This is a genomic window from Nocardia sp. NPDC003999 (assembly GCF_053604885.1).
In genome coordinates this window covers 55,945-107,380 of sequence record NZ_JBSGIB010000023.1, presented here as the reverse complement: position 1 = coordinate 107,380, position 51,436 = coordinate 55,945, and the positions used below count along the sequence as shown (strand labels likewise).

The window sequence follows — 51,436 nt, the reverse complement described above, 5'->3', positions numbered from 1 at the left end:
GCTCGCGTTTGCGCGGCCGCCGCGTACGCGACGAAGGAGCAAGCGGCGGCCGCGCAAACGCGAGCCACAAAGGGGCCGCGAACACGCCGCGACGCAGTCGCGGCAAATCCAACACAGTAGGCTCCCCGGTGTGCCGGAGGGACAAGGATTACCGGGTATGACCGACACGAGCGACGAAACGACGGGTGTGCCCGGTGTTCGGTGACCGAGCGCGCAGCCTGGGTTTGGCCAGCAGGCCCGATTTCGCCCTGGTCGGTCTGCTGCGCATCCCGGAAGTGCAGACCAGTCCGTGGATTTCGCTGACCAGACGGGTGCTGTTCGCGACGGGGCTGCTGTTCCTGGCAGCGCTGGTGGTCTACCTCGGACGCGACGGGTACCACGACAACTCGGGCAACGAACTGTCGTTCCTGGACGCGTTCTATTACGCGACGGTGTCGCTGTCGACCACCGGATACGGCGACATCCACCCGGTGACGCCCGAGGCGCGGCTGGCGAACATCGTCATCATCACCCCACTGCGCATCCTGTTCCTGATCGTCTTGGTCGGAACCACGCTGGGCGTGCTGACCGAACGTTCCCGGCAGGCTTTCAAGATTCAGCGATGGAGGCACACCGTGCGCAATCACACCGTGGTCGTCGGATACGGCACGAAGGGGCGGACCGCGATCGACGCCATGCTCGGCGACGGGGTGCAGCCCGCCGACATCGTCGTTGTCGACACCGACGTGGTCGCCTTGGAGGCGGCCGCGAACGCCGGGCTGGTCACGGTGCACGGCTCGGCGAGCCAGTCCGACGTGCTGCGGCTGGCCGGTGTGCAGCACGCCGACTCGGTGGTGGTTGCCACCAATCGCGACGACACCGCCGTGCTGGTCACCCTGACCGCCCGGGAGCTGAACCAGGCCGCCAAGATCGTGGTTTCGATCCGAGAGGCGGAGAACACCCACCTGGTCCGCCAGTCCGGCGCGAACTCGGTGGTGGTGTCCTCGGAGACGGCGGGCCGGTTGCTCGGCATCGCGACCACCACGCCCACGGTCGTGGAGATGATGGAAGACCTGCTCACCCCGGAGGAGGGCTTCGCCGTCGCCGAACGCGAGGTGGAGCCGTCCGAGATCGGCGGCTCGCCACGGCATCTGAGCGATATCGTCCTCGGTGTGGTGCGCAACGGGGTGCTCTACCGCGTGGGCGAGCCGGAAGTCGACGCGGTCGAGGCGGGCGACAAGCTGTTGTACATCCGTCGAGCGGGCAAGTGACCCCGGCGCGAACCGGCCGCGCAGCTTCGGCGATAGTCTCGAACCGTGTCGGCATTTCAGCTCAATAGCGTTCCGTTGCTCTCCCGTTCTGTCGTCGACAGGGCCGAGCACATCCGAGGTGATGCCCAGGCCCTGAAGGAGGGCTGGGCCGAGGCCAGGCTCCTGCGGATCAACCGCCGCGGGCAGGTGCGCCTCGACGAAAGCGCCCTGATCCTGGACCCGGCCGTGGAGTTCTCCGCCGAGCCGAGCCCGGACGCGGTGTTCCTCGGTGTAGAGGAGGGCGTCCATCTGTGGGCGGTGCGTGATCCGGAGCTGGAGGGCGCGCTGACCGACCTGCGCGCGCTGGCCGGCGGCGCCGTCGACGACCGCACCGCCGCGTTGCTCTCGACCGCGATCGCGTTGCTGAACTGGCACGACAAGGCCGGGTTCCACGGCGCGGACGGCACCGTCACCATGTCGGCCAAGGCGGGCTGGTCGCGCGTCACCGAGAGCGGTTACGAGGAGTTCCCGCGCATCGATCCGGCGGTGATCTGCCTGATCCACGACGGTGGGGAGCGGGTGCTGCTCGCCCGCCAGGCCAGCTGGCCGAAGTCGCTGTTCTCGCTGCTGGCCGGGTTCGTCGAGGCGGGCGAGTCGCTGGAGCGCTGCGTGGAGCGCGAGATGCGCGAGGAAGTCGGCCTCGACGTGCGCGAGATCACCTACCTGGGCAGCCAGCCGTGGCCGTTCCCGCGCTCGCTGATGCTCGGCTTCGCCGCGGTGGCCGATCCCACACAGCCGCTGACCTTCACCGATGGTGAGATCGCCGAGGCCGACTGGTTCACTCGCGCACAGGTGCGCGAAGCGTTGGCGGTGGGCGACTGGTCGAATCGGGACGGGGGCGCCCGGTTGCTGCTGCCCGGCTCGATCTCGATCGCGCGCACGATCATCGAATCCTGGGCCGCGATCGACTAGCGCGCGGGCCGATGCGACCCGCGCGCGGCGGCTGATCAGGACAGACCGGCGAGGACCTGCTTGACCGCCGCCAGCGACGGGTTCGTCGCGGTGGAACCGTCGGCGAACTTCACGGTGGGCACGACGTGGTTGCCCCCGTTCACGCTGCCGACGAATTCGGCCGACGCCGGGTCTTGCTCGATATCGATCTCGACGTAGCCGATGCCCGCCTCGTCCAGCTGCTTCTTGAGCCTGCGGCAGTAGCCGCACCAGGTGGTCGAGTACATCGTCAGGGTGGGGTTCGCGTCAGTCACGGACACTGCAACGCCGGACGTCCGCGCACTGTTCCGACTCGAACGATATCCCGACTTGCGCGACATTTAGTATGCGCGCATACTAAATGCATGACGATCATCGCCACCGCGCAGGCCACCTCCAGTGCGCCGCCGACCACCTTCTTCGCCCGCTGGGCCGACATGGCCACCTGGCCGGAGTGGAACACCGACACCGAGTGGGTGCGCTTGGACGGACCGTTCGCCGAGGGCGCCACCGGGACGTTGCGGCCGAAAGGCGGCCCGAAGATCCGGTTCGTCGTCGCGCGTCTGACCGATCGCGAGTTCGTCGACGTCTCGAAGCTGTTCGGCGCGCGGCTCACCTTCGCCCACGAGGTCGCCGTCGCGGAAAACCGCACCACGGTCACCGTCACGGTCTCGATCGACGGACCGCTGCGCTTGTTGTGGATCAAGATCCTGGGCGCCGACTTGGCGAAATCCGTGCAGCCCGACCTGGACGCACTGGTGGCCGTCGCCGAGGGGGTCCCGGCATGAGTGCTACCGGTTCGAGCACGAAGTACTGGCTTGCCGTCGTGTCCAGGGAACATGTCCGGCGCGGTGTCGAGCTGGGCATCGCCCAGGCGAACCACGGCAAGCGCGCTGCGGTGGAACGCATGCGGCCGGGCGACGGATTGGTGTACTACTCGCCGCGCGAGGGCATGCGGGCCGGAGCGCCGGTGCGCTCGTTCACCGCGATCGGCACCATCGACGACCACCCGGCCTGGCAGGCCGACCCGCAGGACGGCGGTTGCTTCCGGCCGTGGCGCCGTTCGGTCAGCTACCGAGCCGAAGCGCGGGAGGCGCCGATCGATACGCTGCGTGACGAACTGGACCTCACCAGCGTGCCGAACTGGGGGATGATCCTGCGTCGTGGCCTGATAGAACTCAGCCCGCACGACTACGCGCTGATCGCGCGGGAGATGACCGACGAGTGAGGGAGGCCGATGCACGAGGCGGGGGACGGCGGACTGCGTTCCAGATTTCGCGCGGCAGAGGAAAGTCCCGGACTGTTGCTGTGGCAAGTGACCAACCGCTGGCAGGCGGCACAGCGGGCGGCGCTCGCTCCCTTCGACCTGACCCACGTGCAATTCGTGCTGCTGGCTTCGCTCACCTACCTCGCCGCCGGCCGCGAAGATCCGGTCCGGCAGCGTGACCTGGCGGAATACGCCGCCACCGATCCGATGATGACTTCTCAGGTGTTGCGCGCCCTGGCGCAGAAGGGTCTGATCGAACGCCGCGACCACCCCAGCGACCGCCGGGCGAAGGCCCTGGTCGCCACCGAAGCGGGCGTGGCGCTGGTGAACCGGGCCATCGTCGCGGTGGAGGAATGCGACGCGGAGTTCTTCGCGCCGCTCGGCTCGCAAGACAGCGCCCCCTTCGCTCGTTCCCTGCGGTTGCTGAGCGACCGCTGAACGCCACGCGCCCGGCCGCCCGAAGCGGCGACGAGGCGTACAACGGGCGGTCGCGTGCGGCGCACGGCTACCGCGCCGATGCCGTCTCTTGCCTCGGTGCCGGTCTGCTCGCGAGCGGCTGCTCCCGACCGCGACCGGTTGTGTGTCGGTGGGCGCTGTCATGATGGATCGCGTGCCCGCTCTCGACCTCGCAGACCTCGATCCCGAGCAGGCCGCCGCCGTGCGAGCACCGCGCGGCCCGGTGTGCGTGCTCGCGGGCGCGGGCACCGGAAAGACCAGGACCATCACCTATCGCATCGCGCATCAGATCGCGCAGGGGCACGTCAAAGCCGATCAGGTGCTCGCGGTGACGTTCACCGCTCGGGCCGCTGGGGAACTGCGGACCCGGCTGCGGGCCCTCGGTCTCGGCGGGGAAGCGACCCAGGTGCAGGCGCGGACGTTCCACGCGGCGGCGTTGCGGCAGCTGAAGTACTTCTGGCCGCAGATCGTCGGCGACGTGCCGTGGCGGCTGATCGATGCGAAATTCCCGATCGTCGCGCAGGCGGCGCACCAGGCCGGGCTGTCCACGGCCACTGACAGCGTGCGCGACCTGCTGAGCGAAATCGAGTGGGCGAAAGCCTCGCTCATCGCTCCGGAGGATTACACGGCGGCGGTCGCGAAGCAGCGGCGCGAGACGCCCTACGAGGCACTGCGTGTCGCGGACGTCTACGCGGGTTACGAGAAGCTCAAGGCGACGCCGGACGGGCTGCTGCTGGATTTCGACGACCTGCTGCTGCATACGGCCGCAGCGCTGGAGGACTATCCGGCGGTGGCCGACGAATTCCGCGGCCGCTACCGCAGTTTCGTCGTCGATGAGTACCAGGACGTCACCCCGCTGCAACAGCGCGTGCTCGACGCTTGGCTCGGCGACCGCGACGACCTGACCGTCGTCGGCGACGCCAACCAGACCATCTATTCGTTCACCGGCGCCACGCCGAGCTACCTGCTGGACTTCTCCCGGCGCTTCCCCGACGCCACCGTGGTCCGGCTGGAACGCGACTATCGGTCGACTCCGCAGGTGGTGTCGCTGGCCAATCGGGTGATCGGAGCGGCGCGCGGGCGCATCGCGGGCACCAGGCTGCAACTGATCGGCCAGCGCGCCGACGGGCCCGAGCCGGTGTTCGCCGAATACGACGACGCGCCGGCGGAGGCCGCGGCGGTGGCCGAGGCGATCGGCCGGCTCGTCGCGGCGGGCACACCGACCGCCGAGATCGCCGTGCTCTATCGGATCAACGCCCACTCGGAGAGCTACGAGCAGGCGCTCACCGAGCGCGGTATCCCCTATCAGGTGCGCGGCGGCGAGGGCTTCTTCGCGCGCGCCGAGGTCAGGCAGGCCGTGCAGGCACTGCGGCAAGCCGCCGCCCGCGACGACCTGCCCGACCAGGCGCGCAGCGGCAACTCCCTGGTCTCGCTGGTCCGCGCGGTGCTCGCGCCGCTCGGCCTTACCGCCACGGAACCCGCGGGCGCCCAGGCGCGTGAACGTTGGACCTCGCTGGTCGCGCTGGTGCGGCTGACCGAGGAACTCGTCGGCCACGACGACCGGCTCGACCTCACCGGGCTGCTGCGCGAGCTCGCGACTCGCGCCGAGGCCAGGCATCCACCCACGGTGCAGGGCGTCACGCTGGCCTCCCTGCACGCCGCCAAGGGGTTGGAGTGGGACGCGGTGTTCCTCGTCGGGCTGTCGGACGGAACCATGCCGATCGCGCACGTCCTCGCCGACGACGGCTCCGTCGCCGACGAGGCGGCGCTCGAGGAGGAACGGCGGCTGCTCTACGTCGGGGTCACCAGGGCGCGCGAACATCTGCGGCTGTCCTGGGCGCTGGCCAGGAACGAGGGCGGCAGGCGCAGCAGGCGGCGTTCGCGCTTCCTCAACGGTCTCGTGCCGGATGATTCGCCCGCCTCGCGGATCGCGGCACCGCCGTCGGCCCCGAACGGTGTCCGCCCGACCTGCCGGGTCTGCGCGAAACCGCTGATCGGCACCTACGCGACCATGCTCGGCCGCTGCCGCCGTTGCCCGGCCGAGCTGGACGCGGAATTGCTTGCCGCACTGCGGGACTGGCGTGCGGAGAAGGCGGAGGCGCTGCGGGTGCGCGAATTCGTCGTGTTCACCGACACCACGCTCACCGCGATCGCCGAACAACAGCCCGCCGACGACGCCGCGCTGGCCGCGATCGCGGGCATCGGTGCGAAGAAGATCGACCAGTTCGGCGCAGATGTGCTCGCGATCGTGGCGTCCCGGCTTCGATCCACATCACAAAACCGCAGGTAGAAAATAGGTTGTCCCGCTCGACGATCTTGCCTATGGTGGATTTCACGCACCGGGAGGGCATCTCGGCGCGCACAGTTACCGACACACAACGAGTACAGGAGGGAGGCAGAGCAATGGACAACATCATGAACTTCGGCGCCAGTGGCGTTGCGGTCTATGCGCCCATGGCGGCCTCCCGGGGGATCCTCGCCTTGCAGGGGATCGGTCTGTCCGGAATCGGTGCGTTCGGCATGTCCGGCACGCAAGTGAATTGCCTTGCCATGCATGCGTCGAACCGCACCCAGATTCAGGGCAAGCCCAGCGCGGGCTGGCACCCGACGGCTGTCGAGGCAGCAGTCGGTGTCTTCGCGGATGAAGTCGGCTTCGAGCCGGCGGATCCGCGGGCAGCACGCCTCCGCACCGCACACCCAGCGACCGTGAACAGGACTCGACACAGATGTCGACCTAGGTAGGGAACTCCTCCCCGACCTCCTGGCCACGGATCGCAAGACAGCGAAACCGTGGCCAGTATTCTCCGGCCCTTCAGCCGACCGGCACCGGTTTCGCCACAACAAACGAACCGCTGCAAACGAGCTGAAGGAGAACGACGTGTTCACCGCACAGAGTTGGCCGCAGGCCACTACTGACGTGACATGCCGAACCGTGGCGTCGCCTACTCGGACCCAGGAGATCACCAAGGTCCTGCCCTGCCGTGCTGGAGACCCGGACCTCTGGTTCGCCGAGAGCCCGGTCCAGTTGGAGCAGGCCAAGGCGCTGTGCGCGACCTGCCCGATCCGCAAGGGCTGCCTGAGCGCCGCCATGGATCGTGGTGAGCCATGGGGTGTTTGGGGCGGTGAGATCTTCGACCAGGGTGTCGTGATCGCCCGCAAGCGTCCGCGTGGTCGTCCGCGCAAGGTCGCGGTCCCGGCATGAGCCGGGGAGTGACTTCCCTCCCTCCGGTCGATGTGCTCGATTCGGTCGGTCCCGGCACGGGCCGAGCCAACGAACGAGAAAGCAGACCAGCCGCCCACCGTTGTCTGGTGGGCGGCTGGTCTGCTTTGCAGCGCCTGCGGCGCTGCGTGTTCGCGGCCGCGAGACGGGCCGCGAACGGTGCTCGTAAGACTCGCACCCGACGGGGCCGGGGGTGGCGTGAAGTTTCTTTTTTTAGTTGCGCGCTTTAGTTGCGCGGTTCAGCGCGGGGGTTATCGCTTCGACCGAGTTCGAGGGGATTCTGCTCAGGAGGCGGTGCGTTCCTCGCTGAAGCCGGGCATCCAGGTGCGGACCAATTGCATGAACGGCAGTTCGGCGTCGAGTTGCGCCAGGATGCCGACGGAGCCGCCGAGTACCCGGAAGATCATCACGTACTGCGCCGGAAGTTGCAGTGCGCGTGCGGTTTTCATCTCCGGGCTGGAGATCTCCGAAGCCTTGCCCGCGACCCGCTGCATCCACCTGCGGGTGAAGTGGAACGAGTCGGCCTGGATCGGGTCGGTGAACGGCCGCAGGTAGTCGGCGATCTCCTGGTGGGTGACCACTCGGCCGGGGATCACCCAGCCGTGGTCGTACAGCAGTTCGGTGAGTTCGGCGAATCGCTCCTCGACCGCGAGGGCCAGCATTCGGCCCAGCACCGGGGGGAAACCGTCCGGCATCGGTGCGCAGGCTCCGAAATCGATCACCGCCAACTTGCCGTCGGGCAGCATCATGAAATTGCCCGGGTGCGGGTCGGCGTGCAGGAGTCCGACCACCTCCGGGGAGGAGAAGTGGAACCGGCCCATCAGCCCCGCGACGCGATTGCGCAGCGCACGGGTGCCCTCCGGATCCTCGGCGCCCTGCTTGATGATCGTGGAGACGGGGACGCCGTCCAGCCATTCGGTGACGATCACCTTCGGCGCGCTCGCCACCACCTTCGGCACCACGATCTCGGCGTGCCCGTCGAAGCCCTTGGCGAATGCGCGCTGGTTGGCGGCTTCGTTGCGGTAGTCCAGCTCCTCTTCGGTGCGCTCGGTGATCTCGGCGAGAATCGGCTTCACGTCCGCGCCGGGGATCACGGAAGCGACCAGACCGGACATGCGAGACAGGGTCTTGAGATCGGCGCGCAGCGCCTCGTCGGCGCCGGGGTACTGCACCTTCACCGCGACGGTGCGCCCGTCCGACCACACCGCCCGGTGCACCTGCCCGATGCTGGCCGACGCGGCCGGGGCGTCGTCGAACTCACGGAAGCGGGTCCGCCACTGGGTGCCGAGCTGCTGGTCGAGCACGCGGTGGACGGTCGCGGCCGGCATCGGCGGCGCGGCGGCCTGCAGCTTGGTGAGCGCCTCGCGATAGTGCTCGCCGAACTCCTCGGGGACCGCGGCCTCCATCACGCTGAGCGCCTGCCCGAACTTCATCGCGCCGCCCTTGAGCTCGCCGAGCACCGTGAACAGCTGCTCCGCGGCCTTCTGATTGAGCTGCGCGTTGATCTCCGACTTGTCGCCTCCGGCGAGCTTCTTGCCGAACCCCACGGCCGCCCGCCCGGCTATGCCGAGTGGAATCTTGGCCAACTTGGCGTTGCGGGACGAGCGACGGCGCACGATCTCAGACACGTACCCATCATGGCGGACGGACCGGCCGGTCGGCCACGGCAATCTTGATCACCATCGGCTTCAGTGCCCATGACCTGCGGAAACGAGTGCGCACATGCATGCGGGGTACCGGTCGCGTCCGCGCCGACCGAGGGTGTGAATCCGAATTCAGTTCGAGAGTCGCGTTCGGGATGGCGGGGCTCATCCAGGGCAGATCAGCTTCAGCGAGGTATCCGGCCGCCAGTCCAGCGCGGCGAAGGTGATCTTGTCCCGCGCCCGCCACGCCCACGGTGCGGAGTCAGTGACCGACGTCGCCGTCGTTGGGGTGGACCGATGCGGTTCGTGCTCGCGGTCGCCAGATGAGTTCCTGGGTGGAGGCATCACGGCGGTATTCCGACGCCGTGCGCTGCGGAAAGGTGCACGCACCCGCAGTCGGGATGGCGGTCCCATCGGCGGCGATCGAGGGTGTGGGAGTCCAGGTCCAGTTCCAGCGTCGCGTTCAAGGTGGCGGGGGTTCGTCGGGGCGAGCAGTCGATGATCGTTTCGAGTTCGGCGAGGGCGATTGCCGTGGTGGCGGCGATTCCGGCGGGGGAGGCGTGGCCGATGCGGCCGAGTAGTTGGGCCGCCAGGTGTGGCCAGTCGGTGTCGTTCCGTGCGCGGATCAGGTCCGCGCAGCGCAGGCAGCTGGTGACGCCCGGCAACACCAAGGGACCGATGACGCCCTTGCTGTCGCGGATGCGCAGTGAAAGATGCGGGATCTGGTGCAGCACTAGATCACTCACCAGTCGGGGGTCGGGCATCAGCGTGTCGGCGAGCACCACGAGGTCCACTCCCCAGGACCGCGCCGTCGCCGTACCGGTGGGGTAGTCCCGGGAACGGCTCGGCCGCATACCGAGCGCCCGCAAGCCGGCCGACACCGCGTCCGACAGCGGCCCGAGGCCGTGTACTCGCACTGTTCGCACGTGACCGGCCCGGTCCTCCGGGTGGTCCAGCAGTCCGGCTTCGTCGACCAGCGTGAGCAATGCCACGGCGCGTTCGGCATCGATACCGCATTCTCCGGCGCGCCAGATGATCTGCGGCTTGGTGCGCAGACCGTCGAGCAGGCGGAGGAAGGTGACGACGGTCTCCGCGTCCATGCCTTCCGGATCGAGCACCACGGCGGTTTCCGGATCGCAACCGAGTTGGACGACGCCGGTCGGGCGGACCAGGACGGTAACCCGCGGCCGCAATCGAGGACCACGACACATCGTTGTCATGTCATCAGTATGCGAACCCCGGGGGGTGCGGCCCGTGGCGAAATCCTTGGTTATCCACAGGATTTCGCGTCATCCACAGCCTGAATCAGGAGGATTCGCCGCCTTCTTTGCCCAGGTCGGGGCCGGTGTCGTCGTCCTTTTGCTCGCGTGCTGCTCGCTCACGAGCCTCGGTTTCGGCCAATTGCGCCAGCGGGTCGTCGAAGACGGTGGCGCCGCCGCCGATGACCGAGTCGATGAAACCGGCGGGGGAGTCCAGGTCGTCGGAATCCGGCAGCAGGTCCGGGTGCGCCCACACGCGGTCGCGGGCGGTCATGCCCGCGTCGCTGGTGAGCCTGCGCCACAGCGCCGCCGCCTCGCGCAGCTTGCGCGGACGCAACTCCAGCCCGACCAGCGTGGCGAAGGTCTGTTCCGCGGGACCGCCGGTGGCGCGCCGCCTGCGCAGCGTCTCCGCCAGCGCGCCCGCGCCGGGCAAGCGGTCGCCCACGGCGTCGGCGACGACCACCTGCACCCAGCCCTCGATGAGCGCCAGCAGCGTTTCCAGCCGTTCCAGCGCCTGCTTCTGCTCGGGCGTGGTCTGCGGCTCGAACGTGCCCTGGGCCAAGATCTCCTCGAGCTTCGACGGATCGGTCAGCGACATCGGGTCGATGTTCTGCGCGGCCTGCTCCATCGCGGAGAAGTCCATCCGGATGCCGCGCGCGTAGTCCTCGACCGCGCCGAGCACCTGCTGACGCAGCCACGGCACGTGCGCGAACAGCCGCTGGTGGGCGGCCTCACGCGCGGCGAGGAACACCAGGATCTCGCATTCCGGCTGCTCCAGTCCGGCACTGAACTCCGAGATCGCCGCGGGCAGTAGCGCCGCGGTGCCGGTGGGGCCGAGCGGAAGGCCGATGTCGGTGGAGGTCAGTACCTCTTTGGCGAGCTGGCCGAGCGCTTGGCCGAGCTGCGATCCGAAGGCCAGGCCGCCCATCTGGCCAAGCATGCCGACCATCGGCGCGGCGAACTGCCTGGCCTCTTCCGGCAGCGCCGCGGTCCACATGCCCGAAATCTGCTCGGCGACCGGGTCGCACAGCCGCTGCCAGGTGGGCAGGGTCTGCTCGATCCAGTCGTTGGCGGTCCACGCGACCGTCTTGGCGGCGCCCGCGGGCAGGGTGGTCGCGCCGTCGAGCCAGAGTTCGGCAAGGTGCGCGGCGTCGGTCACCGCGCTCGCGGCGCCCGAGCTCACCGGGGCGACGGTCGGGCCGAGCTGCTGGCGGGCCAGCCGCTTGGCGACGTCGTAGTTCACCGGCCCGGCCTGCGCCGAGCCCGGTTGTCCCATGCCGCTGAGCATCTGGCCGAGCGAGGTCAGCATCTGGCCGAGTTGCGCCGGGTCGAACCCGCCCGCGCCGGACCCACCGATACCGAAACCGAACGGGTCGTTCGGGCCGGGACCGCTCGGCTCGTCACCGCGCTTGCGATCGTCGTCGTCGCGGTTCGAGAATCCGAAGGGGAGGTCGTTCATGCTCTTCACGTTACGCGTGTAGCACAGCGTCCCTGTGTTCGCGCGGCGCGAAACCGGAGGCGGCGCGCCCGGGCGAAATGACCGCCTCCGCCCACTCACGCCGCGGGCTGTCATTACTGTGGTCCAGGTGAATCGTCGGATCCTCACCCTGGTGGCCGCACTGATCCCGGTGCTCGTGCTCGGTGTCGTCGGCAGCGTACTGACTGTGCCGTTCGTCGCACTCGGGCCCGGCCCCACCTTCAACACCCTCGGCACGGTGGACGGCAAGGACGTCGTCGATGTGCGGGGCACCGAGATCGATCCGACCACGGGTCATCTCAACATGACCACGGTGTCGGTGCGCGACGGGCTGAGCATCTTCGAGGCGTTCGGCTTCTGGGCCAGCGGCAAGCACGGCCTGGTGCCGCGCTCGGAGGTCTACCCGCCCGGCGTGTCGCGCGAGGAGATCGACAAGTCCAACCAAGAGGACTTCAAGGACTCGGAGGGCAACGCCGAGGTCGCCGCCCTGCACTACCTGAACCTGCCCACGGTCGTGCTGCTGCGCAAGGTGTCCGACGACGGGCCCGCCCACGACGCGCTGCGCGCGGGTGACGAGCTGATCAGCATCAACGGCACGCCGATGACGACCCCCAAGGATGTCGTGACCGCGGTCTCGTCCCAGGCGCCCGGCAGCACGCTCACCGTGGTTTTCCGGCGCGACAACGCCGAGCAGACCGCGTCGATCGTGCTCGGCGCCCGCCCCGGCGACCCGGCCAAGGGCTACCTCGGCGTGACGCCGGGCGAGGGCGCCCGGCCGCCGCTCGAGGTCGCGTTCAATCTCGCCGACATCGGAGGCCCCTCGGCGGGTCTGATGTTCAGCCTGGCCCTGATCGACAAGCTCACCCCCGGCGAACTGGACGGCGGCAAGTTCGTCGCGGGCACCGGAACCATCGATCAGGACGGCAAGGTGGGGCCGATCGGCGGCATCCAGTACAAGATGATGGCCGCGCGGGACGCGGGCGCGGAGACCTTCATGGTCCCCGCCGCCAACTGCGACGAGGCCAAACAGCGGACTCCCGACGGCCTGCGGCTGGTGCGCGTCGAGACACTCACCGGCGCGGTGCAGTCGCTCAACGAGATCAACACCGGCAAGGAACCGGTCGGCTGCGGGTGAGCCGGATCGCTCGGTCGGTCGACAACCCGCGACGGAAGCCGCGCGACTCGCCCGGACCGCGCAGCGGCTGGTGATCCCGACCGAAGAACGCCGCGCGCCCGGCCGTTGAACCGCGATCGGGCCGCGCAGCGCCGCACCGGAGCGTCAGCGCTTCACTCCAGGGTGTGATGCAGCGCTTCGACGAGGTTCGGCGCCAGATTGGGGTAGGTGCGCAGGTCGAGGTCGCCGAAATCGTCCGCGTCGTCCGCGGGGCGCAGCTGCAACAGGCACAGCGACGCGCCGTCGCGCAGCACCGCGGCGAACAACCGGGCCTCCCGGCGCTCCGGGTGCGCCTCGGCGGCGGCGCGCGCGGCCGCGTCGGCGGCATCGTGGTCGGCCAGCAGCGGGGCGAGCGCGTCGTCGAGCGTCGATTCGGCGTCCGGAGGGAGCACCACGATCTCCTGCACCAGCACGCAACCGCGGACGGCGGGGGGCCAACTGGTGGTGGCCAGGAATTCGTCCAGGGCGATCGAGCCGCCGGTGATGTCGTCCGGGAAAGCTTCCTGGGCGACCGGCGTCAGCTCGTCGCCCTCGTCGAGCTGATCCTCCAGTTCCGGCTGCGCCGCGACCAGATCCGCGGTCGGCACCAGGGCGAACATCTGCGGGGGACGGCCCCACCCCTCGGCATCGACGAATTCCGCCACCTCCCGGACGGATCGGGCAAGGACGAGTTCGGCGTGCAGGTCTGGGGTCACGCGAACATCCAATCAAACCGCAGGCGCGGACAGCCGGAAACCCGGGCGATCGGTTCCCCGGCGCGGCAAGCGCAACCCTGCCAGCTGCGTGGTGTCCGATTTCCGTAGAGTGGGCCGAGACGGTCCGGAAGGACCACCCGCAACATCGGACTGCGGCGCATCGGCCGAGCGTATCGGTGCGAGCGTCGCCGGACCTTGGAGAGTGGCATCGTGGGCATGCGGCCCCCCACCGGCTTACCTTCGCTGTCCCGACGCAGCCGTGTGCTGCTGGTGGCGGCCATCGTCCTAGCGGCGTTACTGCTGCTCGGGCCGCGGTTGACGGACACCTACACGAATTGGCTGTGGTTCGGCGAGGTCGGCTTCCGCAACGTGTATCTCACCGTGCTGCGGACCAGGGTGCTGCTGTTCCTCGTCGTGGCGGCCTTCGTCGGCCTGGTGGTCTGGCTGGCGCTGCTGCTGGCCTACCGCACCAGGCCGGTGTTCGTGCCGGTGGCGGGTCCGAACGATCCGATCGCGCGCTACCGCACCACCGTGATGAGCAGGCTGCGGCTGTTCGGCGTCGGCATCCCGGTGCTGCTGGGCCTGCTGTCGGGTCTGGTGGCGCAGTCGAACTGGGTGACGGTGCAGCTGTTCCTCAACGGCGGATCGTTCGGCGAGAAGGATCCGGAGTTCGGCCTCGACGTCGGCTTCTACGCCTTCGACCTGCCCTTCTACCGGATGGTGCTGAACTGGCTGTTCGTCGCGGTGGTGATCGCGTTCTTCGCCAGCCTGGTCACCCACTACGTCTTCGGCGGCCTGCGGCTGACCGGCCGCGAGGGCACGCTCACCCGCCCCGCGCGCATCCAGCTCGCCGTACTGGCCGGGATCTTCGTCCTGCTCAAGGCGATCGCCTACTGGTTCGACCGCTACGAACTGCTTTCCAGCAGCCGCAAGGAACCCACCTTCACCGGCGGTTCCTACACCGACATCAACGCGGTGCTGCCCGCCAAGCTGATCCTGCTGTCCATCGCGGTGATCTGCGCGCTGGCCTTCTTCGCGGGCATCGTGCTGCGCGATCTGCGGGTGCCCGCGATGGCCGCCGCGCTGCTGGTGCTGTCCTCGATCCTGGTCGGCGCGGTGTGGCCGCTGGTGGTCGAACAGTTCTCGGTGCGGCCGAACGCCGCGGACAAGGAGAGCGAGTACATCGAACGCAACATCGCCGCCACCAGGCAGGCGTTCGGCATCACCGACGACAGGATCGATTACAAGGACTACAAGGGCGAGAGCAGCAAGAGCCCGCTCGAGGTGCCGGTCGACGCCGCGACCGTCGGCAACGCCAGGCTGCTCGACCCGAACATCCTCTCGCCCACATTCACGCAGCTGCGCCAGCTGAAGAACTTCTACGGCTTCCCGGAGTCGCTGGACATCGACCGCTACAACCTCGACGGTGACGTCCAGGACTACATCGTCGCCGCCAGGGAGCTCTCGCCCGCGGCGCTGAGCGGCAACCAGACCGACTGGATCAACCGTCACACCGTGTACACCCACGGCAACGGCTTCGTCGCCGCCCCGGCCAACCGGGTGAACAAGCCGCCGTCGGACGATCCGAATGCCGCGGGGGGCAGCGGCGACGGCGGTTATCCGATCTTCATGGTCAGCGATCTGTTCACGCCGGCGGACAAGCAGCGGATCAAGGTGGACCAGCCGCGCGTCTACTTCGGCGAGCTGATCTCGCAGGCGAACCCGGACTACGCGATCGTCGGCGCGATGGACGGCCAGCGTCCGCGCGAGTACGACTCCGACACCGCCCAGTACACCTACACCGGCAAGGGCGGCGTGCCGATCGGCAACTGGTTCAACCGCCTGGCCTTCGCGGCCAAGTACGCCGAGCGCAACATCCTGTTCTCCTCGGCCATCGGCGACGACTCGAAGATCATCTTCAACCGCAGCCCGCGCGAGCGGGTGCAGAAGGTCGCGCCCTGGCTGACCACCGACGGCAACGCCTACCCCGCGGTTGTCGGCGGACGGATCGTCTGGATCGTGGACGCCTACACCACGCTGGACAACTACCCCTACGCGCAGACCACCTCGCTGGAGGGCGCGCTGGAGGACAGCATCGACAAGAAGACCGGGCGGCTGCTGCCGCGTAAGGCGGTCAGCTACATCCGCAACTCGGTGAAGGCGACGGTCGACGCGTACGACGGCAGCGTCACGCTCTACGAGGTGGACTCCTCGGACCCGGTGCTGAAGGCATGGCGCGGGGTGTTCCCGGGCGCGGTGAAGCCGGAGAGCGAGATCTCGCCGGAACTGCGGGCGCACTTCCGCTACCCGGAGGATCTGTTCAAGGTGCAGCGCGAGATGCTGTCGAAGTATCACGTGGACGATCCCCGAGAATTCTTCACCAACAACGCTTTCTGGTCGGTTCCCGCCGACCCGACCACCGAGGGCGGGACCACCGCCAACCAGCCGCCGTATTACGTGCTGCTGGGCGACCCGAAAACGAACAAGCCGACGTTCAATCTGACCAGTGCGATGACCGGCTACAACCGGCCTTATCTCGCGGCCTATATCTCGGTGCGTTCCGACCCGGACGGCTACGGGAAATTCACGATTCTTCGATTGCCAACGGACACACAGACATTGGGTCCGCAGCAGACGCAGAACCGGATGACGACCTCGCCTGAGGTGTCCCGCGAGAAAACGCTGCTGTCCAATTCGAACAAGATCAAATATGGCAATCTGCTGACCCTGCCGGTCGCGGACGGCGGCATCCTCTATGTGGAGCCGTTCTACAACGAACGCAACACCGGGCCGAACACGGCCACCTTCCCGCAGCTGCTGCGGGTGCTGGTGAGCTATCGCGACGAGGCGGGCAACGTCAAGGTGGGCTACGCCTCGACTTTGGCGGACGCGCTGAACCAAGTGATCCCGGGCGCGGGCGCGCTGGCGACGCCGTTCGGCGGTGACTCGGGCACCAGGCCGAAGCCGGGCACCACTCCGGTCCCCGCCGAGAACGGCAACAACGGGACCAGTAACGCCTCGACACCGCCGCCCGCTTCGGTCCCGCCACCGGCGACGGGATCGTCCGCCGCCAAGGACGCCGCGGCGGCCGAGCTCAACCGCAAGATCGAGAACGTGCGCAACGCCATGCGCAGCGGGAACTTCCAGGACTTCGGCCGTGCGCTGGACGAGCTGGACGCCGCGGTCAAGGCGTATCAGGACGCCGGTCGCTGAGTAGTGCCGCCGGATAGGACCGGCACGAAGAAAGACGCCGCCATCATCGCGATGGCGGCGTCTTTCTTTCGGCGCGGGATGGGTCAGCGACCGAGGGAGTCGATCAGCGCGCTGTTCTGGCTCAAGATCTGCTCGAACTGTCCCTTCAGGCCGTACTGCTCGGCCAGCTCGTCCGCGGCGGACTTGGCCTTCTCGACCACGGACTGCGCCGCGCTCACGGTGGGCTGGGCGGGCTCGGGCACGGCGGGAAGTTCCTCCGCCGGGGCCAGCGTCTCGGGCTCGGAGGTGCCCTGGCGCAGGTACCGGCCGCACACCGGCCACGCGCCGGGGCCCTGGGTGGCGAGCACGTTCTCCGCCACGCGAATCTGCTCCGCCTTGCTGGCGGTGTGGGCCGAGCCCTTGCCGCCGTTGGCGGCCCAGGTGCTCTGCGAGAACTGCAGGCCACCGTAGTAGCCGTTTCCGGTGTTGATCCCCCAGTTGCCACCGCTCTCGCACTGCGCGACGCCGTCCCAGTCGTGGGTGGCCGCGGAGGCGGAAGCGGTGGAGAATGCGAACGGGACGGCAACAAGAGCGCCGGTGATGGCGGCGAAGCCGATGGCGCGGGTGCTGATCTTCCGGTTCTCAGTCATGGTCGTTTCCCTCCCTGCGCCCGCCGGCACGGCGATCGTGCTTACTGCCGTGTCCCTGTCCCCAGGTCGTCGGGGATCCTCGAGCCGCGGGACAGGGTCACCGGTGTTCGGCGGTTCGAGTTCGAGCCCGTCTCGGATGATCCGGGCCGTGGAGTGACGGTAACGAAGAATTCTCAGCAGATCACATCTTGATAACGCCGGAATTGCATGATTCGAATAACTCGAATATGCGAGTTTTACCAGGTGGGAAACGTCGTCAACACGCTGATTCCGTGCGAAGTTATCGCATCGTTATGTGAGTGAGATCACCCTGAAATGGTGAAGTAGGTCACGTTTGAAGTGCGTTTTCGGTGGTGAATCTTGAGGGCGCGGTGTGGAAATGTGCGGCATCGTGATTGCTGCGGCATGGTTCCGGAGTTCGGTGGCGGGCGGATGTTCCTGTCGTGCGGTCTGTTCACCTCGTCGAAACCGCCTCTGAGCTGGCGATTTGCAGACTCTGCGAACCCATGTGTAATGTTGTGTTCACCGACGCGGGGTGGAGCAGCTCGGTAGCTCGCTGGGCTCATAACCCAGAGGTCGCAGGTTCAAATCCTGTCCCCGCTACTAAGGGAAAACGGCTCCGGAACATGGTTCCGGAGCCGTTTTGCGTTGATCTGGCAGCACCTCGGCATCGCTGTCGTTCCGAGCCGGAACGGCCCGGAACCGGCGAGGCTCCGGGCCGTTCGGGTCGGGCCGCGGTGCGCGCGGGGCTACTGCCGGTGGAATCGCTCCCGGACGGCGTCCATGCGGGCGCGTAATTCGTTCGGGCTGATCACGCCGCGATCCATCAGGGTGTGCGCCGTGACGACGACCGATCGGGTGCGTACCGGGAAGTCGCGATAGATCGTCTCGCCCAGTGTGTCCTCGGCGTGGCGGCGTTCCAGGTTGTCTAACGCGCCGCGCCACGAGAGGCATTCGCACGTGGCCTGCATGCTGGACTCCCACGGGTCGGCTTTGCCGTCGAGCTCGAGCAGCGAGGTCTCCCGGTGCGACGCGGGGTCCAAGGTCTCCAGCAGGACTTCGTACGGACCGCTCGTCACGGGCGTCCCTCCTTCTCGGCGGCGGCTTCGACTCGGTTCGGTGGCTGCTGTGCGGTCCAGTCGGCCTGGGGCAGCGCCACGCCGATCATCGTGTCCCGGGTGACGATGGCCGCCAGCTGTTCCTCGGTCCAGCCCTCGGTGCCCTCGGGGCGCATCGGCATCACCATGAACCGCGACTTCTGGTTGGAGTCGTGCACGCGGATCTCGACGTCGGGCGGGAAGTGCAAGCCGAATTCGGCGAGCACTTCCCGGGGCCAGCGCACCAGGCGGCGACGGTAGTTGGGCGTGCGATACCAGTCCGGGGACATCCCGAGCACCGGTCGCGGATAGCACGAGCACAGCGTGCACACGATGACGTTGTGCACCTCGGGCGTGTTCTCCAGCACGTAGAAGTAGGTGTAGTCGCTCGGCGTCCCCGATCCGGTCGGATCGCGCCAGTCGATGCCGATCTCCTTGCACGTCTCGGTGCCGTCGGCGAGCAGGCGGGCCTTGAACTCGGGGTCGGTCCACGCCTTGGCGACCAGCTTCGATCCGCCGTGCGGACCCACCGATTCGGCCCACTCCGCGAACCTGCGGTGGTCTTCCTGGGAGAAGAGCCCCTTCTCGATGGCGAGTTCCCGCACCGCCGTCTCGAGCACCTCGAATTCGCTGATCTCCTCGCTGGTCCGGATCGGCGCGTGCGCGTCGTGATCGTGGGTCCGGCTCACTGGGCATCCTCCTCCGCGGGCTCGAGCCAGCGCTCGGAGACCTCCGTCTCCAGGGTGTCGACGTCGAAGCCGGTGTATTTGGGCCATAAATCCTTCTGGCGGAATCGCACGACGTAGAACGGCTCGACGCGACCGTCGTCCCGTCCCCATGCCTCGTCCTCCGGGATGATCCACTCCGGCCGGTACTCGACGACGACACCTATGTGCCCGCGGGTGTAGGCCTGGGTGCGGGTGTGGAACATCGACGTGGCGTCGCGGACGCGCACACGGTCGCCGATCCGGTATCTCCTGCTCATGTGCGCGCCTCCATTCGTGCGCGTACTTCGTCCAGCTTGGCCGACAGTTCGTCGGGGGTGATCAATCCCTTGGCGACCAATGTCTTCGCCGCGACGGTCGCCCAGCGCGCGTAGTAGGGGAGACCGAAGTACAGCGTCGCGCCGAGGTCGTTCTCCGCTCGCCTGCGTTCCTCGGAGTTCCATACGCCGCGCCAGCCGAGGCATTCGCAGGTGACGTACGTGCTCATCTCCCAGGCCTCTTCCTCCTTGTCCCGGTACTCGACCGGAGTGTCCGGCTGGCCGCCCACGTCGTGCAGAACGTGTCGGAGGGCGGCGAACAACGCGTTCGAGATCTCGTAGGGCGAGTCCAGCGGCTCGCGAAAGACCGGTGCGAGGTCCGCGACGCGATGCTGCAACTCGTCGAATCGGTTCGGTGCGCTCATCATGTCTCCGAAGTGACGGATCCGGGGTCCACGGCGGGGCGGTTGCGGCAGGTGTGCTCGCGCACGCCTTCCCGCGTAGGAACTGGAGGGGGAACGAGCGCCATGGAAACTCCAACGGGACGGCCCGCCCAGCAGGCGGGTGCAGTCGGACGACGGGTGTGACCTCAGTCACAATCGCATGGTTCGGATACCGAGCGTACACGTCGAGATCGATTTGCTGAAGGATGCCTGTGGCGCGGCGAAGACGGGCGCGCCCGGCTCGGAGAATTGCGCTGCCGACCCTCTTGACTAGCGGAAAATGTGGAGGAAACTAGTCATTACACCGGAGCACCGGTAGGTGAGCGCACTGTCAGCTGAGACGTCGGTAGGCAGTGAAGACACCGACCCAGGATCCGGCTAGGCCCCCGGCAAGCCAGTCGCAAAACCGGAGACTCAGCGACGACTGAGGATCACGGAAACGACGAGACTACCGGGGACTGATCTGTGTAGGGGGTCTTTCGCCTGGTCTCAGGCTCGCGAACAGGACCGGAGTGTCGGCTGAATCGGCCCACTCCAACGGAATGCTGATGGTTGACTAGCCGTGTGCCGGCTGTCTCGGCCGCACATTCGGCAACCCGTATCAGGAGGCACCCGCAATGCCCACTCATGACGGAAGCTGGCCGCAGGGAACACCGTGCTGGGTCGACTGCCAGGTCGACGACCCGGCGCGCGCCCGCGAATTCTACGGCGCACTCTTCGGCTGGGAGATCCAGGACAGCCCGCCCGAGGCGGGGGGATACCTGATGGCGATGCGCAACGGCCGCGCGGCCGCGGGCATCGGACCCAAGCCGGAAGGCATGCCGATGCCGTCGGTGTGGACCACCTACCTCGCCGCCGACAGCGCCGACGCCATCGCGGAGAAGGTGAACGCCGCGGGCGGTTCGCTGATGATGCAACCGTTCGACGTACTCGATGTCGGCCGCATGGTCGTCGGCGCCGACCCCACCGGCGCGGTCTTCGGGATCTGGGAGGCCAAGGCCCACAGCGGCGCGGGGGTATACAACGAGCACGGCGCCTACTGCTGGAACGAACTGCACACCAGCGACTACAAGAAGGCCCAGGAGTTCTACGCCGATGTGTTCGGCTGGCAGTACTCCGAAATCGGCGACGGCGAGAATTTCGTCTACTCCACCTTCAGCTTGCCGCAGGGCGGGGACGCCGTCGGCGGCATCAACGACTCGACGAAGATGCCCGGCGACAACCCGTCGTATTGGCTGGCCTGGTTCCAGGTCGGCAACACCGATGACGCGCTCGCCAAGGCGCGCGATCTCGGCGCCACCGTCATGTCCGGACCCGACGACAGTCCCTTCGGCCGCATGGGCCTCGTCCAGGGGCCGCAGGGTGAGGTCTTCGGCCTCATCGACCCGACGACGACAGTCGGGGAGCCGCCGACCGGCGCGTGAGTCGTCCGGCGGCGACAACCGAGCCGCTGCGCTCGCTTGTCGCCGCCGGAGCAATCGTGGTTTCGGCGGGGGTGTCGACGGACTCCCGGCTCGCGGCGCGGGAGCGTAGGGCCCGGTCGACACGGTTCATGAACGACGCTCGTGCCGAAGGGTGCGACGATTCGTCGAGGTCCAGGCCACGGTCGGTATACCGGGTCAGTCGGAGCGCGCCGATTCCGGCGACACCAGACCGTGCTGATGGGCGTAGACCACGGCGTGGATGCGATCGCGGACACCGAGTTTGGCCAGGATGCGGGAGACGTGGGTCTTCACCGTCTCCTCGCCGACGCCGAGCTGAGCGGCTATCTCGGCATTGCTGCGCGCGTCGGCGAGCAACAGCAGCACCTCCAGTTCGCGGGCGGTGAGCTGATCGACCTCCGGTGGGGTGCGCGGCGGTGCGAGCGTGGTCGCGAAGCGGGAGACCAGACGGCGGGTCATCGACGGATCGATCAGCGCGTCTCCGCGCGCCGCGATCCGGATGGCCGTGACCAGTTCTTCCGGCGGCAGGCTCTTCAGCAGGAACCCGCTGGCGCCCGCCTGCAGTGCGCGATACAGGTTGGCTTCGCTGTCGTAGGTGGTGAGCACCAGGACGTGCGTGCCGCCCGCGGCCACGATCGCGGCGGTGGCGGCGAGCCCGTCCAGTTTCGGCATCCGGACGTCGAGGATCGCGACATCCGGTCGTACCCGGGCGGTCTCGCTGATCGCGGCGCGGCCGTCGCTCACCTCGGCGACGCAATCCAGATCCGGCTGACTGTCGACGACGGCGCGCAGGCCGGAACGGAACACGCTGTGGTCGTCGGCGATCAGGACGCGGATGGGCAGGTTCACGATCCTCCGATCGGCACCGACACCGTGGTGTGCCAGTGCGTGGCGTCGCGGCCGTAGTCCAGGTCGCCGTCGAACAGCTCGGCGCGGCGGCGGATTCCGTTGAGGCCACGCGGTACCGAGGTGTCCGCGGTGACCGGTTCGGGGGCGAGGGGATTGGTCGCGCGCAGCACCACCCGCTTGGGCAGGTACTCCACCTCCAGTCGCGCGTGCGTACCGTCTCCGTGCCGCAGCGCGTTGGTCAGCATCTCCTGCACGATGCGGTACAGCGTGATGTTCAGCGAGTCCGGCAGTTCCACCGCCTCGCCGCGCACGCTTGTCTCGACGTCCAGCCCGGCCGCGCGGACGTGCTCGATCAGCCCGTCGATGTCGGCCAGTCCCGGCTGGCGCTGCCCCTCGTCCTCGTGGCCGTGCAGCAGGTCGAGCTGGCGGCGCAGATCGACCATCGCGGCCCGGCTGCTGGACTCCACCGCGGACAGCGACCGGGCGGCGGCCTCGCTCGCCGTGCCGCCGAGGGCCAGCCGCGCCGCGCCCGCGTGGATGCCGATCGCGCTGACGTGATGCGAGATCACGTCGTGCAGGTCGCGGGCGATGGCGGCCCGCTCATCGGTGACCGCGCGCTCCACGGCCGTCCGGTGCTCCTGCTGCCGCAATCGGGCGCGCTGCTCCAGATCGGCGATGTAGGCGCCGCGCGCCGCCGTGTAGCGGCCGACCAGCCACGGTACGCAGCCCGCGGAGACGGTCGCGGCGAGCAACAGCCGCCAGTCGTGCGCCGCGGCGCTGTCGGTGAACAGGTGCGCTCCCGCGACTCCCGCGCACAGCAGCAGCATGGTGAGCACGGAGGTCGGCCCGGCGAGCCATGCCCCCGCGCGATATCCCGCCACCAGGAACCCGACGTCGGCGAATCGCACCGGGAATCCGTGCCGGTACAGCAGCAGCGCGGCCAGGAGCCGGACGAGCACTTGCACCGCCGCGACCACGCCCGCCGTCCGGGGCGGCGCGGCCAGGGCGAGATCGGCGGCAACGATCGCCGTCACGGCGGCGACCGTCTGCCACGGCGCCACCGCGAACACGCCGCACAGACCGAGCACCACCGCGTCGATGGCGGCGGCCACCACGGCGACCACCACCGACTGGCGAGCCAGCGACCTGCTCACGTCCACCAGTTCGTCACCGCCTCCATTCGGTTCCGGTGCCGAGCCCTGAGGGTGATCCTAATGATCGGGCCCCGTCCGAAGACGCCGCACGGACGACAACTCTGCCCGGGTGCGGACGCGCCCGCGTCCCCCGTGCGGGGGACGCGAAGTCCCTCGTCGGCGCGATGTCTTCCCAGGCCCGAGGCCGTAGCGTCGGGGATCGACGGCAGACGAAGAAGGAGTACCCATGGGCCGTGTGGAGTTCGAGTTGCTGACCTACGCCATCCCAGCATTCGCGGCGCTCATGCTGGTCGAGTGGATCGCCTACCGCCGTGATCCCGACCGATCCGGCAACGGCGGATCGGCCAGCGACACCGCATCCAACGTGACGACGTTCACGCTGGGCAGGCTGGTCAAGCCGCTGATGCAGCATCTGGTGCCGTTCTCGGCGGTCGTCGTCGCCGCGGCGATCACGCCGCTGCACCTGTCGCCGCGATCGTGGTGGGTCTGGGTGCTCGGCTTGATCGTGACGGATCTCTGCTACTACTGGGCGCACCGCGCCGATCACCGGGTCCGGCTGATGTGGACCGCGCACAACGTGCACCACTCCAGCGAGCACTTCAACCTCTCCACCGCGCTGCGCCTCTCCTGGCTGCATCCGATCCCCAACATCCTGCGTGGACTGGCGTGGGTGCCCGCGGCGCTGCTGGGCTTCCCGGCCTGGATGATCTTCCTGTTGCAGGGCATCGGGCTGCTCTACCAGTTCCCGATCCACACCCAGCGGGTCCAGACGCTGCCGCGCCCGATCGAATTCCTGTTCAACACCCCGTCGCACCACCGCGTGCATCACGGGTCGAACAAGCCCTACATCGACAAGAATTACGGCGGCATCCTGATCATCTGGGATCGCATGTTCGGCAGCTTCGCCGCCGAGTCCGAACCGGTCCGCTACGGCCTCACCAAGAACATCGGCACCGACAATCCGCTGAAGGTCAACTACCACGAACTGGCGGCGCTGATCCGCGACGTGCGCGGCGCGAGCACCTGGCGCGGGCGGCTCGGGTACGTCTTCGGCCCGCCCGGCTGGACCGAGCACCCCGCACCGCCTGCCTCGATCGAGCCGCCGGTCCGCGCCGAGGAGCACGTCCCAGCCGTGCGACTCGCGTCCTGATCGACTGGTGACGGGTAGCCGGGCGGCACCGGCCGTCCGGCTACCGGCGGCATCGGTGCCGTTCGAAACCGGCGGATGACGTGAGCCCGGATCAGACGGAATCGAGATAGAACCGCAGACTCGTGATGCCGTCGCCATCGGTCGCGAACTCCACGACCGCGACTCCCGGTATCGCGCCGAGCCGCACACTCGCCGTGACGGTGCGTCCGGCGGCGATCACCTTGCTCCAGCGCATGTTGCGCGCTCGATTCGTGAACTCCTCCACCGACACCGGTGTGCCCGCGGGCAGTTCGATGTCGACCCGCTGCCCGAGCAGCTCGCGCACGGCGCTGAGGTCGGTGCTCGCCGCGGCGGCGAAAAGCTTTGTAGTAGAACGCTTTCCGCGACGACCCACGCCGCCGAGCGCCCGCAGCATGCCCAGCGCCCCGCCGACGCCTTGGTTGACGATCAATTGCGGTCCGAGCTTCAACGCGGCGGCGAGGCCGGGCAGCCCGGTGCGCAACAGCTGCCAGATCATGCCCGCCAGCTCCCAGTGCGCGGCCAGGTAGGCGATCTTCCAGACGCCGTCCTGTTCCACCAGCCGGTAGCGCAGATGCATCGGGACCGAGACGGTGGCGCCGGTCGACATCGTGGTGACGATGGTGAGGTCGCGCAGCACCGTCGGCGGATGGACCAGGTCGCGCTCGACCCGGAACGCGATGGTGTTCGGCCCGATGAAGGTGTCGTAGAAGCGTTCGATGGCGGCGCGGCCGACGTGCGGGCGCGAGCCCACCGGGTCGTTGACCTCCGCGTCCGGGGCGAACAGGCCGACCCACGCGGACTTGTCGTGCGCGGCGACCGCGAGCGGCGACGCCTCGACGGCCGTCAGCAGCGCTGCGCTCGAGTGATCCAGCGGCATGGCAGAACCTCCGTCGACGTGAGCCGGACTCGACATATGGTAGAACAAGTTCTAGTTTTGGCGTCGTGATCCGGTGTGTCCGCGCCGGTCGCCTCCGCGCGACAAGGGAACTCGATGGACTGATCCACCGGGGCCTGTGCCGCTCGCGAATCTATCGAGCCAGATGGATTGCATCGGACCAATTTGTCGCGGGTAGTTTCCTGCGGTTTTTCGGGATGTTTGGCTAAAACGATGCGGAAACGCTGCGTCTGGGCGATTTCGGGTTACAGTCGGGTCATGGGTATCGAGTACGCGAGCGTCATCGATCTACCCCGGTCCGAGGTTTTCGCCTGGCACGCGCGCCCCGGCGCCATGACCCGCCTGGCGCCGCCCTGGCAGCCGGTGTCGCCCCGCGCCGAATCGGACTCGCTCCGCGACGGGCGGGCGGTGCTCGGACTGCCCGGCGGACTGCGCTGGGTGGCCCGGCACGATCCTCGTGAGTACGACCCGCCGCGCCGATTCGTCGACGCGGTGACCGTCGACGGAATCGGGTCGCTGCCCGCCGGGCTGCTGCCGTGGCGGCACACCCACGATTTCGAGGTCGTCGACGAGACGCGCACCCGGGTGGTGGACAGGGTGGACGCGCCAGTGCCCGCTGCGGTGCTGCGCCCCATGTTCGCCTACCGTCACCGGCAGCTCGCCGACGATCTCGCGGCCCACGCGCGGGCGGCGGGGGCGGGGCTCGTGTCGAAGACCGTCGCGGTGACCGGAGCATCCGGCACGGTCGGTTCGGCACTGGCCGCGTTCCTGTCCGCCGGCGGTCATCGCGTGGTGCGGCTGGTCCGGCATCCACCCCGCGCCGCGGACGAAAGACAGTGGGTCACCGCCGATCCCGCGCCGGATCTGCTCGACGGCGTGGACGCGGTGGTGCATCTGGCCGGTGCTTCCATCGCGGGCCGGTTCACCGAGGGACACAAGCGAGCCATCGCCGACAGCCGGATCGGACCGACCCGCGCACTCGCCGAAGTGGCGGCCCGGGCGGCGGTGCCGGTGTTCGTGAGCGCTTCCGCGATCGGCTACTACGGCGCCGACCGGGGCGACGAGGCGCTGACCGAGCAGTCGGCGCGCGGTGCGGGCTTTCTCGCCGACGTGGTCGAAGGATGGGAGGCCGCGACGGCGCCCGCCGCGGAGGCGGGGGTGCGGGTGGTGCGCGTGCGCACCGGAATCGTGCAGTCCCCGCGCGGCGGCACGCTGCGGCTGTTGCGCCCGTTGTTCACGGCCGGGCTCGGCGGGCGCATCGGTGACGGTCGACAGTGGCTGTCGTGGATCGGGATCGATGACCTGATCGACGTCTACCATCGGGCGCTCTGGGACACCGGCTTGTCTGGCGCGGTCAATGCGGTTGCACCGCAGCCTGTTCGGAACGCGGAGTACACCAAGGTCCTCGCGGGTGTGTTGCATCGGCCCGCACTGTTTCCGGTACCCGGGTTCGGTCCGGCGCTGCTACTCGGGCGCGAAGGCAACCGGGAAGTGGCTTCGGCCAGCCAGCGTGTCGTGCCCGCGCGACTGACCGAAGCCGGTCACCCGTTCCGTACCCCGGCCCTGGAACCGGCGCTGCGGCACTTGCTCGGCAGGTCCGCGGACTGACCTCGGCGACACCGAGGGGACGCCTGAGGCGGTTCTGGGTCCGGCGGGAAGTCGTTCATGGGCGAGTCGCGTCCGGTCGGTGGCCGCGGTCGACGCGAGACGTTGCGTAGGCGAGGGCCGAATCGTGTTACGGCGCATCGCTGCCGACGGTTGGCGAGAGCTGGGATGGCGGTGGCGTGCGCTCGATCATCGCCCGTCTTCCTACTGTGGCGCTGCGACAGCGGTACGCCTCTCGGTAGTGCATCAATTTTGCATCGAATAGTGGGAGAAGGATCGGTGCCGTCAGTCGTCGATCGGGTCCCACATGATCTGCGCCGGAGAACGATCCGCGGCGAGTGTTCCGTTCCGGCGTATCTCGACGCCTCAGGCGAGCAGGTCGGCGGCGTCGAGCAGACTGTCGACACGTTCCACGCCGTCGGGGAGGAAGACCGCCTCCCAGCCGGGGCCGCCGACCAGGACTCGGGCCCCCGCGCCGAGGCACGCGCGTACCGCGGAGGTCAGCGCGGTGGACTCCTGCTGCGACCACAGCAGCACGGCGGCGGGGTTTTCGAACCGGGCCAAGGTGTCGGCGAGCGCGGCGGCGGGCACGTCGGCGCCGAGCATCCGCGCCCCCACGCCGCGTTCGGCGAGGGCCGCGCGCAGCACCTCCAGCGGAAGCGAATGCGTTTCCCCGCTGGTGCAGGCGAGTACCACCGGCGTCGTGCCGACGGGCGCGGACGGCGGGTTCGTCCGGTGCAGCACCGAGATCACGCACCAGGACAGCAAGTGCTCCACATCGATGCAGCCCTCACCGCTGAGCTGACGGTCGACGATGTCGGCGAAAGCCGGTCGGCACAGCAGATCCCAGGTGTCCACCACGCCGAACGCGCGGACATGCGCTTCGATTCGATCGGAGACCGCGGTGGTGTCCAACGCGAAGGCCGCCTCCAGCAACGATTCGCGGCGCCCGAGGGTGGGCGCTGGCCCGCGCACCGCGGCGGCCGCGCCCGCCGGGCTCGCGCCCCCGCGGATCAGGGTCAGCATCCGCTCGAGCATGGCGATGTCGGCCTCGGTGTACAGGCGGTGCTTGCCAGGGCGGTGCTGCGGCGGGCCGATGTCGTAGCGGCGGTTCCAGCTGCGCAGCGTCGCGGTCGGGATACCGAGGCGTTCGGCGACCGCGCGCACCGTGTATCCGGCCGCGTCGGACACGGGGACGGGACCGGCGGGCATCGCACTATTCTGCCCGCCGCCGACGGGATTCGTTCCACCCGGCCGGTCGACGGGTCCGCGCGGCGGCGCCACGTCATCCTCGATCTCGGGCCGGGCGGTCGCGCGTGAGCCGACGGGCTGTCGCCGTGAGCCGGGGCGCTGTCCGCGGTGTCATCGGTCCTCCGGGAAGAGCTGTTTGCATCAATTATGCATCGTTCTATGCTAGTGTGGACCGCGTCGCCGATTTCCGAGGAGTTAGCGTGCACCGTCGCAATCTGCTGCGTACGTCCACCCGCCTGCTCGTCGCGGCGGTGTCGGCCCTGTCCGTCACGGCGCTGGCGGCGGGCGGCGCCTCGGGGCAGCCCGGCCAGGTCGCCGGGCCCGCGCCGGTGCCGCGCCTCGAACTGGAGCGATATCTGGGCACGTGGCGTCAACTCGCCGCCATCCCGCAGTACTTCAACCTCGCCTGCGCGCGGGACACGCAAGCGAACTACGCGCTCGATCCGCAGGGCAATATCGCGGTGCGCAACACCTGCACCACGTGGGCGAACACGCAGAACGAGATCAACGGCACCGCGGTGGTGAACGATCGGGAGACCGGGGCGCAACTGCACGTCAGCTTCCCCAGCGTGCCGACCCAAGACGCCTTGGACGGGCCGACCAACTACATCGTCACCGCGCTCGGCCCGGATTATTCGTGGGCGGTGGTCACCGACCCGAGCCGGGCGTCCGGATTCGTCCTGGCTCGCGCGGTGTCGCTGGAGGCCGATGCGTGGCAGCAGGTCCGCGCGGCGATCACCGCCGCGGGCCAGAACACCTGCCTGTATCTGACCTCACCGACGACAGGCGGTGAGTCGCGCATCGTCCCGCTCTGCGCGGGGTGATCCGGCGTGTTCGGCGCTCGCGAGGGTCGCGTCGCGCGGTATGGCTGAGCCGCCCGATGCCGTCCCGGCGCGGCCCTCATGGGCGCCGAGCACGACCGCACCGTCCGAAGGAGGCTCGAGAATGACCATTCGTGCCGCATGTCGGGAGCGTGCGCGGTGACCGTCACGATCGCTTTGTTCACCCGCGACCTGCGGGTGCGAGACAATCTGGTGCTGACCGCCGCGCACCGGGAGGGCGCCGAGGTGGTGCCGCTGTTCGTGCTCGACGACGCCATCCTCTCCGGCCGCTTCGCCGCGCCCAACCGAGCCAGGTTCCTCGCCGCCGCCCTCGCCGAGTTGGACGACGAACTGCGCGCCATCGGCGGCGGCCTGGTCGTGCGCCGCGGTGACGTGGCCGCGGAGGTCGATCGCGTGGCGGCGCAGGTGCGCGCCGCGAGCGTGCACGTCGCCGCCGACGTCAGCGGCTACAGCCGCCGGCGGGAACGCGCGCTGCGCGAGCTTCTCTCCCGCCGCGACTGCCTGCTGCACACACATCCCGCCACCGTCACCGCCGCCGATCCGGAGACGCTGCTGCCCGCCACCGGTCGCGACCACTTCGCGGTCTTCAGCCCGTATTTCCGGCGCTGGTCCGACGCGCCACAGCGCAAGCCGCTGAACAAGCCGCGCAACCTCACGGTGCCGCGAGTGTTCGGCCTGCCGCTGCCGGATGCGGCCGAGCTGTGCGCGGGCCCGACGTCGCCCCAGCTCACGGTGGGCGGTGAGACGACGGGCCGGAAGATCCTGCGCGACTGGTTGTCCGGGCCGGTGGAACACTACGCGCGCGACAACGACGACCTCGCCGCCGACGCCACCTCACGGCTGTCGCCCTACCTCCATTTCGGCTGCTTGTCGCCGGTGGAACTGGCGCACCGGGTCGACATGTCGACCGAGGGCGGCCACGCGTTCGCCAGGCAGCTGGCTTGGCGCGACTTCTACCACCAGTTGCTGGCCGCCCGCCCGTCCGCGGCCTGGTCGGACTACCGTCCCCGCTCGGTCCGCTGGCGCGACGACCAGCAGGCGATCGACGCCTGGCGGGACGGGCGCACGGGGCACCCGGTCGTGGACGCGGGCATGCGGCAGCTTCGCGCGGAAGGCTGGATGCACAACCGGGCACGCCTGATCACTGCCAGCTTCCTGACCAAGTCGCTGCTGGTCGACTGGCGGGTCGGAGCGGAGCACTTCCTGCGCTGGCTGGTGGACGGCGATCTGGCGAACAACCAGCTCAATTGGCAATGGGTCGCGGGTACGGGGACCGACACCAGGCCCAACCGGGTGCTCAATCCGCTGCGCCAGGCGCAGCGCTACGACCCGGACGGCGCGTACGTCCGGCGCTGGATTCCGGAGCTGGCGCATCTACCCGGTGCGCGCATTCACCGACCGTGGCGGGAAAACGTCGATCCGGCGGACTATCCGGCGCCGATCATCGACGTCGTCGGGATGTAGCGGGGCCGAGTCACCCGGACAGCTCGTTCGGCGGCTGCACGAGCACGGCGTCGGCGACCGACTCGAAGGCTCTGATCACGTTCTCCAGTTCGTCGCCGACATCCCGCATCCCGGCGATCGCCGCCAGATCGTCGATGTCGAAGTACCACCGTGCGAACAAGCGGCGGAACGCGTCGTCGGCGTCACCCGCGAGCCGCAGGATCTCGGCGCGATAGCGCGCCGCCCCGACCGGATCCCACGGTGCCGCGAACGATCGGGCCGTGTTCCGGCCGCATTCCTCGATGATGCCGATGATCTCGGCGAGTTCGTCCGCGAGCGCCGTCACGCGGTGCCGGTGGGCGAGCTCGGCTGTCGCCGCGAGGTGGACCACGACATCGCGCAAAGCGCGGGTGAGATCGCAGTTCGGCTCGCACGCGATGTCCTCGGCGAGTGCCGAGAGCCGAGCGTGTACCGCGTCGGGAACGACGGGGAGCATGTCGAGCATCGCCGCGGCCCGCCCGACCGTATCCGCCGCCCGCCGAGAACAGTCGTGCGAGTGTCTCCTGGCCAACGGTTGCGACGATGTCACAGGTGCTCCTGACGGTCGATCGAAAGGTTTGGCGCGCGGCGACGTTCCGCCCCGCGGTCGCGACCGGTGCCGCGACACAGATGATTCGAAGAGCGAGGACACGCGGATCAAGCCGCCTCGACCACCTGGGTTCCCGCGCGAGCTTGGCGAATCCCGTTCGCGCGCGTTTGAATTGATGTGTCGAGGATTTGCCATGTCCGAGGAAAGGGGCCTGTCATGGGCACCGTCGAAATCGCGATCACCATCGGCCGCATCGTGGACACCTTGCAGAAGGCGCTGATCCTGCTCATCCTCTGAGCGACTCGTGTTTCCCGGGCCCGCCGACGAAGGTTGCCCGGGAATCACGGAGATTCGCTGGATCGTTCTCCCGGTCGATCAGTCGCCGTGCACCGACCGGTGGAACTCCCATGCGTCGGAGACGATGTCGGCGAGGTCGGGGCGCTGTGGCTTCCAGCCGAGCCGGGTCCCCGCTTTGCCGCTCGCGGCCACGCAGACGGCCGGGTCACCCGGCCTGCGCGGGCCGTAGTGGACCGGGAAGTCGCGTCCGGTGACTTCGCGCACCGTGTCGAGCACCTGCCGGTTGGAGTACCCGCTGCCGTTGCCGAGGTTGTACACCTCGTATTCGCCGGGACGGATGGCCTCCAGCGCCAGCAGGTGCGCGGCGGCCAGATCGGCCACATGCACATAGTCGCGGATGCAGGTGCCGTCCGGCGTCGGGTAGTCGGCGCCGTAGAGGGTGAACGAATCACGTTGTCCCGCAGCGGCTTGCAGCAGGATCGGGATCAGGTGCGACTCCGGCTCGTGCCGCTCGCCCAGGTGCGTGTCACCGGAGACGACGGCGCCGGAGGCGTTGAAGTAGCGCAGCGACGCCGCGCCGAGTTCGCTCGCGCCGCACTCGCCCGCGATCATCAGGTCCACCGTCGCCTTGGTCGCCGCGTACGGGTTGGCCGGACGCACCTCGGCGCTTTCGTCGAAGGGTGTGCTGCCGTCGCCGGTGTACATCGACCCGGTGCTGGAGAAGATCAGGCGCGGGGTGCCCGCGGCGCGAACGGCGCGCAACAGGGCGAGCGAGCCTTCGATGTTGTTCCACCAGTACTTCTCCGGATTCGCGACCGATTCGGCGACCTCGATCTTGGCGGCGAAGTGCAGCACGCCGTCGAAGCCCGCCGCCGGGGTGAGCACATCGGCGACGCGGTGGACCGACAGCTCGTGGAACGTCGCGCGCGGGGGAAGGTTCGCCGGGAAGCCGGTGGACAGGTCGTCGAGAATCACCACTTCATGGCCCGCGTCGACGAGTTGATGCGCGACGACGCCGCCGATGTAGCCGGCGCCGCCGGTGACGAGAAGCTTCACGGATGTCCTCTCCTGGGGGTGGCTGGCGGAAGATCTCAGAGTAGGCCGTGACGAGGGCGCCGGCGGCCGGGTCCGGGTTCCGAACCATCATCGCGCCCGAGCCCGGCCGGGGAACGCTGTCGAAGCTGTGAATTCGCTGGCGATATCGATCCGGCTGCCAGCTATTTCCCAGCGCAGTATCGGGCTCCCTCGAGATCCCGGGCCGAGGATCGTTCTCGCGGTCGAAGTCCGGCCGATGGCCCCACGGGCCGATACCAAGGGAGAACGAGTATGAAGGCGTTGAAGTCCAAGGTGGCGAAGGCCGCGGCCGTCGGAGGCATCGCTCTGGCGGCGGTCGGCGTCGGCGCGGGCGTCGCGAGCGCGGATCCTGGCCACGACGATCGTGACCACGGCCGCGGCCCGGTTCCCGAGCAGCACCACCAGGACCCGCAGCCGAGCCCGCACGGATTCTGGTTCTTCAACCAGTGGGTCCCGCTGCCCTGAGTCCTTCGACACGCTGCCGATCAGGTCGATTACCTCGCTGGTAATCGACCTGATCGGCATTGTGGGCGAGGCTCGGAGCATGGTGACGAACAGCAGGCGGCGAAACCGCTCCGCACTGGCCGGTGCGCTGCGCGGCTTGGCGCTCGGGCGGGTCGCGCTGGGCTCGGCCGCGCTCGTGGCCCCGCGGACGCTGACCACGGCGCTCGGCGTGCGGCCCACGCCCGAACTCGACTACATGACCCGGATCTTCGGCGCGCGGGCGATCGCGCTCGGCCTCGGGTATCTCACCGCGCCCGCCGAGGAGCTGCCGCGCTGGCAGCGCCTGGCGTTGCTGGTGGACATCCTCGACACGACACACGGCGGGGTGCGCGTCCTGAGCGGCGACGTCCCCCGGCCGACCGCGGTCGCGCTGGTCGCCCTGACCGGCGGGTACATGCTCGTCGGCGCGACCAGGCTGGCCAGGGATCTGCTGTGAATGTCTTTGGCACACTGGTGCGATGGCGACCGTTGTGGCATTCCACGCGCACCCCGACGACGAGACGCTGCTGACCGGCGGGACGCTGGCCGGACTGTCCGCCGCCGGGCACCGGACCGTCATCGTGGTGGCCACCGACGGCCATATGGCCGATCTCGACGGCCGGAAGGCGCTGCGGCTCGGTGAGTTGGAGGCGAGCGCCGCCGCCCTCGGCGTGCACCGCGTAGCGCACCTCGGCTACGCCGACAGCGGGCACGGCCCGGTGCTGTACGCCGACCCGCCGGACCGGATGCGATTCGCCCGCGCGGACCCCGAGGACGCGGCGCGTCGGCTGGCCGCGATCCTGCGCGAGGAGAACGCGGAGATCCTGCTCAGCTACGACCGCAACGGAGGGTACGGCCACCGCGACCACATCCGCGTGCACGAAGTGGGCAAACGCGCGGCCGAATTCGCCGAAGTGGCGCGCGTTCTGGATGCCACCCTGCCCCGCGATGGTTACGCACGCTTCGTGCGTTCGCTGACGCGGCTGGGACTACTTTTCCACTACGACTTATCGGTGCTCGACTCGTTCTACAGTCCGCGTTCGGCGATCACCCACCGGATCGACGTCTCCGCCCAAGCCGCCCGCCGCAAGAGGGCTCTGGCCGCCCACCGGTCGATCATCGAGGGCTCCAGCCGCTTCGCGGCCATCGCGAAGGTGCTACTTCGCATGCCGACGCCGGTGCTCGCCAGGGTGATGCGCTGGGAGTGGTTCGCCGAAGAAGGCGCTACCTCGACCTCGGGAACTCCGCTCGACGACATCTTCCGGCCCGCGTCCCGCTGAGCGGTGTGCCCTCGGGTGCGCGACCCACCGCGTTACTTGCGCGATTGCGCCGACGAGATTTCTCGACGCGAGCAGCATTCATTTCGGCGCGGGTCGTGAGGCGCGGGCTGTGCCGACTCGATCCGGACGAGCGTCGCCGGGACCGCGCCGAACCCGGGCGCTCCCAGCCGGGGCGTCGATGCCGATAGAGCACGGCCGCTGGTTGCTCGCGCGTCAACGGGAAGCCGACCGGTATTCGACGGTTGCGTCAGGTGAGCGGTGAGGTTCGGCGCGGAAGCCTCTCTCGCGGCGGCCTACTGCGGTGGCATGCGCTCACCTGCGGAGCGCGTATCGGCGGGTTCCCGAGGCAACACCACGGTGAAGGTCGCACCGCGTCCCGGTTCGCTGTCGACCGACACCCGTCCGCCATGGGCCGTCACCAGGGCTTGGACGATGGACAGGCCGAGGCCGGCGCCGCCGCTGGTGCGGGTGCGTGAGGCGTCCGCGCGGTAGAAGCGTTCGAACACCCGGGCGGCGGCCTCGGGAGACAGGCCGGGGCCCGCGTCGATCACGTCGACCCGGACACGGTCGGGGGCGGCCGTGAGCCGCACCGTGATCGGCGTTTCCCGCGGGGTGTGGGTCAGCGCGTTGCCGAGCAGGTTGCCCAGTACCTGGCGCAGGCGGGCCTCGTCGCCGATGACGTCCATGGTTCCCTCGCCGTCGCCGAGTGCCAGTGTGATCGGGCGATCCGGCGCCTCGGGCGAGGGTTTCTGGCGGGCGGCGATGGCCCTGGCGTTGTGCACGGCGTCGCCGGCGAGGGCGAGCAGGTCGACGGGTTTGCGCTCCAGCGGGCGTTTCTCATCCAGTCGCGCCAGCAACAGCAGATCTTCGACCAGCAGACCCATCCGCTCGGCCTCGGCCTCGATCCGGCCGACCACCATCCCCGCGTCGCTGCTGGCGCCCTGACGGTACAGCTCGGCGAAACCGCGGATCGTGGTCAGCGGCGTGCGCAGTTCGTGGCTGGCGTCCGCGACGAAGCGGCGCATCCGCGTCTCCGAGCGGCGGGCCGCTTCCTCCGAGGCCTCGATGGCGGCCACGCCGTGCTGGATCTGCGCGAGCATCTCGTTCAACGACCGCGCCAGATGGTCGACCTCGGTGTCGACGCCGCGCACCGGGACCCGCCGGTGCAGGTCGCCGCCTGCGATCGCCGCCGCGGTCTGCTCCACCTCGCGCAAGGGCCGCAGGCTTCGCCGGATGACCAGGTAGCCGACGGCGCCGAGGGCCAGCAGTGCCGCCGCCCCCGTGCCGATCTCGAAGAAGATCAGCCGTGAGACCGTCTCCTGGTTGTCGGTGAGCGGCAGGCCGATGGTGGTCGAGCCGTACTGGTTGGTGGTGGTCAGTACACGCCAGCGCACCGAGGAACCGTCCGCGGAACCCACCGTCTGCGGCGTGTGGGCTTTCGCGCCGCTGAGATCCGGGCTGCCCGCGGCGCTGTTGGCGCCCGGCAGGTCCTGATACACCTGCCCGTCGGCGCCGGTACGCAGTTCGAAGAACCGGCGCGGCTGCTCGCCCGCCGACCTCGGCTGCACCGGCAGGGCCGGGAGGTCGGCCGGAATCCATTGCACGCGACCGTCGCCGGTGGTCACTTGGCGCATCGGACGCGGCTCCGCCCACTGCCGTGCCGCGTCGTAGAGCTGCTCGTCGGTGCGCTGGGTGAGCGATCGGCTCAGCGCCGAGGTCACCGCAGCGCCCGACGCGAACAACGCCGCCGCCGTCAACAGCAGCAGCACGATCACCAGCCCTATCCGCAGCGGGACCGCCGATACCCGCCGCGCGAGTTTCGCCTGTACGCTCACGTCCGGCTCACCTGCGGTTCGCGCAGCACGTATCCCACGCCACGCAGCGTTTGCAGCAGCTTCGGTTCGGTGGTGTCGATCTTGCGCCGCAAGTACGACACATACGACTCGACCACGCCCGCGTCGCCGCCGAAGTCGTAGCGCCAGACGTGATCGAGGATCCTCGGCTTGCTCAGCACCTTGCCCGCGTTGACCATGAAGTACCGCAGCAGGGTGAACTCGGTCGGCGACAGCGACACCGGCGCGCCCGCTTTCCACACCTCGTGGCTGTCGTCGTCGAGCACCAGGTCGCCGACCGCCATCCGGCCGGCGTTCTCCTGTAGAGACTGTATTCCGCTGCGGCGCAAGATGACTCGGAGCCTGGCGATGACCTCCTCCAGGCTGAACGGCTTGGTCACGTAGTCGTCCGCGCCCAGGGTGAGGCCGGTGAGCTTGTCGTCGACGTCGTCGCGCGCGGTCAGGAAGAGCACGGGGGCGTCGACCCCGTCGGCGCGCAGTCGCCGCAGCATCCCGAAACCGTCCATGCCCGGCATCATCACGTCGACGACGAGCGCGTCCGGCCGGAAGGTGCGCACGCGGTCCAGCGCCTCGGTTCCGCTGAGCGCGGTGGCCACCTCGAAGCCCTGGAACCGCAGGCTCACGGCGAGCAGTTCGATGATCATCGGTTCGTCGTCCACGATGAGGACGCGGGCTTCGGGTTCGGTGCCGGTCATGATCCCATGGTTACGCCGCAGACACGGAGCGACCTGCGAGCAAGCTGGGTATTTCCTGGGAGCCGCGCGGGCGCGGACACGCGAACGGAGTATCGCCGCGTCGCGGGACGCGGCGATACTCCGTCGGCGGGGATCGGAATCGTCAGCTGGTGGGTGCGGTCAGGTCGTAGACCGTGACGTTGCCGACCGTCTTCGCGGTGTAGTGCGCCTTCACCCACTCGGTGATCTCGTCCGCGGCCGACTTCTCGCCCCCGGAGCCGGGCCGCATGCCCTGCCCCTGCGCGATGAACCAGTGCACCTCGCCATCGGCCACGTACTGCTGGAACCGAGCCAACGTCGGCGCGTCGTCGCCGCCGCTGAAGCCGCCGATCGCGATCACCGACGTGCCGGTGCGCAATTCCAGGCTCGACGCGGTGCCGGAGCCGATGCTCGCCGCCGACCACCGGCTGTCGGTGTTCTTCAGCAGGGCGTTCAGCTCGGCGTTGTCGGCGCTGCCGCCCGGTCCACCGCCGCCGGGAGCGCCGCCCGGAGCCCCGTCACCGGTCGGCATGCCGCCGTCGGCCGCCATGACTCCGGTGGGCAGTTCGCTCCCGGGGGGAGCCGCGTCTCCGGTCGGCCGGCTTGTGCCGGGAGGAGCCGCGCGGCCGGCCGCGGACGCTCCGTCGGCGGCCTCGGCGCGGCCGTCGTCCGCTCCCGTGCCCGGACCACCGGCTCCGCCCGCACCGGGCCCGCCCATGGAACCCGCCTGCGCGGGCCCGGAGGTAGGAATGCCGCCGCTGTGCGCGTGGGTGACCGTTTCGACCGCGTAGGCCGTCGACCCGGCGAATCCGGCGAGCAACGCCGTCGCCGCGATCGCGACGGCGATCCGGCGCGACCGGTGCGCGCCCACCAGCAGCGCCACCGCGGCGATCGCCGTCGCGGCCACTACCGTCCAGCGCAGCCACGGCAGCCAGTCCGGCGTGCGGTTCAGCAACACGAAGGCCCAGGCGCCGGTGACCGCCGACAGCAGTGCCGAGGTGATCCTGGCCGCCACGTGCCCGCGCCGCCGCCACAGATGCGTCACCGCGATCGCCGCGACACCGGCGACGCCCGGCGCCAGGGCCACCGTGTAATACGGGTGGATGACGCCGCTCATGTAGCTGAAGACCAGGCCGGTGCCGAGCGACCAACCGCCCCAGAGGATCATCCCCGCCCGCAGCCGATCGGTGCGTGGCGCGCGGCCACTCAGCCAGAGCCCGGCGACCAAGCCGATCAGCGCGACCGGAAGCAGCCACGACACTTCGGTCGCCATGCTGCCGCTGAACAGCCGGGCCAGGCCGGTGTCGCCGCCGAACGCGCCGCCCATGCCCCCGCCCCCGCCGGGGCCGCCGGAGCCCCCTCCACTCGGATTGCCGCTGCCGCCGAGCAACCGGCCCATGCCGTTGTAGCCGAGCGCCAGCTCCCACAGACTGTTGTCGGTCGACCCGCCGATGTACGGGCGCGAATCCGCGGGCCACAGCTCCACCAGCAGCACGTACCAGCCGCCCGCGACCACCATGGCCGCGCACGCGGTGACCAATTTGCCGATGCGGGACCAGAATCCGCCCGCGCCCACGACCAGGAAGACCGAACCCAGGGCGGGCAGGACCAGGAACGCCTGCATCATCTTGGTCAGGAACGCGAAACCGATGGCGACACCGGCCAGCGTGAGCCAGCCGGTGCTCGCCGAACGCCAGCGCGGGTCGTGCGAGTCGATCGCCCGCACCGTGCAGTAGGCCGCCGCGATCAACAGCAGGGTCAGCAGCGCGTCCGGGTTGTCGAAGCGGAACATCAACGCGGCGACGGGAGTCGCCGCCAGCGCCGCACCCGCCAGCAGGCCCGCGCCGGGCCCGCTCCACCGCCGCACTGCGGCGTACAGCAGGGCCACCGAGCCGACGCCCATCAACGCTTGCGGCGCCAGCAGCGACCACGAGCCGAATCCGAACAGCCGCCCCGACAGCCCCATCACCCACAGCGCCGCGGGCGGCTTGTCCACCGTGATCGCGTTGCCCGCGTCGTGCGCGCCGAACAGCAGTGCCTTCCAGCTCTGCGTGCCCGCCTGCGCCGCGGCGGCGTAATACTCGTTCGCCCAACCGGATATCGTCAGATTCCACAGATACAGCACCGCGGTCGCGCCGAGCAGCGTGAACAACGCCGGGCGCGCCCATCGCGGTTGGGTCGCGGGCCCGAAGAACACGCGACCCGCCCGGGACCGGCGTGCCGGTGCGCGATGGGCGCCGACGAGTCGCTCGTCGGCCGCGACGCCCGGCGGGACGCTCGTGATCAGCGCCATGATTTCGCCTTCCTTTCGTCTGAACCTCTGCTCGAAGGCTAGGAAGGCAGCCTGCCCGCAAGCTGGGGCAAACCTGGGAGTGCGCTGTGCGGCCGAGCGGCCCTCGTCACTCGCTCGGCGCGATCACACCGTGCTGACCACCTCCTCGTACGCCAGTCGCGGCGAACGCGGGAACCACGCGTTCGGGCCGGGCTTGCCGATATTGACCACGACGAGGCCGGTGTATTCGCCGCCGGGGAAGAAGTCCTCGTCCAGGCCCGCGCCGTCGAAGCCGTTCATCGGGCCCGCCGCCAGACCGGCGGCACGGACGCCGAGGATGAAGTAGCCGATCTGGATCAGGGCGTTGAAGCGCGCGGACTCCGCGCGGTAGTCGGCGTCCGCGAAGTAGTCCTTGGCCTCCGGCGCGTGCGGGAACACCGTGGGCAGGTGCTCGTGGAAATTCAGGTCGGCGGCGAGGATCGCCGACAGCGGCGCGGCGGCCGTCTTCGGCTTGTTGTTGTCGATCATGTGGGTGACCAGCCGGGCCCTGGCCTCGGCGCTGCGCACCAGAACGATCCGCAGCGGTTGCTGATTCATCGAGGTCGGTCCGTATTTGACCAGCTCGTAGATCGCGCGGATCTGCTCGTCGGTGACCGGCTCGTCGGTGAAGGCGTTCGCCGTGCGGGCCTCCCGGAACAGCAGGTCCCCGGCGTCGGCGGCGAGCGTGAGCAAGTCCGGCTGAACGGAGTTCACAGGGTTTCTCCTCGATAGTGGTCGGATCAGTCGTGGACGACGCGCCGCGACCGGGTCAGCAAGGCGCCGTCGGCGCGGACGAGCACGTCGTGCACGACGCAGCTCGGCGCGATCTCCGGCTTGCTGTTCGGGCGGATCTTCACCACCAGGCAGTAGGCGGTGGACACGATGGTCCCGTCGTCCTGCGGCTGCAGGTTGATCATGTTGAACCAATGCCTGCGCTGCATCGGGTCGGTTTCGAAGCGCTTGTGGAACTCGACCAGGTCGGCGATGATCCCGGCCCTGGTCCGGGCCGGCGGAATGCCCGGTGTGTGCTCGAATTCCGCGTCCTCGGTGAAAGTCGCGGCGTAGCCGGGGATGTCGCGGTTGTCCAGCCGCTGCATCTGTTCGGCGTAGAACTGCTGGACCTCGGCGTACAACTCGGTGCGGCTGGCGACGGTGGTCATGGTTGCTCCTGTGGTCGCGGCGGGGCTCGGCTGCACGCCAGCGTGGTCCACGCCGCTAGAGCCTCGGTTGAGCCGACCTCCGTCGTCCGCGGTTGACCGGATCTATAGGACGCGGGTCGACCCTGGTGGTCGAGAAGCCCGGCGAGTTCGGAAGTTCGACCGATGGAGGAGTCATGGCGGAAAATCGGCGCGTCGCGCTGGTCACCGGAGCGACCAGCGGAATGGGCCTGGAGATCACCAAAAGCCTGGCGGCCCAGGGGATCGCGGTGTTCCTCTGCGCTCGCGATCAGCAGCGGGTGACCGACACGGTGAAGAGTCTGCAGGACGACGGTCACGAGGTGGACGGCACCGTCTGCGACGTCGCCGACGCCGCGCAGGTCCGCGAGTACGTCGACGCGGGTGTGCGGCGCTACGGCCCGATCGACATCCTGATCAACAACGCGGGCCGCAGCGGCGGCGGCGTCACCGCGCAGGTGACCGACGAACTGTGGTTCGACGTGATCAACACCAATCTCAACAGCGTGTTCCTGATGACGAAGGCGGTGCTGAACGCGGGCGGCATGCTGGAGCGCGGCAGCGGCCGCATCGTCAACATCGCCTCCACCGGCGGTAAACAGGGCGTGGTGCACGGCGCCCCGTATTCCGCGTCCAAGCACGGCGTGGTCGGCTTCACCAAAGCGCTCGGCCTCGAACTGGCCAAGACCGGGATCACCGTGAACGCCGTGTGCCCCGGATTCGTGGAGACGCCGATGGCCGAGCGGGTGCGGGAGGTGTATTCGGGGCTGTGGGGCGTGGACACCGACGAGGTGCACGCCCGGGTCAGCGCGCGAGTGCCGATCGGCCGCTACGTGCAGCCGTTCGAGGTGGCGGCGATGGTCGACTATCTGATCGGTCCCGGAGCGGGCGCCGTCACCGCGCAGGCGCTGAACGTCTGTGGCGGCCTGGGTAATTACTGACAAGGAGTGACGGCAATGACCGCAGTGGAGGAGAACGTCCCCACCACCGGACACGAGGACTATCTGCGGGTGCTGGAGGCGATCCAGACCGGCGCGTTGCAGTTGCTCGCGGGCTTTCCGCAGCAGCCGAGCGCACTGCGCTTCCAGGTGGGGGAGGTGACCGTAGAGGCCGAGTGGGCGGCTTTGCCCGCCCCGATCGCGGCGGCCGCGGTGGAAGCCGTCGCCGCGCCGGAGGCTCCCGCGCTGGGCGCGGTCGTCCGCGCGCCCAGCGTCGGCGTGTTCTACCGATGCCCTGAGCCGGGCGCGGACCCGTTCGTCGAGGTCGGCGAACGGGTGAGCGCCGGGCAGCAGGTCGGCATCGTCGAGGCGATGAAGTTGATGATCCCGGTGACGGCGCAGGCGGGCGTGATCACCGGGATCCTCAAGGAAGACGGCGAACCGGTTCAATTCGACGAGCCCCTGTTCTCGTATTCGCCGGAATGACGGTGTGTTTCGAGCGGGCGGCCGCGACGCCAGGTGAGCACCCGGCGTTGTGTCCGCCCGCCGACCTGTGCGGCGCCGATGAGCGTCAGCACGTCGCCGTTCAGCGACATCTGCCGCACCTGCTCGGTCCGCGCCCAAGCCGGGTTGGAGCAGACGCTGATCGCGTGCACCACCTCCGTGCCGGTGCGCCGCCAGGTGCCCGCGTACCCCATGAACGGGGTGGCTCCCTTGGCTCCGTCGGTGCGCATCATGCTCACCGACATGTAACCGTGCGCGCCGTAGATCAGCAGGCCGCGTGGTGCGTCGCCGAGCGGTCCCGTGCTGGTGACGTCCTGCTCGTCGATGTCGTAGTAGGAGACCAGTTCCCAGGTGCCGACAAGATCGGTTGCGTTCATGACACCGACGATGGCGGCCGCCGCTCTAATCACGCTGTAGCCGGTTGCCGGGCGAAGCGGTGACTGGCCCGCACCAGCTGCCAGACGACGTCCAGCTCCTCGCGATCGCGCGGCCCGTACACCATCACCAGCGTCCCGGGCAGGTATCCCCGCCGGGCCATCGGATGCGCCTCCGCCCAGCCCAACCGAACCGACTGTGCCACAGTGTCTTTCGGCAGGCAGATGTGCAGACTGCCGTCCCCGTGCCCGTGCAGGTGGGCGAATTCGGTGCCCGCGAGATACGCCTCGCCGGGTCCATAGGCGATCGTCGGCCGCAGGTGCAGGGCCCGGGTGTCGGGCAGGGAGACTCCACTGCGGCCGAGCAGAACGTCGTCGAGCGTGGTCATCCGCGACCACAGCTCCTCTTGCAACTCCGGCGGAGCGATCTGGTCGAGTTGCTGGTGCGGATTGTGCGCACGAGTGCGCGGCCGGTCACCGGAGCGCCGTGGCAGATCCAGGCGGCCGTCCACTGTTGTCGTCGTCATGACTGTGCTCCCTTCGATTTCGCGTATTCGCGACCCCTGGAAACACGTTACTTTCCAAAGTATAGTAGTAACCAAGGGGAAAGTGACTTACTGGGAGGACGTATGACAACCGCGCCGGTCGACCCTTGTCCGATCACACCCGTCATCGACCTGGTGTTCGGCCGCTGGTCCACCCAGGTGCTCTGGGTGCTCACCCACGACGGCAAGCTGCGCTTCACCGAACTGCAACAGCGCATTCCCGGCCTGACACCCAAGGTCCTCACCCAGCGCCTGCGCCAGCTCGAACGCGACGGCCTGGTCGCGCGCACCTACCACCCCGAGGTCCCGCCGCGCGTCGAATACGAGGCGACCCCACTGGCCAGAACGCTCACCCCGGTGTTCAGCAGCATCGTGACCTGGTCGTCCGAACACCTCGGCGAGGTCCTCGCGGCCCGCGCCGCCTATGACTCGGGAGAGACCCCGGGCTGATCCGCCCTACCGAAGACACGAGTGATCTGTGGTCCAGGGCGGCCGCTGCCACTGCGCCGGCCATCGCGGACGAGCGCCGAGCGCGGTGGCGCTACGGTGCGGGCGCTGGTCGAGCGGCGAGTTCGAGCAGGCATCCGGCCAACTCGCGCGGCATCGTGATCATGCAGTCGTGCCCGGTGGGGAGTACATGGAGGCGGTCGGGAGGCAGATCGGCCGGTGGCAGGGTGCGGGGCATGGCCGCGCGCATCGCCTTGAAGTCCTCGCCGCCTTCGCCGCAGTGGACGTGCGTCACCGGAATCTTCGCCAGTGCGGCGGGATTCGTCAGTGTCATCGGCTGCTGGAAGGTCTTCAGCGACTGCGGCGTCTGCATGGACGCCAGCCAGCCGAGATCGGGTTCCGCGGTGACGCCGTAGAGGCCGCCGTCGCCGGTCGGTTCGGTCTGCGGCGGCACCAGCCAGCCGTCGCCGGTGGCGGCCGCCGCGGTGGCGAAGGCATCGACCATGCCCGGCATGATGTCGGCCACCGCCTCGCCGTCGCGCGGCACGAACGTGTCGATGTAGACGAGTTCGGCGATGCGGTCCGGCACGGCGTCGGCCAGCGCGGTGACGACGATGCCGCCGTAGCTGTGACCCACCAGGACGACTTCGGTCGCGTCCTCTGCGGTGACCAGCTCGATCAGGTCCTGAACATGGGTGTCGAGCCCGACATCCGGGGTCAGCAGGTGCGCGCGGTCGCCCAGACCGACCAGCGAGGGGGCCAGCACGCGGTGACCAGCGTCTTCCAGCAGCGGAGTCACCCGCTGCCAGACCCATCCGCCGTGGAAGGCGCCGTGAATGAGCAGGTAGGTCGACACGATCAGTTCTCCCTGAGTTTCGTTAGGGTCGTGACGGTTTCGGTCGCGGTCGGCACCGGCTCCGGGCGGATGCCGAGGCCGATCACCCTGGCCACCAGCCGGGGCAGGCGCGGGAAACGGCGCAGCAGCCGCACCAGGAGCGGCTTGTCGGTCCCGGGCCGTCCCGCACTGGGGTAGAGGTCCGACAGCAAGTGCAATTGCGCGAATTGCACCACGCGCATCGGGAATTCGCGGCGGCGCTGAACGGTGCGCAGCTGCGTCGTGGACGCGGTCGCGCCCGCGGCGAGGATCGGCGCCAGCAGGCGAGCGGTCGCGATGGCATCCTGCACCGCGAGATTGATGCCCACCCCGCCCGCCGGGGACATCGCGTGCGCCGCGTCCCCGATCGCCAGCAGCCCGGGACGGTACCAGCGGCGCAGCCGGTCCACCCGGACGTCGAGGGGTTTCACGTCGTCCCAGTCCAGGATCTCTGCCTCCAGACACGGCGCGAGCACGGGATAGATGCCGGACAGATCCGCACGGAACCGCGCCAGCCCCGCCGCCCGGATCGTCGCGAAGCCGCCCTTCGGAATCATGTACGCGACCTGGAGATAGTCACCGCGATCGATACAGACGATGAAGAATCCCTTCCCGCTGCGCACGGTGGGCAGGCGCTCGCCCTCCGGCTTGCCGACGCGGAACCAGAGCACGTCCATGGGCGCCGCGCTGGCGGCGACCTCGAGCAGCCCCGATCGGCGCACGATCGAGTGCCGCCCGTCGGCCGCGATCACCAGGTCGGCGCTGACCTCCAGCGGACCGTCAGCGGTCTCGGCGCGTACGCCCGCCACCGCACCGCCGCGCTGGATCAGCTCGGTGACCTCCGCTTCCTGCACCAACCGGAAGCCGGGGTAGCGCCCGCCCGCCTCGGCGAGGAAATTCAGCACATCCCACTGCGGCATGAACGCCACGAACGGGAAGGGCCCGGGCAGGGAGCTGAAGTCGGCGAACACCACCGGACCGGTGGCGGTCGCCATCGGCAGCCGGGGCAGCTCGACGTGCGGCAGCGCGAGGAACTCCTCGGCCAAGCCGAGTTCGTTCATCGCGAGCAGTGTCGAGGTGTGCACGGTGTCGCCCCGGAAATCCCGCAGGAAGTCCGGATGCTTCTCCAGCACCAGCACTTCCACGCCAGAACGCGCCAGCAGCAGGCCGGTCATCAATCCGGCGGGGCCGCCGCCGATCACGCAGACCCGCACGGATTCGGTGCTCACGCCAGGCATGTGGGCACCTGCCCGCCGTTGTAGAGCACCATCTCGTCGAAGATCGCCGGCACGTCCAGTGGCTCGCCGAGTTCGCCGCCGGACAGTTCCGCGTCGGCGCGATACAGGTTGCCGACCAACCGCTCCTGGTCGACCAGGTCGGCGAACTCACCGTGGTCGGCCTCCAGCGCGATCGCCAGCGGCGTCAGCCCGAGTGCGCGTCCCTCCGCGGCCAGGTCCTGCACCCAGCGCAGATAACGCAGCGTCTGGTCGAAGATCTCAGGTCCGGTGACGGGGCCGTGTCCGGCGACGACCGTCTCGGCGCCCAGCGCGGCCAGCCGCCGGATCGCGTTGACGGAACCCCTGACCGACCCCATCAGGCAGAACGGCGCAGCGCCCGCCATCACCAGGTCTCCGGCGAACAGCACGCGCTCCTCGGGCAGCCACGCCACCACGTCGTTGGTGGTGTGCGCGGCGGTGCCGAAGTGAATGAGCTCCACCCGGCGCTCGCCTTGGTGCAAGGTCAGGTGATAGCTGAACGTGATGCTCGGCAACGTGACCCGCACATCGCCCCATTCGACATCCGGCCACAGCTTCGTCAGCGCCAGGCCGGTCTCGATCATCTCCGGCCGGATCCGGTCGTGGCCGACGACGACGGCGGCCGGGCCGAACAGGTGATTGCCGAAGTTGTGGTCGCCGTGGTGATGGGTGTTCACGATGACGCGGGCCGGGCCGGTATCCAGCCCGTCGACGAACTCGACGAGTGCCCGGGTGCGCCCTTCCGTCGCCAGCGTGTCGATCACCACCGCGCCGTCCGGCCCGGTCAGCACGCCGGCGTTGCTGACGCACCAGCCGCCGCGGCTGTGCGTGTAGGCGTGGACGCCGTCGGCGATCTCCTGTACGCGCGGCGTCGCGGTCGTCTCGGTGGCGGTCATGTCGGTGACTTCGTCGTCGCGGCAGAGCGTTCCGCGCAACGCAGCGTGTTGCGACTGTTGGCGGACAGCGCTTCGGTGAGGTACGCGCGGGCGTCGGCGAGATCGGTGTTCGCGCCGAGGATCTCGCGCGCGGCCTCGGGATTGATCGCGACCGTGTGCCGCGCGGTCACCACCGCGCCGTCCGGACCCTCGGCGAATTCCCACGCACCGCTGTGGCCGAACAGGATCGCGGGCGGCACCAACTGTTTGTAATCGATTCGTTCGCCGGGAACACACACCCGGATCGACTTCGTGGTGTGCGGGATACCGCCCGCCGTCACCGTGTCCATCTCCATCAGCTGTACGCCATCGGCATCCTCGGTGAGCTCGATGCGGCCGACGTGCGGAACCTGCTCGGGCCAGCGTTCGCTGTGGTAAACGAAGTCATACGCCTCGGAGGACGAGCATTCCAGCGTCACGGTGTCCTCGAAGGTGTGGATCACCTCGTCCACCGGGTGGCCGAGCTCGGCGACGCGGGCCAGCGCCGCGAGCTCGACCACGCTGTTGCGATCGACCGACGCGGCGACCTGCGCGGCATCGGCCCCGTCCACCACCGCGAAGTGGTGGTCCAAGGTGACCTTCGTCGCGCCGGGACCGATCTCGCGGAACGACCAGCCGCCGCCCATCGACGCGAACGGCGCCTGGCTGCGTTCCTGCTCGAACACGATGCGGCGCTGCTCGGCGTCCAGCACCCGCCGCGACGTCCAGTTCTTCACCGCGCCGCCGACGGTCGCCCACAGCCGGAAGCGCTCCTCGTCCGGCCCCTGGTGCAGGTGGCGCACCAGCACGCTCGGCTCGAAGATCACCGGCCATCTGGTCACGTCGGCGACCAGACCGTAGACGACGTCCGGGGCGGCCTGCACCACCCTGCTGTGGGACATCACTTCGCCGCTCATGCTCTGTCCTCTCCGGCACGGGCGGGGCCCTGCGTGGTTACGCTGCGCTGCCTCCTCCGGGCCTGACCGCTCATGCCGCACCGCGCAGTTGGGCGTTCACGATGTCGACCAGCTCTTGCGGCGTCTTGACCTCGACGAGTTCTTCCTCCGGGATCGTCACGCCGAAATCGCGCTGAATCCGCGCCGCGGTCTCGATGAGCGCGAGCGAGTCGTAGCCCAGCTCCTCGAATTCCACGGCGGCGATGTCGCCGCCGAGTTCGGCGAGGTCCTCGCCGCCCGCGCAGTCCACCAGAATGCGGCGTAGTTCGGTGATGGTCATGGTCATGATTCGCTCCTCGGCAGATCTCGATCGGACACGGCGCGCACGACGACCGCGGAGTTGAAACCCCAGCGCCCGCGTGCCAGGACGAGCGCGCCGCCGACGGTGGCGGAGCGCGGGGCGCCGAGAACCAGATCGATCCGGTAATCCTCGGCGGGCGTGGAGGTGCGGGCGGTGGGCGGGATCACCGAGTCACGCATGGCCAGCAGCGCGGTGACGACGTCGAGCGGACCAGCACCGGAGAACAGGCGTCCGGTCAGCGGTTTCGACGCGGTGACCGGAACGCCGCCCGGCCCGAACAGCGCCTCGATGGCGGCGGCCTCGTCGCGGTCGCGATCGGGTATGCCGGAGGCGTCGGCGAACACCACGTCGATGTCACCGGGCGTCATCCCGGCGTCGGCCAGCGCGAGTTCGGCGGCGCGGCGCAGGCCCGACGGACGACCGGAACCGGGCGGCGGGTCGAAGGTCGAGGCGTAGCCGGCGATCTCACCGTGCACTTTGGGCACCCCACGGGCACGCGCGGCGGTGGCGTCCTCCACGACCAGCATCGCGCCGCCTTCACCGGGCACGTAGCCGGCGGCGCGGGCGTCGAACGGCAGATAGGCGCGGTCGGGGTCGGTCGCGGCGCTCACCCCGCCGCTGGACAGATGCGAGGCCCACCCCCACGGGTCCAGCGCCGAGTCGACGCCGCCGGTGACCACCAGCGGCGTCCCGCGCCGCACGGTGCGCCGCGCGTGGCCGATCGCGTCCAGTCCGCCCGCCTGCTCGGCGACCAAGGCGCTGCTCGGTCCGCGCATGCCGTGCCGGATGGAGATCTGGCCGGTGTTGACCGCGTAGAACCACGCGAAGGACTCGTACACGCTGACGTGCTCGGAGCCGAGCGACCACAGCTTGTTGAATTCGCGATGGGTGAACTCGAAACCGCCGGAGGCGTTTCCGGTCACCACGCCCATGTCGTAGTCGGTCATCGTCGCCGTGTCGACCTTCGCGTCGTCCAGCGCCCACTGCGCGGCGACCAGCGCCATCCGGGTCGAGACGTCCGTCTGCGGCAGCAGCCTGCTCGGCAGGTGCTCACCGGCGTCGAAATCGGCCACCTGTCCGGCCAGTCGCGCCGACGAACCGCTGGTGTCGAACCGGGTGAGCGGCGCGATCCCGCCGCGCCCGGCCAGCACGGCGTCCCAGAAACGCTCCACGCCCATGCCGTTCGGCGCGAGCACTCCCATTCCGGTCACGAGGATCATGCCGCCACCGCCTCCGCCTTGCGCAGCACCATCGCGCTCTGGAAGCCGCCGAACCCGCTGCCCACCGTGAGCACGGTGTCCATCCGATGGTCGCGGGCGACCAGCGGCACGTAGTCCAGATCGCATTCGGGATCGGGTTCGTGCAGGTTCGCCGTCGGCGGCACCACCTGGTATTCCAGCGCCAGCAGCGAGGCGGCGATCTCGACCGAGCCGATCGCGCCGAGCGAATGCCCGACCATCGACTTGATCGAGCTCATCGGCGTGGCGTAGGCGTGCGCGCCGAGACTGCGCTTCACCGCCGCGGTCTCGTGCCGGTCGTTCTGCCTGGTGCCGGAGCCGTGCGCGTTGATGTAGTGCACACCGGTCGGGTCGATCCTGGATTCGTCGAGCGCGACCCGGATCGCCTCGGCCATCTCGCGGCCGTCGGCCTTGAGGCCCGTCATGTGGTAGGCGTTGCACCTGGTCGCGTACCCGGATATCTCGGCGTAGATGTGCGCGCCACGCTTGCGCGCGCTCTCGTACGCCTCCAGCACGAACATCGCGGCGCCTTCGGCGAGTACGAACCCGTTGCGCGAGTTGTCGAACGGCCGTGAGGCCACCTCCGCCTCGTCGTTGCGCGGGGTGGTCGCCTTGATCGCGTCGAAGCAGGCCACCACGATCGGTGTGATGGGGGTGTCCGACGCGCCCGCAACCATGACGTCGGCGGAGCCCTCGCGGATCAGCTGCACCGCGTGGCCCACCGAGTCCAGTCCCGAGGTGCATCCGTTGGAGACCATCGCCACCGGTCCCTCGGCGCCCACGCTCCAAGCCACTTCGGCGGGCATCACGCTGGGGATCATGTAGTCGAACATGTGCGGAGAGAGATACGTCTCGTCGACCAGCCAGTTCTTCCCGGAGTCCGACAGCACCAGGTATTCGCGCTCCAGGCTGGTGGCCGCGGCGACCGCACTGCCGAGGCTCACGCCGAGCCGGTGCGGATCGACCGTCGCGAGGTCGAGCCCGCTGTCGGCCACCGCCTCCCGCGCGCAGACCACGGCGAACTGCACAGCCCGGTCCATGCGCCGAATCTCCCTGGGGGACAGCCCTTCCAGCGCCGGGTCGAAGTCCGCTTCGCCGGCCACCTGGGACCGGTACGGCGAGGCGTCGAAGAACGAGATCCGGCGCGTCGCCGTGCGGCCCTCGGACAGCAGCTTCCAGAACTCGTCCTTGCCCGACCCGCCGGGCGCGCGGACGCCGAGCCCGGTGACGACAACGCGGCGGCTCATCGCACACCACCGGATGCATTGGTGTTCATGGCGTTCTCCCTTCGATGGTGCGATCGAGCATCGGGGACGGTCCTCGAACCTCGCTCGAGCGAGCGAGTCGAGTTGTTCTCGAGCGGTGGGGCGCAGGCTGTCGCTGTGATCGCCCGGCCGGCGCCGCCCGGATCGATCACCTGTTCCCGAGCACAGGAGACACGCGTGATGAAGTCAGCACACGGCCAGCACGGCGCCGCGGACTGGGTGCTCTGCCCGGCATGCCTGATCCCGCTGTACGGCAAGCGGTTCGCCCGCGACCTCGGCGTCTGTGGCGAATGCGGCAGGCACACGCCGATCACCGCGCGGCAGCGCATCGAGCAGCTCGCCGACGAGGGACGCTTCGAGCCGCTGCCGGTCGCCGCCACCGACGAAGACCCGCTGACCTTCACCGACACCAAGCCCTACCCGGACCGGCTGGCCGCCGCGCGCTCCCGCACCGGCATGCACGACGCGGTGCTGTGCGCGCTGGCCGCGATCGAGGGCAGGCCGGTGGTGATCGCCGCCATGGACTTCCGCTTCCTGGGCGGCAGCCTCGGCACCGCGGTCGGCGAAATGATCACCGCTGCCGCCGAAACCGCTCTGGCCCAACGTGTTCCGCTGGTCATTGTCACCGCCTCCGGAGGCGCCCGGATGCAGGAGGGCCCGCTGTCGCTGATGCAGATGGCCAAGACCAGCGCGGCGCTGGAGCAACTGGACCGGGCGGGCATCCTCACCGTCACCTTGATCACCGACCCCACCTACGGCGGCGTCGCGGCTTCCTTCGCCACCCTCTCCGACGTGCTGATCGCCGAACCGGGCGCCCGGCTCGGGTTCGCCGGACGGCGAGTGATCGAGCAGACCATCCGGCAGGAATTGCCGCCGAAGTTCCAGACCGCCGAATTCCTGCTGGAACGCGGGCTCATCGACATGATCGTGCCGCGCGCGGGCCTGCGCCAGGCGCTCGGCGCACTGCTGCGGGCCGCGGGGCCGGTCGATTCCGCCGAGACCTTCGTACCCGCCGACGCGGGCGTGATCACCGATCCGGCCCGCGTTCCCGCGACCGATCCCTGGACACAAGTGCGCCGGGCGCGGTCTCCGCAGCGGCCGACCGCGCTGGACTACTTCGCACTCGCCTTCGACGAGTTCCGCGAGCTGCGCGGCGACCGGATCTCCGGCGATTGCGCCGCGGTGGTCGGCGGAACGGCGTGGCTCGGCGGGCGGCCGGTCATGGTGATCGGCCACCAGAAAGGACACGACCCCAAGGAGCTGATGGAACGCAACTTCGGCATGCCGACTCCGGCAGGCTATCGCAAAGCGGCTCGTCTGATGCGCCTGGCCGAAAAGCTCGGGCTGCCCGTGGTCACCTTGATCGACACGCCCGGCGCGTATCCGGGCGCGACCGCCGAGGAGCAGGGGCAGGCGATCGTCATCGCGGAGAACATCCGGTTGATGTCCGCGCTGCGGGTGCCGGTGATCAGCGTGGTGATCGGCGAAGGCGGCAGCGGCGGGGCCCTGGCGCTCGGCGTCGCCAACCGGGTGCTGATGTTCGCGAACGGCACGTACTCGGTGATCAGCCCGGAAGGCTGCGCGGCGATCGTGTGGAACGATCCCGCCGCCGCACCGGAGGCC

The 51,436-nt window shown here is 69.3% G+C and carries 52 protein-coding genes and 1 tRNA gene (1 of these 53 cut by a window edge); 23 read left to right on the top strand and 30 right to left on the bottom strand.

The genetic code is table 11. The features are described 5' to 3' along the window. Window positions 1-194 precede the first annotated feature (194 nt). Both ACWESM_RS31255 and nudC read left to right on the top strand, forming a co-directional pair. On the top strand, window positions 195-1,250 hold the full coding sequence (locus ACWESM_RS31255) for a potassium channel family protein (protein ID WP_452494827.1): 1,056 nt from the start codon (window positions 195-197) through the stop codon (window positions 1,248-1,250). Window positions 1,251-1,295: 45 nt separating this feature from the next. Then, window positions 1,296-2,201 (top strand): NAD(+) diphosphatase, encoded by a 906-nt coding sequence (gene nudC, locus ACWESM_RS31250; RefSeq protein ID WP_355079965.1) that lies wholly within the window; start codon window positions 1,296-1,298, stop codon window positions 2,199-2,201. Between the two features lie 35 nt (window positions 2,202-2,236). Here the strand turns inward: nudC and ACWESM_RS31245 are convergent, their stop codons facing one another. Then, window positions 2,237-2,467 (bottom strand): mycoredoxin, encoded by a 231-nt coding sequence (locus tag ACWESM_RS31245; RefSeq protein WP_379256129.1) that lies wholly within the window; start codon window positions 2,465-2,467, stop codon window positions 2,237-2,239. Between the two features lie 117 nt (window positions 2,468-2,584). Between ACWESM_RS31245 and ACWESM_RS31240 the strand changes: the two genes are divergently transcribed. The 6 genes from ACWESM_RS31240 to ACWESM_RS31215 all read left to right on the top strand — a co-directional run bounded on the left by ACWESM_RS31240 (window position 2,585) and on the right by ACWESM_RS31215 (window position 7,144). After that, window positions 2,585-3,007 (top strand): SRPBCC family protein, encoded by a 423-nt coding sequence (locus tag ACWESM_RS31240; protein WP_452494825.1) that lies wholly within the window; start codon window positions 2,585-2,587, stop codon window positions 3,005-3,007. Beyond that, entirely contained in the window at window positions 3,004-3,447 is a 444-nt protein-coding gene (locus ACWESM_RS31235; protein ID WP_355079959.1) for an EVE domain-containing protein, read from the top strand. The genes ACWESM_RS31240 and ACWESM_RS31235 overlap by 4 nt, the downstream gene beginning before the upstream one ends. 9 nt (window positions 3,448-3,456) lie before the next feature. Beyond that, complete coding sequence (locus ACWESM_RS31230; RefSeq protein WP_355079957.1) at window positions 3,457-3,924, top strand: MarR family winged helix-turn-helix transcriptional regulator; 468 nt, start codon at window positions 3,457-3,459, stop codon at window positions 3,922-3,924. A gap of 160 nt (window positions 3,925-4,084) precedes the next feature. Then, window positions 4,085-6,232, top strand: coding sequence for an ATP-dependent DNA helicase UvrD2 (locus ACWESM_RS31225; protein ID WP_356960790.1), 2,148 nt, complete (start codon window positions 4,085-4,087; stop codon window positions 6,230-6,232). A 113-nt stretch (window positions 6,233-6,345) separates the two neighbouring features. Further along, complete coding sequence (locus ACWESM_RS31220; protein WP_355079953.1) at window positions 6,346-6,684, top strand: hypothetical protein; 339 nt, start codon at window positions 6,346-6,348, stop codon at window positions 6,682-6,684. 136 nt (window positions 6,685-6,820) lie between these two features. Beyond that, the gene (locus tag ACWESM_RS31215; RefSeq protein ID WP_379256123.1) at window positions 6,821-7,144 is read left to right on the top strand and encodes a WhiB family transcriptional regulator; all 324 of its coding nucleotides are present in this window, start codon (window positions 6,821-6,823) and stop codon (window positions 7,142-7,144) included. A gap of 302 nt (window positions 7,145-7,446) precedes the next feature. Here ACWESM_RS31215 and ACWESM_RS31210 read toward each other — a convergent pair whose 3' ends face one another. The 3 genes from ACWESM_RS31210 to ACWESM_RS31200 all read right to left on the bottom strand — a co-directional run bounded on the left by ACWESM_RS31210 (window position 7,447) and on the right by ACWESM_RS31200 (window position 11,523). Beyond that, window positions 7,447-8,790, bottom strand: a complete 1,344-nt coding sequence (locus ACWESM_RS31210) for an ABC1 kinase family protein (protein WP_364431393.1) — start codon at window positions 8,788-8,790, stop codon at window positions 7,447-7,449. Between the two features lie 359 nt (window positions 8,791-9,149). Beyond that, a complete protein-coding gene (locus ACWESM_RS31205) occupies window positions 9,150-10,025 on the bottom strand; it encodes a hypothetical protein (RefSeq protein ID WP_356960793.1) in 876 nt (291 codons plus the stop codon). 85 nt (window positions 10,026-10,110) lie between these two features. Beyond that, a complete protein-coding gene (locus tag ACWESM_RS31200) occupies window positions 10,111-11,523 on the bottom strand; it encodes a zinc-dependent metalloprotease (protein ID WP_452494822.1) in 1,413 nt (470 codons plus the stop codon). Window positions 11,524-11,650: 127 nt separating this feature from the next. On the opposite strand from ACWESM_RS31200, the gene ACWESM_RS31195 reads away from it, so the two are divergent. Continuing rightward, entirely contained in the window at window positions 11,651-12,676 is a 1,026-nt protein-coding gene (locus tag ACWESM_RS31195; protein ID WP_356960796.1) for a YlbL family protein, read from the top strand. 152 nt (window positions 12,677-12,828) lie between these two features. On the opposite strand, the gene ACWESM_RS31190 is transcribed toward ACWESM_RS31195, so the two are convergent. Further along, on the bottom strand, window positions 12,829-13,410 hold the full coding sequence (locus ACWESM_RS31190) for a PPA1309 family protein (protein WP_355079943.1): 582 nt from the start codon (window positions 13,408-13,410) through the stop codon (window positions 12,829-12,831). A gap of 210 nt (window positions 13,411-13,620) precedes the next feature. Here ACWESM_RS31190 and ACWESM_RS31185 point away from each other — a divergent pair, with 210 nt between their 5' ends. After that, on the top strand, window positions 13,621-16,623 hold the full coding sequence (locus tag ACWESM_RS31185) for a UPF0182 family protein (protein ID WP_355079941.1): 3,003 nt from the start codon (window positions 13,621-13,623) through the stop codon (window positions 16,621-16,623). Window positions 16,624-16,706: 83 nt separating this feature from the next. Here the strand turns inward: ACWESM_RS31185 and ACWESM_RS31180 are convergent, their stop codons facing one another. After that, window positions 16,707-17,252, bottom strand: a complete 546-nt coding sequence (locus ACWESM_RS31180) for a transglycosylase family protein (protein WP_355079939.1) — start codon at window positions 17,250-17,252, stop codon at window positions 16,707-16,709. Between the two features lie 529 nt (window positions 17,253-17,781). On the opposite strand from ACWESM_RS31180, the gene ACWESM_RS31175 reads away from it, so the two are divergent. Continuing rightward, window positions 17,782-17,855 (top strand) — tRNA-Met (locus ACWESM_RS31175). A 146-nt stretch (window positions 17,856-18,001) separates the two neighbouring features. On the opposite strand, the gene ACWESM_RS31170 is transcribed toward ACWESM_RS31175, so the two are convergent. Genes ACWESM_RS31170 through ACWESM_RS31155 form a run of 4 tightly spaced genes read right to left on the bottom strand, consistent with a single transcriptional unit; the run spans window position 18,002 to window position 19,756 of the window. Then, the gene (locus tag ACWESM_RS31170) at window positions 18,002-18,331 is read right to left on the bottom strand and encodes a ScnB (protein WP_364431403.1); all 330 of its coding nucleotides are present in this window, start codon (window positions 18,329-18,331) and stop codon (window positions 18,002-18,004) included. Further along, window positions 18,328-19,038 carry a thiocyanate hydrolase subunit gamma gene (gene scnC, locus ACWESM_RS31165; protein WP_355079885.1) on the bottom strand — a complete coding sequence of 237 codons (711 nt, stop codon included), beginning with the start codon at window positions 19,036-19,038 and terminating at the stop codon, window positions 18,328-18,330. The genes ACWESM_RS31170 and scnC overlap by 4 nt, the downstream gene beginning before the upstream one ends. After that, the gene (locus tag ACWESM_RS31160; RefSeq protein WP_356960827.1) at window positions 19,035-19,334 is read right to left on the bottom strand and encodes an SH3-like domain-containing protein; all 300 of its coding nucleotides are present in this window, start codon (window positions 19,332-19,334) and stop codon (window positions 19,035-19,037) included. The genes scnC and ACWESM_RS31160 overlap by 4 nt, the downstream gene beginning before the upstream one ends. Continuing rightward, entirely contained in the window at window positions 19,331-19,756 is a 426-nt protein-coding gene (locus tag ACWESM_RS31155) for a hypothetical protein (protein ID WP_452494820.1), read from the bottom strand. Before ACWESM_RS31155 ends, ACWESM_RS31160 begins: the two co-directional genes overlap by 4 nt. Window positions 19,757-20,391: 635 nt before the next feature. Between ACWESM_RS31155 and ACWESM_RS31150 the strand changes: the two genes are divergently transcribed. Beyond that, entirely contained in the window at window positions 20,392-21,198 is an 807-nt protein-coding gene (locus ACWESM_RS31150) for a VOC family protein (RefSeq protein WP_355079880.1), read from the top strand. A 195-nt stretch (window positions 21,199-21,393) separates the two neighbouring features. Here the strand turns inward: ACWESM_RS31150 and ACWESM_RS31145 are convergent, their stop codons facing one another. Continuing rightward, entirely contained in the window at window positions 21,394-22,059 is a 666-nt protein-coding gene (locus tag ACWESM_RS31145) for a response regulator (RefSeq protein ID WP_452494834.1), read from the bottom strand. A 2-nt stretch (window positions 22,060-22,061) separates the two neighbouring features. Then, complete coding sequence (locus ACWESM_RS31140; protein WP_356960830.1) at window positions 22,062-23,225, bottom strand: sensor histidine kinase; 1,164 nt, start codon at window positions 23,223-23,225, stop codon at window positions 22,062-22,064. 220 nt (window positions 23,226-23,445) lie between these two features. Here ACWESM_RS31140 and ACWESM_RS31135 point away from each other — a divergent pair, with 220 nt between their 5' ends. After that, a complete protein-coding gene (locus ACWESM_RS31135; protein WP_355079874.1) occupies window positions 23,446-24,369 on the top strand; it encodes a sterol desaturase family protein in 924 nt (307 codons plus the stop codon). Between the two features lie 91 nt (window positions 24,370-24,460). Here ACWESM_RS31135 and ACWESM_RS31130 read toward each other — a convergent pair whose 3' ends face one another. Continuing rightward, on the bottom strand, window positions 24,461-25,267 hold the full coding sequence (locus ACWESM_RS31130) for a nuclear transport factor 2 family protein (protein WP_452494818.1): 807 nt from the start codon (window positions 25,265-25,267) through the stop codon (window positions 24,461-24,463). Window positions 25,268-25,543: 276 nt separating this feature from the next. Here ACWESM_RS31130 and ACWESM_RS31125 point away from each other — a divergent pair, with 276 nt between their 5' ends. Beyond that, the gene (locus ACWESM_RS31125) at window positions 25,544-26,893 is read left to right on the top strand and encodes a TIGR01777 family oxidoreductase (RefSeq protein ID WP_452494816.1); all 1,350 of its coding nucleotides are present in this window, start codon (window positions 25,544-25,546) and stop codon (window positions 26,891-26,893) included. A gap of 363 nt (window positions 26,894-27,256) precedes the next feature. Here the strand turns inward: ACWESM_RS31125 and ACWESM_RS31120 are convergent, their stop codons facing one another. Next, entirely contained in the window at window positions 27,257-28,102 is an 846-nt protein-coding gene (locus ACWESM_RS31120) for a MerR family transcriptional regulator (protein ID WP_355079869.1), read from the bottom strand. A gap of 239 nt (window positions 28,103-28,341) precedes the next feature. On the opposite strand from ACWESM_RS31120, the gene ACWESM_RS31115 reads away from it, so the two are divergent. Then, window positions 28,342-28,965, top strand: coding sequence for a lipocalin family protein (locus ACWESM_RS31115; RefSeq protein WP_397276777.1), 624 nt, complete (start codon window positions 28,342-28,344; stop codon window positions 28,963-28,965). A gap of 156 nt (window positions 28,966-29,121) precedes the next feature. Then, window positions 29,122-30,447 (top strand): cryptochrome/photolyase family protein, encoded by a 1,326-nt coding sequence (locus tag ACWESM_RS31110; protein ID WP_452494813.1) that lies wholly within the window; start codon window positions 29,122-29,124, stop codon window positions 30,445-30,447. A 10-nt stretch (window positions 30,448-30,457) separates the two neighbouring features. On the opposite strand, the gene ACWESM_RS31105 is transcribed toward ACWESM_RS31110, so the two are convergent. Both ACWESM_RS31105 and galE read right to left on the bottom strand, forming a co-directional pair. After that, on the bottom strand, window positions 30,458-31,015 hold the full coding sequence (locus ACWESM_RS31105) for a hypothetical protein (protein WP_452494811.1): 558 nt from the start codon (window positions 31,013-31,015) through the stop codon (window positions 30,458-30,460). A 375-nt stretch (window positions 31,016-31,390) separates the two neighbouring features. Then, window positions 31,391-32,368 carry a UDP-glucose 4-epimerase GalE gene (gene galE, locus ACWESM_RS31100; RefSeq protein WP_452494809.1) on the bottom strand — a complete coding sequence of 326 codons (978 nt, stop codon included), beginning with the start codon at window positions 32,366-32,368 and terminating at the stop codon, window positions 31,391-31,393. A gap of 279 nt (window positions 32,369-32,647) precedes the next feature. Here galE and ACWESM_RS31095 point away from each other — a divergent pair, with 279 nt between their 5' ends. The 3 genes from ACWESM_RS31095 (at window position 32,648) to ACWESM_RS31085 (ending at window position 34,149) form a co-directional block, all read left to right on the top strand. Beyond that, window positions 32,648-32,851, top strand: coding sequence for a hypothetical protein (locus ACWESM_RS31095; protein ID WP_379253377.1), 204 nt, complete (start codon window positions 32,648-32,650; stop codon window positions 32,849-32,851). A 79-nt stretch (window positions 32,852-32,930) separates the two neighbouring features. Beyond that, the gene (locus ACWESM_RS31090; protein WP_452494807.1) at window positions 32,931-33,326 is read left to right on the top strand and encodes a hypothetical protein; all 396 of its coding nucleotides are present in this window, start codon (window positions 32,931-32,933) and stop codon (window positions 33,324-33,326) included. 22 nt (window positions 33,327-33,348) lie between these two features. Continuing rightward, the gene (locus tag ACWESM_RS31085) at window positions 33,349-34,149 is read left to right on the top strand and encodes a PIG-L deacetylase family protein (RefSeq protein ID WP_364431437.1); all 801 of its coding nucleotides are present in this window, start codon (window positions 33,349-33,351) and stop codon (window positions 34,147-34,149) included. A gap of 293 nt (window positions 34,150-34,442) precedes the next feature. On the opposite strand, the gene ACWESM_RS31080 is transcribed toward ACWESM_RS31085, so the two are convergent. From ACWESM_RS31080 to ACWESM_RS31060, 5 genes are all read right to left on the bottom strand, one after another. Then, a complete protein-coding gene (locus tag ACWESM_RS31080) occupies window positions 34,443-35,984 on the bottom strand; it encodes a sensor histidine kinase (RefSeq protein ID WP_452494805.1) in 1,542 nt (513 codons plus the stop codon). Further along, a complete protein-coding gene (locus ACWESM_RS31075; protein ID WP_452494803.1) occupies window positions 35,981-36,697 on the bottom strand; it encodes a response regulator transcription factor in 717 nt (238 codons plus the stop codon). Before ACWESM_RS31075 ends, ACWESM_RS31080 begins: the two co-directional genes overlap by 4 nt. A 142-nt stretch (window positions 36,698-36,839) precedes the next feature. Next, window positions 36,840-39,008, bottom strand: coding sequence for an ArnT family glycosyltransferase (locus ACWESM_RS31070; RefSeq protein ID WP_452494801.1), 2,169 nt, complete (start codon window positions 39,006-39,008; stop codon window positions 36,840-36,842). Window positions 39,009-39,131: 123 nt separating this feature from the next. Further along, window positions 39,132-39,740 (bottom strand): malonic semialdehyde reductase, encoded by a 609-nt coding sequence (locus ACWESM_RS31065; RefSeq protein ID WP_356960851.1) that lies wholly within the window; start codon window positions 39,738-39,740, stop codon window positions 39,132-39,134. Between the two features lie 26 nt (window positions 39,741-39,766). After that, window positions 39,767-40,186, bottom strand: coding sequence for a nuclear transport factor 2 family protein (locus ACWESM_RS31060; RefSeq protein ID WP_355077921.1), 420 nt, complete (start codon window positions 40,184-40,186; stop codon window positions 39,767-39,769). Window positions 40,187-40,359: 173 nt separating this feature from the next. Here ACWESM_RS31060 and ACWESM_RS31055 point away from each other — a divergent pair, with 173 nt between their 5' ends. Together ACWESM_RS31055 and ACWESM_RS31050 are read left to right on the top strand one after the other, a co-directional pair. Then, entirely contained in the window at window positions 40,360-41,142 is a 783-nt protein-coding gene (locus ACWESM_RS31055; RefSeq protein ID WP_355077920.1) for an SDR family NAD(P)-dependent oxidoreductase, read from the top strand. A gap of 15 nt (window positions 41,143-41,157) precedes the next feature. Further along, window positions 41,158-41,625, top strand: coding sequence for an acetyl-CoA carboxylase biotin carboxyl carrier protein (locus tag ACWESM_RS31050; RefSeq protein ID WP_355077919.1), 468 nt, complete (start codon window positions 41,158-41,160; stop codon window positions 41,623-41,625). On the opposite strand, the gene ACWESM_RS31045 is transcribed toward ACWESM_RS31050, so the two are convergent. Together ACWESM_RS31045 and ACWESM_RS31040 are read right to left on the bottom strand one after the other, a co-directional pair. Further along, on the bottom strand, window positions 41,586-42,020 hold the full coding sequence (locus ACWESM_RS31045) for a lipocalin-like domain-containing protein (RefSeq protein WP_355077918.1): 435 nt from the start codon (window positions 42,018-42,020) through the stop codon (window positions 41,586-41,588). The two genes, ACWESM_RS31050 and ACWESM_RS31045, sit on opposite strands and share 40 nt — an antisense overlap. Before the next feature lie 29 nt (window positions 42,021-42,049). Next, on the bottom strand, window positions 42,050-42,544 hold the full coding sequence (locus ACWESM_RS31040) for a luciferase domain-containing protein (RefSeq protein WP_452494799.1): 495 nt from the start codon (window positions 42,542-42,544) through the stop codon (window positions 42,050-42,052). 102 nt (window positions 42,545-42,646) lie between these two features. Between ACWESM_RS31040 and ACWESM_RS31035 the strand changes: the two genes are divergently transcribed. Then, on the top strand, window positions 42,647-43,012 hold the full coding sequence (locus ACWESM_RS31035) for a winged helix-turn-helix transcriptional regulator (protein ID WP_355077916.1): 366 nt from the start codon (window positions 42,647-42,649) through the stop codon (window positions 43,010-43,012). 91 nt (window positions 43,013-43,103) lie between these two features. On the opposite strand, the gene ACWESM_RS31030 is transcribed toward ACWESM_RS31035, so the two are convergent. The 7 genes from ACWESM_RS31030 to ACWESM_RS31000 all read right to left on the bottom strand — a co-directional run bounded on the left by ACWESM_RS31030 (window position 43,104) and on the right by ACWESM_RS31000 (window position 49,795). Next, entirely contained in the window at window positions 43,104-43,865 is a 762-nt protein-coding gene (locus ACWESM_RS31030; RefSeq protein ID WP_355077915.1) for an alpha/beta fold hydrolase, read from the bottom strand. Between the two features lie 2 nt (window positions 43,866-43,867). After that, on the bottom strand, window positions 43,868-45,112 hold the full coding sequence (locus ACWESM_RS31025; protein WP_364431457.1) for an FAD-dependent oxidoreductase: 1,245 nt from the start codon (window positions 45,110-45,112) through the stop codon (window positions 43,868-43,870). Next, entirely contained in the window at window positions 45,109-46,035 is a 927-nt protein-coding gene (locus ACWESM_RS31020) for an MBL fold metallo-hydrolase (RefSeq protein ID WP_397276796.1), read from the bottom strand. The genes ACWESM_RS31025 and ACWESM_RS31020 overlap by 4 nt, the downstream gene beginning before the upstream one ends. Then, window positions 46,032-46,970: an aromatase/cyclase gene (locus tag ACWESM_RS31015; protein WP_364431463.1), complete on the bottom strand. Its 939-nt coding sequence runs from the start codon at window positions 46,968-46,970 to the stop codon at window positions 46,032-46,034. The genes ACWESM_RS31020 and ACWESM_RS31015 overlap by 4 nt, the downstream gene beginning before the upstream one ends. Before the next feature lie 70 nt (window positions 46,971-47,040). Continuing rightward, window positions 47,041-47,295: an acyl carrier protein gene (locus tag ACWESM_RS31010; RefSeq protein WP_355077911.1), complete on the bottom strand. Its 255-nt coding sequence runs from the start codon at window positions 47,293-47,295 to the stop codon at window positions 47,041-47,043. Next, complete coding sequence (locus ACWESM_RS31005; protein ID WP_397276799.1) at window positions 47,292-48,530, bottom strand: ketosynthase chain-length factor; 1,239 nt, start codon at window positions 48,528-48,530, stop codon at window positions 47,292-47,294. Before ACWESM_RS31005 ends, ACWESM_RS31010 begins: the two co-directional genes overlap by 4 nt. Next, a complete protein-coding gene (locus tag ACWESM_RS31000; RefSeq protein WP_364431470.1) occupies window positions 48,527-49,795 on the bottom strand; it encodes a beta-ketoacyl-[acyl-carrier-protein] synthase family protein in 1,269 nt (422 codons plus the stop codon). Before ACWESM_RS31000 ends, ACWESM_RS31005 begins: the two co-directional genes overlap by 4 nt. 198 nt (window positions 49,796-49,993) lie before the next feature. Here ACWESM_RS31000 and accA point away from each other — a divergent pair, with 198 nt between their 5' ends. Next, window positions 49,994-51,436 carry the 5' portion of an acetyl-CoA carboxylase carboxyl transferase subunit alpha gene (gene accA, locus ACWESM_RS30995; RefSeq protein WP_364431779.1) on the top strand. The gene runs 246 nt beyond the window's last position, so 1,443 of the gene's 1,689 nt are visible here — the first part of the coding sequence; its start codon is at window positions 49,994-49,996; its stop codon lies off the right edge, out of view.

Excerpts from the sequence above, each read along its gene's own strand:
- ACWESM_RS31245 (WP_379256129.1), bottom strand. The coding sequence starts at position 2,467 with ATGTACTCGACCACCTGGTGCGGCTACTGCCGCAGGCTCAAGAAGCAG.
- ACWESM_RS31070 (WP_452494801.1), bottom strand. The coding sequence starts at position 39,008 with ATGGCGCTGATCACGAGCGTCCCGCCGGGCGTCGCGGCCGACGAGCGA.
- ACWESM_RS31055 (WP_355077920.1), top strand. The coding sequence starts at position 40,360 with ATGGCGGAAAATCGGCGCGTCGCGCTGGTCACCGGAGCGACCAGCGGA.
- ACWESM_RS31085 (WP_364431437.1), top strand. The coding sequence starts at position 33,349 with ATGGCGACCGTTGTGGCATTCCACGCGCACCCCGACGACGAGACGCTG.
- ACWESM_RS31220 (WP_355079953.1), top strand. The coding sequence starts at position 6,346 with ATGGACAACATCATGAACTTCGGCGCCAGTGGCGTTGCGGTCTATGCG.
- ACWESM_RS31005 (WP_397276799.1), bottom strand. The coding sequence starts at position 48,530 with ATGATCCTCGTGACCGGAATGGGAGTGCTCGCGCCGAACGGCATGGGC.
- ACWESM_RS31200 (WP_452494822.1), bottom strand. The coding sequence starts at position 11,523 with ATGAACGACCTCCCCTTCGGATTCTCGAACCGCGACGACGACGATCGC.
- ACWESM_RS31240 (WP_452494825.1), top strand. The coding sequence starts at position 2,585 with ATGACGATCATCGCCACCGCGCAGGCCACCTCCAGTGCGCCGCCGACC.
- ACWESM_RS31060 (WP_355077921.1), bottom strand. The coding sequence starts at position 40,186 with ATGACCACCGTCGCCAGCCGCACCGAGTTGTACGCCGAGGTCCAGCAG.
- ACWESM_RS31130 (WP_452494818.1), bottom strand. The coding sequence starts at position 25,267 with ATGCCGCTGGATCACTCGAGCGCAGCGCTGCTGACGGCCGTCGAGGCG.
- ACWESM_RS31155 (WP_452494820.1), bottom strand. The coding sequence starts at position 19,756 with ATGAGCGCACCGAACCGATTCGACGAGTTGCAGCATCGCGTCGCGGAC.
- ACWESM_RS31120 (WP_355079869.1), bottom strand. The coding sequence starts at position 28,102 with ATGCCCGCCGGTCCCGTCCCCGTGTCCGACGCGGCCGGATACACGGTG.
- ACWESM_RS31020 (WP_397276796.1), bottom strand. The coding sequence starts at position 46,035 with ATGACCGCCACCGAGACGACCGCGACGCCGCGCGTACAGGAGATCGCC.
- ACWESM_RS31010 (WP_355077911.1), bottom strand. The coding sequence starts at position 47,295 with ATGACCATGACCATCACCGAACTACGCCGCATTCTGGTGGACTGCGCG.
- ACWESM_RS31015 (WP_364431463.1), bottom strand. The coding sequence starts at position 46,970 with ATGAGCGGCGAAGTGATGTCCCACAGCAGGGTGGTGCAGGCCGCCCCG.
- ACWESM_RS31050 (WP_355077919.1), top strand. The coding sequence starts at position 41,158 with ATGACCGCAGTGGAGGAGAACGTCCCCACCACCGGACACGAGGACTAT.
- ACWESM_RS31230 (WP_355079957.1), top strand. The coding sequence starts at position 3,457 with ATGCACGAGGCGGGGGACGGCGGACTGCGTTCCAGATTTCGCGCGGCA.
- ACWESM_RS31075 (WP_452494803.1), bottom strand. The coding sequence starts at position 36,697 with ATGACCGGCACCGAACCCGAAGCCCGCGTCCTCATCGTGGACGACGAA.
- ACWESM_RS31160 (WP_356960827.1), bottom strand. The coding sequence starts at position 19,334 with ATGAGCAGGAGATACCGGATCGGCGACCGTGTGCGCGTCCGCGACGCC.
- ACWESM_RS31150 (WP_355079880.1), top strand. The coding sequence starts at position 20,392 with ATGCCCACTCATGACGGAAGCTGGCCGCAGGGAACACCGTGCTGGGTC.
- ACWESM_RS31135 (WP_355079874.1), top strand. The coding sequence starts at position 23,446 with ATGGGCCGTGTGGAGTTCGAGTTGCTGACCTACGCCATCCCAGCATTC.
- ACWESM_RS31180 (WP_355079939.1), bottom strand. The coding sequence starts at position 17,252 with ATGACTGAGAACCGGAAGATCAGCACCCGCGCCATCGGCTTCGCCGCC.
- ACWESM_RS31125 (WP_452494816.1), top strand. The coding sequence starts at position 25,544 with ATGGGTATCGAGTACGCGAGCGTCATCGATCTACCCCGGTCCGAGGTT.
- ACWESM_RS31045 (WP_355077918.1), bottom strand. The coding sequence starts at position 42,020 with ATGAACGCAACCGATCTTGTCGGCACCTGGGAACTGGTCTCCTACTAC.
- ACWESM_RS31090 (WP_452494807.1), top strand. The coding sequence starts at position 32,931 with ATGGTGACGAACAGCAGGCGGCGAAACCGCTCCGCACTGGCCGGTGCG.
- ACWESM_RS31235 (WP_355079959.1), top strand. The coding sequence starts at position 3,004 with ATGAGTGCTACCGGTTCGAGCACGAAGTACTGGCTTGCCGTCGTGTCC.
- ACWESM_RS31000 (WP_364431470.1), bottom strand. The coding sequence starts at position 49,795 with ATGAGCCGCCGCGTTGTCGTCACCGGGCTCGGCGTCCGCGCGCCCGGC.
- ACWESM_RS31205 (WP_356960793.1), bottom strand. The coding sequence starts at position 10,025 with ATGACAACGATGTGTCGTGGTCCTCGATTGCGGCCGCGGGTTACCGTC.
- ACWESM_RS31035 (WP_355077916.1), top strand. The coding sequence starts at position 42,647 with ATGACAACCGCGCCGGTCGACCCTTGTCCGATCACACCCGTCATCGAC.
- ACWESM_RS31040 (WP_452494799.1), bottom strand. The coding sequence starts at position 42,544 with ATGACGACGACAACAGTGGACGGCCGCCTGGATCTGCCACGGCGCTCC.
- ACWESM_RS31225 (WP_356960790.1), top strand. The coding sequence starts at position 4,085 with ATGATGGATCGCGTGCCCGCTCTCGACCTCGCAGACCTCGATCCCGAG.